Here is a 57,210-nt window from a genome sequence, read left to right as displayed (position 1 = left end):
AGCTACACCCACTGGGACCGCCGCCTCGACTCCCGGCTGGCCGGGGCCCTCATGGGCATCCAGGCGATCAAGGGCGTGGCCGTCGGCGACGGCTTCGAGACCGCGCGCCGGCCCGGCTCCCGCGCCCACGACGAGATCGAGTACACCACCGAGAACGGCGTCAAGCGCATCACCAACCGCGCCGGCGGCATCGAGGGCGGCATGACCAACGGCGAGATCCTGCGGGTCAGCGCCGCCATGAAGCCCATCTCGACCGTGCCGCGGGCGCTGGCCACGATCGACGTGAGGACCGGCGAGGCCGCCAAGGCCCACCACGAGCGCTCCGACGTGTGCGCCGTCCCCGCCGCGGGCGTCGTGGCCGAGGCGATGGTCGCGCTCGTGCTGGCCGACGCCGCGCTCGAGAAGTTCGGCGGCGACTCCGTCGAGGAAGTCGCCCGCAACCTGTCCGGCTACCTCTCCTCCATGGTGATCAAGTGATCAGAGCCGTGCTGATCGGACCGCCCGGGTCCGGCAAGACCACCCTCGGCCGCCTGCTCGCCGAGCGGTTCGGCGTCGCCTTCCGCGACACCGACGCCGACGTCGAGGCCGTCGCCGGCAAGCCGGTCTCCGACATCTTCGTCGAGGACGGCGAGGGGCGCTTCCGCGAGCTGGAGCGCGAGGCCGTGCGCCGCGCCCTGGCCGAGCACGACGGCGTGCTGTCGCTCGGCGGCGGCGCCGTGCTCGACGAGGGGACGCAGGCGCTGCTGGCCGGTCAGCCCGTCGTCTATCTCCAGGTGGGGCTGGCCGACGCGGTGCAGCGGGTCGGCCTCGCCTCGGCCCGGCCGCTGCTCGTGCTCAACCCGCGCAGCCGGCTCAAGAAGCTCATGGAGGAGCGGCGGCCGATCTACGAGCGGCTCGCGGTCCTGACCGTCGTCACCGACCAGCGCGCCCCGCAGGAGCTGGCCGACGAGATCGTGAAGGGGCTGGCGTCATGACCGCGACCAGGATCACCGTGCGCGGCGACAGCCCGTACGACGTGGTGGTCGGCACGGGTGTGCTGGGCGAGCTGCCGACGCTGCTCAAGCCGGGGGTGCGCACGGTCGCCGTGGTGCACCCGGCCGGGCTGCCGGAGATCGCCCGCCCGGTGTGCGCGTCGCTGTCCGACGCCGGGTACGACGTGGTCGCGCTGCCCGTGCCCGACGGCGAGCAGGCCAAGACCGTCGAGGTCGCGGCGCAGTTGTGGTCGGCGTTCGGCCGCTACGGCGTGACCCGTTCCGACGCCGTGGTGGGCGTCGGTGGCGGGGCCACGACCGACCTGGCGGGGTTCGTGGCCGGCACGTGGCTGCGCGGCGTCCAGGTGGTGCTGGTGCCGACGACGCTGCTGGCCATGGTCGACGCCGCGGTCGGCGGCAAGAACGGCATCGACACGCCCGAGGGCAAGAACCTCGTCGGCACGTTCCTGCCTCCGGCCGGCGTGCTGTGCGACCTGACGACGCTGACCAGCATGCCGCGCGCCGACTACGTCGCGGGCCTGGCGGAGGTCATCAAGGGCGGGTTCATCGCCGACCCGGTCATCCTCGACCTCGTCGAGCAGGACCCCGCCGACGCCACCCGGCCCGAGGGCCGCCACACGCGCGAGCTGATCGAGCGCAAGATCCGGGTCAAGGCCGACGTCGTGGGCGCCGACCTGCGCGAGGCCGGGCTGCGCGAGATCCTCAACTACGGCCACACCCTCGGCCACGCCATCGAACGCGCCGAGCACTACCAGATGCGCCACGGCGAGGCCGTCGCCATCGGCATGGTCTACGCGGCCGAGCTGTCCCGCCTCGACGGCCGGGTCGGCGCCGACCTCGTCGAGCGCACCCGGTCCATCCTCACCGCCGTCGGCCTGCCCACCGGCTACCGCGCCGACGCCTGGCCGCGCCTGCGCGACCACATGCGGCTGGACAAGAAGAACCGCGGCGCCAAGCAGCGTTTCGTGGTCCTCGACGGGCTGGCCCAGCCGGGCCGCCTGGAGGACCCGTCGGAGGAGCTGCTCGAAGCCGCCTACCAGGAGATCTCCCGCTGACACCGTCATGAGACATCACGGTTCCTTCGTCGCGCTCGGCGACAGCTTCACCGAGGGGCTCAACGACCCCGGCCCCGACGGCCGCTTCCGCGGCTGGGCCGACCGGGTCGCCGAGCGCCTGGCCGAGGACAATCCCTCCTTCCGCTACGCCAACCTCGCGGTGCGCGGCAAGCTGCTCGACCAGATCGTCGAGGAGCAGGTGCCGCAGGCCGTCGCGATGGCGCCCGACCTGGTGAGCCTGTGCGCCGGGGGCAACGACCTGCTGCGGCCGGGCAGCGACCCCGACGTCATGGCCAAGACCCTCGCCCGGGCCGTGCGCGACCTGCGGACGTGCGGGGCCGACGTGCTGCTGTTCACGGGCGTCGATCCGCGCGACACGCCGCTGATGCGGCGTCTGCGCGGCCGGTTCGCGATCTTCTACCTGCACATCCGCTCGATCGCCGACCTGTACGGGTGCAGGCTGGTCGACCAGTGGTCGATGCAGGGGCTGCGCGACTGGCGGGCCTGGAGCGAGGACCGGCTGCACATGAACGAGGACGGCCATCGGCTGGTCGCGGCCCGCGTGCTCGACGTGCTGGGCGTGCCGTTCGACGACTGGCGCAAGGTGTGGCCGGAGCGCACCACCGACCCCCGGGCGCGGCGGCGCGAGGACGCGCAGTGGGTGCGCGAGTACCTGGTGCCGTGGGTGGGGCGCCGCCTGCGCGGCACCTCCTCGGGCGACGGGCTCGACCCGAAGCGGCCCGAGCTCGCGCCCTGGGCTCCTGACGTTCCCTGAGGGCCTTTCGAGGCTCCCCGGGCGTCCCCGTGCGGGTCGCCGCACGGGGCTGAGGACCTTTCGGGGCGGAAGTACGAGACGGGCGGGGGTCGCCTGGCGCACGGTCGGTGCCTCCAGGGGAGGGACTTCCGGAGGAAGGGCGGGCGTCCCCGAGGCGGGCGGATGCGGTCCTGAGCCCCTGGGAGAGTGCGCGTTTCCGGGGGAAGGGCGAACGCCGCTGCCGAGCCCTGGGAGAGCGCGCGTCCCGGTAGGGGGAAGGGAGATCCGGCGCAGGGCGTCGCCGCGCGTGGGCCGGAGGCGATGGTGCCGCAGGCCGGTCAGGCATGCCGGCGAGGCCGCGGCCGCCCGCTGCGGGCGAGTGCCCGCGGCCTGCTGCCGAGCAGGCGGCTGATCGGCAACGGCGATCCAGCCGCGGCCAGGAGCTCAGGACGTCGTCAGGACGGCTCGGTGGACAGGCGCTTGAGGGCGGCGCGGGGGACGGCCGGGTCGGTGGTGCGCCAGAACGGCGGCAGCGACCCGAGCAGGAAACCGCTGTAGCGGGCCGTGGCCAGCCGGGGGTCGAGCACCGCGATGACGCCCTTGTCGTGCTGCGAGCGCAGCAGCCGCCCCGTGCCCTGGGCGAGCAGGAGCGCGGCGTGGGTGGCGGCGACCGACATGAACCCGTTGCCGCCCTTGGCCGCCACGTGGCGCTGCCGGGCGGAGGTCAGCGGGTCGTCCGGGCGCGGGAAGGGCACCCGGTCGATGATCACCAGCCGGAGCGACGGCCCCGGCACGTCCACGCCCTGCCACAGCGACAGCGTGCCGAACAGGCACGTCGGCTCGTCCTCGGCGAACTGCTTGACCAGCAGCATCGTCGAGTCGTCGCCCTGGCACAGCAGCGGCACGTCCAGCCGGTCGCGCAGCGCCTCGGTGGCGGCCTTGGCGGCCCGCATCGAGGAGAACAGGCCCAGCGTCCGCCCCCCGGCCGCCTTGATCAGCTCGGTGATCTCGTCGAGGTATGCCTGGGGGAGCCCGTCGCGGCCCGGCTGGGGGAGGTGCTTGGCGACGTACAGGATGCCCGCGCGCTGGTGGTCGAACGGCGAGCCCACGTCGATGCCCTGCCACTCGCCGGCCTTGACCGGCTCGGCGGCGGAGGCGTCGGCGCCGCCCGCGCCCGGGCCGCCGGCGCCCGGGCCGCTCGCGCTGGGGCCGGCCAGGCCCCACTGGCGGGCCATGCCGTCGAAGGTGCCGCCGAGGGCCAGCGTGGCCGAGGTGAGCACCACCGTGCGGTCACCGAACAGCCGCTCGCGCAGCATGCCGGCCACGCCCAGCGGCGCGACGCGCAGCGTGGGCGGGCGCCGGTCGCTGCCCGCGTCGAGCCAGACCACCTCGGCCCGGTCGGCCTCCGTGGCGTGGCCGTAGGCCTCCAGCATGCGCACGGCCGTGTCGTGCACCTCGTCCAGCGCCGTGAAGGCGGCCTTGCGCTGTCCGGCGCGGTCGGGGTCGTCCTTGTCGGCGCCGCGCGGCCCGAGCGCGGTGACGCAGCGCGCCGCGGCGTCGCGCACCAGCGCCAGCGTCATCCCGAGCACCTGCGGCAGCTCGTCGACGCGGCCCGCGGGCGCGGCGGCCAGCAGCGCCTTGAGGTCCTCGCCGGCCTCCATGAGCTGGTCGGCGATCGGCTGCTCGATGAGCCGCGCCACCCGTCGTACGGCCAGCGTGACCGACGTCTCCGACAGCTCCCCGGTCACCACGGACGTCACCCGGTCGACCAGCTCGTGGGCCTCGTCGACCACGACCGTGTCGTGCTCGGGCAGCACCGGCAGCTCGCCCATGGCGTCGATGGCCAGCAGCGCGTGGTTGGTGACGACGACGTCCACCTCGCCGGCGCGGGCGCGGGCCATCTCGGCGAAGCACTCGGCGCCGCTGGGGCAGCGGCTGGCGCCCAGGCACTCCTGGGCGCTGACGGAGAACTGCCGCCACGCCTGCTCGCTGACGCCGGGGACCAGCTCGTCGCGGTCGCCGGTCTCGGTCTCCTCGGCCCATTCCTGGATGCGCTGGACCATGCGGCCCGTGGCGCTGACCTCGCGCGGGTCGAAGAGCTGGTCCTGCTCGTCCTCCTCGGGCCAGCCGGCGGTCGCCTTGTAGCGGCACAGGTAGTTGCGCCGGCCCTTGAGGATGGCGAACGTCGGCTCGTGCGGCAGCTCCTTGGCCAGCGCCTCGGACAGGCGCGGCAGGTCGCGGTCGACGAGCTGGCGCTGCAGCGCGATGGTCGCCGTGGAGATCACCACGGGCTTGTCGGTGTCCATGGCGTGCCGGATCGAGGGGACCAGGTAGGCCAGCGACTTGCCGGTGCCCGTGCCGGCCTGGACCGCGAGGTGCTCCTTGCGGTCGATGGCCCGCTGGACGGCGTTGACCATGGTGATCTGCCCCTGCCGCTCGCTCCCTCCGAGAGCGTTGACCGCGATGCTGAGCAGTTCGTCCACTGCGGGGAGATGGGAGTCCGGCACGGCACTAAACGCTACCCGCATTCGCGGGTCCCCGGCGCCGAACGCGGTGTGATCGGCCATGCGCATCCCGGCGTTCGCGGGACACACCCGGCGGCCCGCATGGCACACTGAACGACCGGGACTCCAACTGGTCTTCCTCCTGTGACCAGATGGGTCCAGGATGGGGATGGTGAATCCGGTAAATCCGGTTAAGTAGAGTTATCCGGGGTTGAGTGGACGAATAAGGGCTGGTTATCGCAGGATGTCCCCTATGTCGGAAGTTGTCCCGTTGCCGTCGTTCGGCGAAGTGTTCTTCGATGCCCGGGGGCAGGAGCGGTGTCTCCGGGTCACCTGGCACGAGGGCACCCTCGTTCTCAGCCTCTGGCGGGGAGAGATGTGCACCGCCAGCTTCCGCATGCCGATGGACGACGTCGGACGTCTCCTCGACACCCTCGACGACGGCTACGCGGAGGCCAGCGGCGAGCAGCCCGCCGCGCCGGCCGAGCAGGACCCGGGCACCGAGGTGATCCCCGGCACCGGCCAGTACCAGCGGCCCCAGAACCTCACGCCGCCGCCGGTCCCGCAGCAGCCCGAGGAACGCCCCACGGCCACCCTGTCGCCCACCGACGTGCTGGTCGCGCGCGGCACCCCGCCGCGGCAGGACAAGCTGGTGGCCTCCTACAGCGAGCCGCCCGCCCAGCGCGACCCCTACACCGACTCCTCGGCGGGCCAGTACGGCGACCCCTCCCCGTACGGCGACCCCTCCTACGGCGACTCCTCCGCGTACAGTGACTCCTCCGCGTACGGCGACTCCTCCGCGTACGGCGACTCCTCGCCCTACGCCGACACCTCGTCCGCCCGGCGTGATGCCTACGCCGACCCCGGCCAGTACGCCGACTCCTCCCCGTACGCCGACACCTCGGCCGGCCAGTACGGCGAGCGGCCGCCCTTCTCCGGCCCCCAGTACGCCGACCCGTCCGCCGGCCGCTCCCCCTCCGGCCAGCAGTACGCCGACCCGCAGCGGCAGGAGCCGTTCACCGGCCCCCAGTACGTGGACGACACCCCGAGCGGCCCGCAGTACAGCCTCGACCCCGATCCCTTCTCAGGCCCGCACCCGGTCGCCGGTGAGCCCCGATACCAGCTTCCCCGCGAACGGCAGGCGCCGCCCCACTCCACCGACCCGCTCGGCTTCCCCTCGCAGGCGTCCGACCCGTTCGGCGGGCGGGCACCGGACCGGCACGGCCGTGACCGCTACGCCCACGACGACCTCGGCTACCAGCAGCAGGGGCGTGCCGCCGCGCCCGAGGCCGACCTCGGCGCCGCCGGGCTCGGCACGCCGATGCACGGCATCCCCGGCGCCGGGCGCCGCCGCTCCATGCCGCAGCGGGCCGCCGCCCGCCGGGCCGAGCCGGAGCCGTACCGGCAGCAGGAGCCGTACCAGAGCGGCGACTCCTACCGGGTGCGCGACGGCTACGCCTCGCTGGACCAGCCCGCCCCGGCCCGCGACTACTCCGGCCAGGACTACCCGGCCTACCCGCCGCCCGCCAACCCGGTGGACCCGCTGCTCGCGCTGGGTACGCCCGAGCAGGGCCAGGCGTACCGGCACGACGACCCGCTGTCGCGCCCGTACGTCGGGGACCCCATGTTCTCCACGGGCGAGCGCCTGCGCCCGGACCAGCAGCACGACGACCGGGACAATCGCCGCGACTGGTGAACCCCGCCCCTGAGCGGGCGGTCCGGGCGGGAGGCAGGTGACCTGGTCGCGGCCGGGCACGGCATGATGGAGGCGGCGCGTCCCCCGGCGGGGAGGCCGTCCCCGCGGTGGGTCGTCCCAGTGGTGCGGCTGTCCCAGTGGTGCGGCTGTTCCAGTGGTGGGTCGTCCCAGTGCTGCGGCTGTCCCAGTGGTGCGGCTGTCCCAGTGGTGCGGCTGTTCCAGTGGTGCGGCCGTCCCGGCGGTGGGGGCGGGCCCGTCCCCGCACGGAGCGGGGCCGCGTCCCGACCCGTTGCCGAGGAGGGCCCGAAGTGTCCCATCGTCCCGCGACCTCCCCTGGGCGTGCCCGGTGAACGCGACCACGGGACTCCAGCTGCTCCTCGTCGCCGGCGGCGCCGTGGCCGTGGCGGCCGTGGCCCGTCGCCGGGGCTGGCCGGCGCCGCTGCTGCTCGTGGCGGCCGGGCTGATCGTCTCCCCGGTGGTCCCGGCCATCCCGCTCGACCCCGAGCTGGTGCTGTTCGTGTTCCTGCCGCCGCTGCTCTACTCGGCCGCGCTCGACAGCTCCTACCTGCGGCTGCGCGACGTGTGGCGGCCGGTGGCGCTGCTGTCGGTGGGCCTGGTGCTGGTCACCACGGCCGCCGTCGGCATGGCCGTCCACCTGCTGCTGCCCGAGCTGCCGCTGGCGGCGGCGTTCGCGCTGGGCGCGATCGTGGCGCCGCCCGACGCGGTGGCGGCGATCGCGGTGGGCCGGCGGCTGGGCCTGCCGCGCCGGACGCTGACGATCCTCGTCGGCGAGAGCCTGTTCAACGACGCGACCGCGCTGACCGCCTACCGGGTCGCCATCGGGGCGGCCACGGGCGCCACGGTGGACCTGGCGATGGCGGCCGGCGAGTTCGTGTACGCGGCGGCGGCCGGCGTGGGCATCGGCCTGGCGCTGGCGCTGGCGTTCGCCTGGGTGTTCCGGCACACCCGCGACTCGCTGGTCGAGAACACGCTCATGCTGCTCATCCCGTTCGCCGCCTACCTCGCGGCCGAGTCGGTCCACGCCTCGGGCGTGATCTGCGTGGTCGTCGTCGGCCTCTACCTGGGCAACCAGATGCACCTGCGCGGGTTCGGCACGCGGCTGGTGTCGGCGTCGGTGTGGAAGGTGACCGACTTCTTCCTGGAGACGATCGTGTTCGCGCTGATCGGCCTCCAGCTCGTGACGGTCGTGCGGGGCGTCGGCGGCTACGGCGCGGCGGAGCTGGCGCTGTACGCGGGCGTGGTGTTCCTGGTGACGGTGCTGGTGCGCTTCGCCTGGATGTTCCCCGCGGCGTACGTGCCGAGGCTGCTGCGGCGCGGCGACGACAGGCCCGCGCCCGCGCAGGTGGTGATCGTGAGCTGGGCCGGCATGCGGGGCGTGGTGTCGCTGGCCGCCGCGTTCGCCATCCCGGACGACGTGCCGGGCCGGCCCATGCTGCTGTTCCTGACCTTCACCACCGTCATCGGCACGCTGCTGGTGCAGGGGCTGTCGTTCCCCGCGCTGATCCGGCGGCTGCGCGTGTCCAGCGACGAGGAGCGCTACCAGGACCTGCTGGCCGAGGCCAGTGCCCAGCAGGCGGCGCTCACCGCGGGCCTGGAGGCGCTGGACCGGGCCATGGAGGCCGAGGGCGGCGAGCCGGACGAGATCCAGAAGCAGGTCGTCGACCAGCTCAAGGAGAAGTCGTGGCGGCGCTCGCTCACCGCCTGGGAGCGCCTGGGCGGGGGCACCGCGCAGGGCGGCGCCGAGACGCCGAGCGCGCTCTATCGCCGGCTGCGCCGCGACATGCTGCGCGCCGAGCGCGAGGTGTTCGTCCGGCTGCGCGACGAGCGCAGCCTCGACGACGAGGTGATGCGCGAGGTGATGGCCCAGCTCGACTTCGAGGAGGCCATCCTGGACCGCTAGGCGCCCCGGGGCTAGCCCATGGCGTTGTCGACGTAGCACCACTTCCACTGCTCGCCCGGCTCGTACGACTGGACGACCGGGTGGGCGACCTCGTGGAAGTGCCGCGTCGCGTGCTTGCCCGGCGAGGAGTCGCAGCAGCCGATGTGCCCGCACTCCAGGCAGCGCCGCAGGTGCACCCACCGGCCGCCCGCCGCCAGGCACTCCTCGCAGCCGTCCGGGGTGCGGGGGGCCGGGTCCGCCGCCTGCGAAAGATGTTCACAAGTTGCCATAGGCGAAATCCTAGAACTCCACCCGCAGATCGGTGCTCCCGCACCCCTTGCTGACGGCGGGGTCGCAGGGGAGATTGTGCACATCGGGGATGTGACCTGGACCACTGTCCCGAGGAGCCCGGGTGCTGGAGGTGCGCAATCTCGAGGTCGTCTACGACGACGTGATGCTGGTGCTGCGCGGTGTGAGCCTGACCGTGCCGCCCGGCTCGGTCGTCGCGCTGCTCGGCGCGAACGGCGCCGGCAAGACCACCCTGTTACGCGCGGTGTCGGGGCTGCTCGGCGTCCACGACGGCGAGGTGGTCAAGGGATCGGTCATGCTGGAGGGCGAGCCCGTCCACCGCCTGCGGCCGGCCCAGATCGTCCGGCGGGGCGTCAGCCAGGTCATGGAGGGGCGCCGCATCCTGGGCGAGCTCACCGTCGAGGAGAACCTGCGGGCCGGCGGTCACACCGCCCGCGTCTCCCACCTGGACCGGGTCTACGAGCTGTTCCCCCTGCTGCGCGAGCGGCGGGCGGCCACGGCCGGCTACCTGTCGGGCGGCGAGCAGCAGATGCTGGCGATCGGCCGCGCGCTCATGGCGGGCCCCCGCTACCTGCTGCTGGACGAGCCGAGCCTGGGCCTGGCCCCGGCGCTGGTGGCGCAGGTGCGCGACCTGGTCGCCGAGATCAACCGGCAGGGCGTCACGGTGCTGCTGGTGGAGCAGAACGCCCGCATGGCGCTGTCCGTCGCCACCCACGGCTACGTCATGGAGACCGGGAGGATCGTCATGGACCGGCCGGCCGGCGAGCTGCTGGCGGACGACGACATCAAGGAGTTCTACCTCGGGACGGTCCGCTCCTTCCGCGACGTCAAGCACTACAGGCGCAGGAAGAGGTGGCTGTCGTGAGCGGCCCGGAGCCGGTGCTCCGGGTCGAGGACGTCCGGCTGGGCTTCGCCGGGGTCACGGCCATCGACGGCGTCACCTTCGACGTGCGCCCGTCCGAGCTGCTGGCGGTCATCGGGCCGAACGGCGCCGGCAAGACGTCGGTGTTCAACGTGCTGTCCGGGGTGTACCGGCCGCAGCGGGGGCGCGTCACGTTCCTCGGCCAGGACCTGCTGCGGCTGCGGCCGCACCGGATCGCGGCGATGGGCCTGGCGCGCACGTTCCAGAACGTCGAGCTGTTCCACAACCTGACCGTCCTGGACAACCTCATGCTCGGGCGGCACCACCACTTCCGCTACGGCGCCGCGGCGGCCGTCCTGTGGTTCGGCCGGGCGCGCCGGGCCGAGCTGGCGGCCCGCGAGCGGGTGGAGGAGATCGTCGAGTTCCTGGAGCTGGAGCGGTGGCGGCACCACCCGGTGCGGCTGCTGCCGTACGGGATCCAGAAACGCGTCGAGCTCGGCCGCGCGCTGGCCATGGAGCCGCGCCTGCTGCTGCTCGACGAGCCGGTGGCCGGGATGAACGTCGAGGAGACCGAGGACATGGCGCGCTTCGTCATGGACGTGCGCGACGAGCTCGGCGTGCCGATCGTGATGGTGGAGCACGACATGGGCCTGGTGATGGACCTGGCCGACCGGGTGCTGGTGCTCGACTTCGGCCGGCCCGTGGCGCTCGGCACACCGGCCGAGGTGCGCGGCGACCCCGCCGTGATCCGGGCGTACCTGGGAGGCGCCGCATGACCGCCGCCGACGCCACGGCGACCGGCACGACGACCACGATCGTGACCCGGGTGCGCGAGCGCGCCCGCTCCGCCCCCGGCGCGGTCGCGATGCGCCACAAGGACCTCGGCGTGTGGCGCGAGATCACCTGGGCCGGCTACTGGGACCGGGCCGAACTGGTCGCCCACGCGCTGCTCGCCCTCGGCGTCGAGCCGGGTGACCGGGTGGCCGTCCACTCCGAGAACCGGCCCGAATGGCTCTACGCCGACCTCGGCACCGTCGCCGTGCGCGGCGTCACCGTCGGCCTCTACCCGACCGACCCGGCCGCCGAGGTGGCCTACCTGCTGGCCGACTCCGGCGCCCGGATCCTGATCGCCGAGGACCAGGAGCAGGCCGACAAGGCGCTGGAGGTCCTGGACCGCTGCCCGGACCTGCGGCACGTGGTCTATGTGGAGCCGCGCGGCATCCGCGGCCGCTACGCCGACCCGCGCCTGATGGGCTGGCCCGAGCTGCTCGCGCTGGGCGCGGGGCACCGCGCCGAGCATCCCGGCGCGGTCGCGCAGCGCATGGCCGGCGCCGGTCCCGGCGACGTGATGACGCTCATCTACACCTCCGGCACGACCGGGCCGCCCAAGGGCGTCATGCTGACGGTCGGCAACGTGGAGTTCGCGGTGGAGACGCTGGTGACCGGCGGCGGTTTCACCTGGCCGCCGCCCTCCGAGCGCGACCTGCTCCTGTCGTACCTGCCGCTGTGCCACGTGGCCGAGCGGGCGTTCACGGTCTGGTTCAACGCGGCCTCCGGCGCGCAGGTGAACTTCGCCGAGTCCATCGACACCGTCCAGGCCAACCTGCGCGAGGTGCAGCCGACGATCCTGTTCGGCGTGCCGCGCATCTGGGAGAAGACGCTCGCCCAGATCGACATCCGGCGCGCCTCGGCCACCCCGGTCAAGCGGGCCGTCACCGGTTTCTGGTTGCGGGTGGCCGACCGGCTGGGCGACACGCTGGCGCGCACCGGCGGACGCCACACCCCGGCGACCCGGCTGGCGTACGCGGCCGGATGGGTGTGCTGCTACCGGGCGCTGCGCGAACGCTTCGGGCTGCGCCACGTCCGCTACGCCGCCTCCGGGGCCGCGCCCGTCGCGCCGGCCGTGCTGAAGTTCTTCATGGGCATCGGCGTGCCCATGCACGAGCTGTACGGCATGAGCGAGAACACCGCGATCGCCACCGCCAACCGGCCCGGCCGGGTCCGGCTCGGCACGGTCGGCGAGCCGCACCCCGGCGTGGAGCTGCGGATCGACGAGGCCACGGGGGAGATCCTGACCCGGCACCCCGGCACGTTCGCCGGCTACTGGGGCAGGCCCGAGGCCACCGCGGCCGTCCTCGATCCGGACGGCTGGCTGCGCACCGGCGACGTGGGCGAGCTGGTGGACGGCACGCACCTGCGGATCACCGACCGGCTGAAGGACGTCATCATCACCGCCGGCGGCAAGAACGTCGCGCCCAGCGAGATCGAGAACGCGCTGAAGGCGTCGCCGTACGTCAAGGAGGCCGTCGTCGTCGGCGACCGGCGGCCCTACCTCGTCGCTCTCGTCGGCATCGAGCCCGACACGGTGGGGGAGTGGGCGCGGCGGCGCGGCATCCCCTACACCACCTACCGCGACCTGTCGCAGCGGCCGGAGACGCGGGAGCTGGTCCAGGGCGTCGTGGACGCGGTCAACGCCCGCCTGGCCCGCGCCGAGCAGGTCAAGCGCTTCGCGTTCCTGCCCAAGGAGCTCGACCACGAGGACGGCGAGCTGACCGCCACGCAGAAGGTCAGGCGCGCCGCCGTCGTGAAGCTGTTCGAGGACCTGGTCGAAGGGATGTACGGGCGGTGAAGGGGCTGCTGGAGACGGTCATCAGGGGGCTGGGCAACGGCTCGGTGTACGCGCTGCTCGCGCTCGGCTTCGTGATCATCTACAAGGCGACGCGGGTGATCAGCTTCGCGCAGCCGGCGCTGATGCTGGCCGGCGGCGTGGCCGTCAGCCACCTGGCCGAGGTGACGGGGTTCTACGCGGCCGTGCCGCTGGCCGGGCTGCTGGTCGCCGGGGTGGCGCTGGGCGTGGAGCGCGCGGCGATCCGGCCGATGGTGGGGCGGCCCGCGTTCGTGGTGGCGATCATCACGCTGGGCGTGGACGTGGTGGTGCGGGTCGTGGTCAACGCCTTCATCGGCCGGGACGTGCGCCAGGTGGGCGACCCGTGGGGGTTCGCGCGGGTGGAGCTGGGGCCGCTGGTCGTGCAGCAGCGCTGGCTGGCCATGCTGGCGGTGACGGCGGCGCTCGTCGCCGTGCTGTTCGCGTTCTTCCGCCACACCCGCCACGGGCTGGCGATGCGCGCCGCGGCCCACGACCAGGAGGCGGCGCTCGCGCAGGGCATCTCGGTGGGCGCGGTGTTCGCGCTGTCGTGGGCGATCGCCGGGTTCCTGGCCGCCGTCGCGGGCGCGTTCGCGGGCACGGGGCAGGGCATCGAGCAGTCGAGCTGGGTGATCGCGCTCAAGGCGCTGCCCGCGATCATCGTGGGCGGGCTCGACTCGCTCGGCGGGGCCGTGGCCGGGGGGCTGGTCGTCGGGGTGGTGGAGTCGCTGTTCCAGTCGTACCAGGGCGAGTACGCGCCGTGGCTGGGCCAGAACTTCGCCGTGGTCTCGCCGTACGTGGTGATGCTGGTGGTCCTGCTGGTCAGGCCGTACGGCCTGTTCGGCACCCGGGAGGTCGAGCGCGTGTGACGGATCCACGATCCTGGACGATTCCGAATGTCCCCGACATACCGACCGGACGGTTTCGCCGGGTGCGGGGCCGGCCACTGCTGCGCACGTCCTACGCCCAGGACATGGCGCTGCTCGACACGCCGGCCGAGCGGCTGGGGACGGCGGTGCTGGTGGCGCTGGCCCTCGCGCTGCCGGTGGTGCTCGCCGACCGGTCGCTGGAGGTGCTGTCCGGGGCGTACGCGCTGGCCATCGGCGCGATCGGGCTCAACATCGTCACCGGGTACGCCGGGCAGGTGTCGCTCGGCCACGCCTTCTTCGTGGCCGTCGGCGCCTACACCGCCGCCGCGCTGTCGGCGCCGCCCGGCGGCCGGACCCTCGGGTTCGGCCTGGCCGAGATCTGGATCTGGCTGCCCGCGGCCGGGCTGGCCGCCGCGGCGGCCGGGGTGCTCGTCGCGCCGCTCGCCACCCGGCTGCGCGGCCTCTACCTGGCCGTCGTCACGCTCGGCCTGGTCTTCCTCGGCGAGCACGTCTTCAAGGAGTGGAAGGCGCTGACCGGCGGCCCCGGCGTGGGCCGCGAGGCGGCCGTGCCCCGGCTGCTCGGCTACCCGCTGGACCGGGACGGGCCGCTCGGCACCAGGGAGCAGGTCCTCTACCTGCTGATGCTGGCGCTGCTCGTGCTCTTCGCGGTCGCGGCGCGCAACCTGGCCCGCTCGCGCGTGGGCCGCGCCTTCGCCGCGATCCGCGACCGCGACATCGCCGCGGCCGTCATCGGGGTGCCGCTCACCCGCTACAAGGTGCTGGCGTTCGGCGTCTCCTCCTTCTACGCCGGGTGCGCGGGCGGCCTGCTCTCCACGGTCTCCGGGTACGTGGAGCCGGGCTCGTTCAGCCTGCTGATGTCGGTGCAGTTCATCGCCATGGTGCTGATCGGCGGCGTGGCCACCGTGTCCGGCTCCATCGCCGGTGCCCTGTTCATCTGCCTGCTCCAGCCGCTCACGCGGACGCTGCCCGCGCTGGTGCCGCTCGTCAGCGCCGACACCACGCGCACGCCCAACGTCTTCCAGGTCGAGACCGTGCTCTACGGCCTGCTCATCGTGCTGTTCCTGGTCTTCGAGCCGCGGGGCCTGGCCGGGCTGTGGATCCGGGTCCGCGCCTACTGGAAGTCCTGGCCGTTCTCCTACTAGAAGAGGGGTAACCCATGAGAAGTCGGTGCCTGGCGGTGGCGGCCGCGCTGGTGGCGCTCGTTCCCGCGTGCGGCGTCATCCGGGGCGACGACGAGCGGGGCGGCGGCGTCCGCGCGCCGGGGGTCACGGCCGAGCCCTGCCCGTTCGCCGTGGACAAGAAGAAGGGCTGCATCTACCTGGGCACCGTCTCCGACCTCACCTCGGGGCCGTTCGCGGCGCTCGCCGTGCCGATCACCGACGCGCAGAAGGCGTTCTGGGCCCGGGTCAACAAGGCGGGCGGCATCGGCGGGACGTACGAGGTGGACGTCACCACGTACGTGCGCGACAACAAGTACAACCCCGAGGTCCACCGGCAGGTCTACAACGAGATGAAGGACCGGGTGCTCGCGCTGGCCCAGACGCTCGGCTCGCCCACCACGGCGGCGATCCTCGGCGACCTCAAGGCGGGCAGCGTCGTCGCCGCCCCCGCCTCCTGGACGTCGGCCTGGGAGTTCGAGGACGTGATCGTCGAGTCGGGGTCGAACTACTGCGTCGAGGCGATGAACTCCGTCGACTACGCCGTGGAGGCCCACAAGCCCAGGAGCGTCATGGCCGTCCACCTGGCCGGCGACTACGGCGCCGACGCCGCCGCCGGGGCGAAGATCGCCGCCCGGCGCAACGGCCTGACCTTCACCGACGTCGAGACGCCCTCGGGCGCCACCGAGCAGGGCCGCGCCATCACCGAGATCACCAAGCGCAGGCCGGACCTCGTCATCCTCACCACCGGGCCCGCCGACGCGGCCACCATCGTCGGCCAGGCCGCCGCGGCCGGCTTCCGGGGCCGCTTCATCGGCACCGGCCCCACCTGGAACCCCGCCCTGCTCAAGTCGCCCGCCGCGCCCGCGCTCAAGGCCCTGTACGAGCAGTCGTCGCCGGGCCGGCCCTGGAACGCCGACACGCCGGGCCACCGGGCCATGCGGGAGGCGCTGCCCGGCGTCACCCCCAACGACGGCTACACCTCGGGCTGGGCCTGGGCGTACCCCATGAAGGCGGCGCTGGAGGCGATGGTGGCCGGCGGCGACGTCAGCCGCAAGGGCCTGCTCGCGGCCGTCCGGAAGCTCAGGACCGTCGACTACGAGGGCATGCTGCCGCCCGAGGCCGGGAACTACGCCGACGACCCCGACACCGCGATCTTCCGTCAGACGGTCGTCAACCGGGTGGACGACAAGGCGCCGACCGGCGTGACGATCGTCAAGGACTTCTACGTCGGGCCCACCGCCAGGGCGTACACCTTCGACGGGCCCTGCTTCGCCAAGCTCTGAACCCCGGCGCCCGCGCGGAGGCCGCGGCGGCGGAGCGTTGGGTAGGGTCACCGATATGCGCCCCTTCACGACCCGGATCGCCGCGCTCGCCGCCGTAGCCGCCCTCGCCGTCACCGCCGCGGGATGCGCCGAGGTCAACAACACCATCGACAAGACCCAGGCCTGTCTGGAGGCGCCCAAGATCGTCGCCGACCTGGGCAGTGAGATCACCAAGCTCAAGGACGACCCCCAGGCGATGGACAAGGCCCTCGACGACGCCGGCAAGAAGCTGAACGAGGTGGCCGACAAGGCCGCCAACACCACGCTCAAGGAGGCCACCGACGACCTCGCGCGCACGCTGCAGGGCATCGACGTCAAGGACGTCAACGACGCGGTGGACGCCGTCCAGAAGGTCGGCACCGACACGGCCGCCTACCTGAAGAAGGTCGCCGAAGCCTGCGGCTGAGCCGCGCCAACCCCGGCTTCTCTAGGGGAAATGGGGACGAACTAGCTTCACAGGTATGGAGCCGGATCCCCGTTTCACGCTCGCCAACGAGCGCACGTTCCTGACGTGGCTCAGCACCGCGCTGGCCCTCAGCGCGGGCGGGGTGGCCATGGCCGCGGTGCCGGAGGGCGTCTTCGTGCCGTGGGCGCGCACCCTGCTCGCCGTCGTCCTGGTCACGCTGTCGGCGCTGGCCGCCGGCATGGCCTACCCGCGCTGGCGCAACATCCAGCGCGCGCTGCGCAGGCAGGAGCCGCTGCCGCCGCCCGCCCTCGCGGTCGTCTTCGGGGTCGGGGTGACCGCGGTCGCGGTGATCGCCTTGATCTGCATCGTGATCGCGGCCTGACATGTCCGGGCCGGCGCACGACGACATCTGGGACCCCGGGCTGCAGAGCGAGCGCACCCGGCTGGCCTGGGTGCGCACGGCCGTGGTGCTGTCCACGGGCGGCATCGCCGCCGCCGGGCTGACCCTGCGCCACGGCCTGCCGGCGGCGGCCGCGGCCGGGTTCGCGCTGGCCGCGCTGTGCGGGGGCGTGCTGCTGCTGCGCACCGGCCTGCGCTTCCGGCGGGTGCAGGAGGCGCTGCACGGCGGCCGGCCCACCGACAACCGGGCGGACGCCCTGCTGGCCTGGATCGGCACGCTGTGCGCCGTGGCCGGTGCGTTCGCGTTCGTGCTCACCGCGTGATCATGCCTGGTGAGGGCATTGATGGCGGCTTGCCGGAAACGCCCCGGTGGGATGACACTCGGTCTAGGGGGTGAACCCATGGAAGAGGTACGCAGAGTAGTACCGTTCGAGTGCCGCCGCTGCTGGAACGTGTGGGAAGAGGAGTACCTCGTCAGATACGGCGAGGACCGTCACGGCAACGAGAGGGTCGTCTGGATCAAGGACGGGGTGGCCGTCCCGCCGCCCACCGAGGGCATGATCTGCCCTCGCTGCCACTGCCAGCAGGCCACCACGTTCCCCGACGGCTACCTGAGGCGTCATCCGGAGCTCATTCCGTCTCAGGAGCCCGCCAAGCCGGATGACAAGCCGCTGCTCAGCCCCGTCCCCAAACGGCCGCGGTACCTCTGATCCACCAGGGCCCGGGGCCGGCGCGACGCCCGGCCCCGGGCCCTCCGATCACATGACTCCGGCTCATGTAACGTGACGGCTGGTGAGCATTCTCTAGCCTCTGGTGTCACAAACCGCTGCTTGTGGCGTGCCGCGGGCGTGACGGAGACTCGAAACGGCGCCCGCGCTCCTGACGGAACCCGTGGCGGCGGCGCCGGGCGCGCCCGCCGCCAGGCGAGGGCGGCACCGCGGCGCGCGGGCGCCCTCGCCTCAGCTCCGAGGACTCAGCTCCGAGGACTCAGCTCCGAGGACTCAGCTTCGAGGACTCAGCTCCGACAGCTCAGGCGGCTCAGCTCAGGCTCTCCAGCCAGGCCCGGTGCAGCCCGGCGAAGCGGCCGGAGGCGGCGATCAGCCGGTCCGGCGGCCCGTCCTCGACGATCTCGCCCCGGTCCATCACCAGCACCCGGTCGGCGATCTCCACGGTCGAGAGCCGGTGCGCGATGATCAGCGCGGTCCGGTCGGCCAGGATCGTCCGCAGCGCCCGCTGCACCAGGCGCTCGCTCGGCACGTCCAGGCTGGAGGTCGCCTCGTCCAGGATCAGCACCGCCGGGTCGGCGAGGAAGGCCCGGGCGAAGGCGACGAGCTGCCGCTGGCCCGCCGACATCCGGCCGCCCCGCTTGCCCACCTCGGTGTCGTAGCCGTCGGGCAGCGCCGCGATGAAGTCGTGGGCGCCGATGGCCCGCGCCGCGTCGCGCACCTGCCGGTCGGTGGCCTCCGGCCGGCCGAACCGGATGTTGTCGGCGACCGTGCCGCTGAACAGGAAGTTCTCCTGCGTCACCATGACGACGGCCGAGCGCAGCGTGGCCTCGTCCAGGCGGCGCAGATCCACGCCGTCGAGCAGCACCCGGCCGCCCGTCGGGTCGTAGAAGCGCGAGATCAGCTTGGCCAGCGTCGTCTTGCCCGCGCCGGTCGCGCCGACCAGCGCCACGCTCTGGCCGGCCGGGATGGTCAGGTCGAGCCCCGGCAGGATCGGCATCTCCTCGACGTAGGCGAACCTGACCCGCTCGAAGCGCACCTCGCCGCGCGGCTCGGCCAGCGGCTGGGGGTCGCGCGGCTCCGGGACCGACGGCTCCTCCTCCAGCACGCCCGACAGCTTCTCCAGCGCCGCGCCCGCCGACTGCAGCGTGTTGTAGAACTGGCTGATCTCCTGCATCGGCTCGTAGAACTGCCGCAGGTACAGCAGGAACGCCGCCAGCACGCCGACCGTGACCTCGCCGTGCAGCGCCAGCCACCCGCCGTAGAGCAGCACGCCGCCCACGGTCAGGTTGCCGATCAGCTTGATGCCCGGCATGAACAGCGCGACGAGCTGCATGCTGCGGGCGTTGGCGCCGCGGTAGTCGTCGTTGAGCCGGGTGAAGATCTCCTGGTTGCGCGGCTCGCGGCGGAACGCCTGCACCGCCCGGATGCCGGTCATCGACTCCACGAAGTGGACGATCACCAGGGCGACGGTCTCGCGGGTGCGCCGGTACACGATCGCGGACTGGCGGCGGAACCAGCGGGTGAACAGCAGCAGCAGGGGCAGCGGCAGCAGCGCCACCAGGCCGAGGTGCACGTCCAGCACCAGCAGCAGCACCGCCGTGCCGAACAGCGTGAGCACCGCCGTGACCAGGCTGTCGAAGCCCGACTGCAGCAGCTCGGCGATGGCCTCGATGTCGGAGGTCAGCCGGGAGATCACGCGGCCGGAGGTGTACTTCTCGTGGAAGCTCAGCGACAGCCGCTGGAAGTGGTCGAACACCCTGCGGCGCAGCTCCAGCAGGATGCCCTGCCCGATCTTGCCGGACAGCTGCAGGAACGCCTGCCGGGTGAGCGCCTGCGTGACCGCCGCGGCCAGGATCACGCCGATGACGGTGAGCAGCGTGGCCGGCCCGCTGCCCTTGAGCATCGGCGGGATGCCCGCGTCGATGCCGACCTTCACCAGGTACGGGATGGCCAGGCCGGCCGCGTTGGAGACGACGATGATGCCGGTGAGCAGGGCGATCGCCCTGCGGTGGGGTGAGAGCAGGTCGCCGAGCAGCCGCCGCGAGCGGACCCGCAGCAGCACCGACACCTTCTCCGACAGCTCGTCCTGCTCCTCGGAGGCGACGCCGCGCCAGTCGGCGACCGCGGGCCCCTTGGCGGCGGGGTCGTCGGCGGGTTCGGCGGCCGGGCCGGCGGCCGTGCCGGTGGACGTGTTGGCGTCCGCGCTCAACGCAGGGCTCCTTCCGAGGGGTCGAGGTCGGCGTCCTGGGCGAGCAGCTCGCGGTAGGCGGGCACTTCGGCCAGCAGTTCGTGGTGGCGTCCGACGTGGGTGATCGTGCCGCCCGACAGCAGCGCGACCTTGTCGGCGAGCAGCACGGTCGAGGCGCGGTGCGCGACCACGATGCCGGTGGCGTCGCGCAGCACGTGGCGCAGCGCCTGCTCGACCAGCGCCTCCGTCTCGACGTCCAGCGCCGAGAGGGTGTCGTCCAGCACGAGGATCCGCGGCCGGCTCAGCACGGCCCGGGCCAGCGCGAGCCGCTGCCGCTGCCCGCCCGACAACGACATGCCCTGCTCGCCGATCCGGGTGTCGAGGCCCCACGGCAGGTCGTGGACGAACATGGCCTGCGCGGTGCGGATCGCGTCCTCCAGCTCCTCCTCGGTGGCGTCGTGGCGGCCGAGCGTGAGATTCTCGCGCACGCTCATCGAGAACAGCGTCGGCTCCTCGAAGGCCGTGGCCACCACCTGGCGCAGCGCGGGCAGCGTCAGGTCGCGCACGTCGTGGCCGTCGATGGTCACCCGCCCCGCGGTCGGGTCGATGAGCCGGGGCACCATCGCGGTCAGCGTGGTCTTGCCCGACCCGGTGGCGCCGACGATCGCGACGGTCTCGCCGGGCCGCACCTCCAGCCAGACGTCGCGCAGCACCGGCTGCTCGGCGCCCGGGAAGCGGAACTCGACGCCCTCGAAGCGCAGGTGGCCGCGCGGGTTCTCGATCACCGCGGTGCCGCCCTCGATGGCCGGGGCCGTGTCCATGACCTCCATGACCCGGTCGGCGGAGGTCATCGACTCCTGCGCCATCGCCAGGATGTAGCCGAGGCTGGCGATGGGCCACACGAGCTGGAGCATCATCGTGGTGAAGGCGACCAGCGTGCCGAGCGTCAGCGCGCCCGAGCCCACGGCCAGCGCGCCGAGCAGCAGCACCAGGGCCAGCGTGAAGTTCGGGATCACCTCCAGGAAGGTGAAGAACCGGGCTGACAGCCGCACCTTGTCCATCGACGTGCGGTACACCTTGAGCGCGGCGTCGTCGTAGCGGTCGTAGACGTGGTGGCGGCGGCCGAACGCCTTGATGGTGCGGATGCCGATGGCCGACTCCTCGACGAGCGTGGCCAGGTCGCCCTGCTCGTCCTGCACCTGCCGGGAGATCTTGATGTAGCGCTTCTCGAAACGCATCGACACCAGCACGATCGGGACGGCGGAGGCGGCCACCAGCAGGCCCAGCGGCCAGTACATGTTCAGCAGCAGCACCGTGACGGTGGTGAGCTGGAGGACGTTCATGACCAGGAAGAGCATGCCGAAGCCGAGGAAGCGACGGATGGTCGACAGGTCGGTGGTGGCGCGGGACAGCAGCTGGCCCGACTGCCATTCGCCGTGGAAGGCCATCGGCAGGCGCTGCAGGTGCGCGTACAGGTCGTCGCGGATGCGCGTCTCCAGGCCGAGCACCGGACCGACCTGGGTCCAGCGGCGCAGGAAGATCAGCACCGCCTCGGCGGCGCCCACGCCGAGCGCCAGCAGGCCGAGGGGCAGCAGGGCGCCGGAGTCGCCGGTGCGCACGGGGCCGTCGACGACGTCCTTGCCGATGAGCGGCAGCGCGATGCTGGCGGCGATGGACAGGACCGCGACGAGCCAGATGAGCACCAGCTTGCCCACGTACGGGCGGAGGTAGGACTTCATCCGCCACAGGGCGACCGACGAGAGCGCGGGGAGTGAGAAGGGCAGGGAACGGCGAGGTGAACGTGTATCGGGAGGCATCCCCACCAGGCTAATACGTGGGATCAACCCATTTTCGGTCCGCCACGCTGAGGGTCAGCGCCGCCGTCATGGCCGTCGTGCTCGGCGTTCCCGCCCTTCTCCACCCAACCGAATTCGGCCTGATATATCGCCTGGGTTAGCTTTTTCGAGTAATTGATGGGCGATGGTGTGGCCGTTCTCCTCGGTCAGGACGCCTCGCGGCTGCGCAGCGCGTTCATCGCCTGCACCAGCGGCGGGGCGTACGTGCCCGAACCGCCCGGAGTCTTCGACCCGCCCCACTGCGCCTGCCACTGCCCGGTCGCGGTGGTGCGCATCGCCGTGTGGCTCAGCGTCCCGCCGGTGGAGCTCTTGTTGTAGATGGCCCAGTGGTGCGCGGTGTAGGCGTTGGTGGCCGACGACCTCGACACCGTGTCGTCGTAGGACGAGGCGAGGAAGGTGTAGTCCGTCCCCATCTGCGACTGCGGCTGGGCGCCGAGCCACTTCAGGAACCCGCTGCCGTCGCGCATGTCGCTGCACTGCTCGTGGGTCAGGGCGCACAGGTCCACCACGGCCGTGTCGATGCCCTTGTGCGGGGTGGCGAGGGTGACGACGTCCTCGATGTACAGGTACGGGGGCCAGCCGCTCGGCCAGGCCGTCGCGCCGACGTCCTGGGCGTCCATCGACAGGGCGCTCAGGTCCGGGGCCTCGGCGGCCACGCCGTACCGGTTGACCCCCTCGATGGCGGCCTTGGCGATGAGGCCTCCCATGGAGTGCGCCATGATGTCCACCGGGACGCCCTGGCTGGAGTAGGAGGAGTAGACGGTCCAGGCGAGTTGGCGGCCGACCTCCTGGATGCGGGTGTCGGTCGTGCCGTTGAACCTGATGTCGCAGTTCGTGCTCTTGTTGTAGTAGCCGAACGTGTGGACGTCGGTCCACCCGTTGGCGAGGAGCAGGTCCCTGGCGTTCTGCCAGGAGCTCGCGCAGTTGGTGTCGGCCTCGCGGTCGAACCCGTGCACCAGCAGCGTCACCCGCTGCCCGTCGCCGCGCGAGGGCTCCGCCGAGGCGGGCGTCGCGCCGCCGGCCAGCACCGCCGTAGCGACGACCGAGGACATGACCGCGGCCAGGCCGCACCTGAGGAGTCTGTGCATCCGCGCACTCCGTTCCGTGGGATCGCAAGCACGGTAGAGCGCGGACGATCATGCGCGAATCTGCCGCCGCGCCCGCGGGGAGCGGACGTCGCGGCGCCTCGACTAAGTCGGCGGGAGCCCGCGAGTAGGTCGGTCGGGCTCGGCGCGCAGGTCCAGCCCGGCGAGCTGGCCGCGCGAGGAGACGCCCAGCTTGGGGAACGCCTTGTAGAGGTGGTGCCCGACGGTGCGGGGGCTGAGGAGGAGGCGGACGCCGATCTGCCGGTTCGACAGGCCGGCGGCGGCCAGGAGGACCACCTGCCGCTCCTGCGGGGTCAGCCGCGCGAACGCCGCCGTACGCGGGGTGGCGGCCTCGCCCGCGGCCTGGAGCTCGCCGTGCGCGCGCCGCGCCCACGGGGCCGCGCCCAGCGCCTCGAACGTCGCGAACGCCGCGCGCAGCTGCCGCCGCGCCTCCGTCCTGCGGTGCGCGCGCCGCAGCCACTCCCCGTACAGCAGCGCCGTCCGGGCCTCCTGGTACGGCTGCCCGGCCGGGACGGCGACGGCCCTGGCGTAGTGCCGGCCCGCCTCGTCGCCCTGGGCCAGCAGTCCCTCCAGGCGCGCGGCGACCGCCTGGGCCCAGGGACGCCCGGAGGCCGCGGCCCAGCGCGCGTACCCGGCCGCCGGCTCCGCGGCCAGCTCGCGCAGCCCGGCCCGTACGGCGGCCTCCACGAGGTCGGGGGCGACGTGCGGCGCGACGAGGGGGTGACGGCAGGAGCCGGACCAGACGGCGGCGAGCCGTTCGACCGCCAGGAGCGGCCGTCCCAGCCCCAGCTCGCACAGGCCCTGGGCCCAGGTGGCGACGGCCCGGGCGACGCCGCCCGCGCCGGGGAGGTCGGGGGACGGGGCGGCCAGAAGGGGGCTGAGGCCGCCGCCCGCCGTGGTCAGGAGGGGGCCGGCACCGGTCCCGGTCGTGGTCAGGAGGGGGCCGGCACCGCTCCCTGTGGTGGTCAGGAGGGGGCCGATGCCGCCGCCGGTCGTGGTCATGAGGGCGCCGACGCCGCCGCTGGTCGCAGCCAGGTGGTGGCAGCGGTCCTCGTCGCCGCCCACGGCGGCCAGCCAGGCGAGAAGGGCGCGAAGGCGCGCGTCCCCGTGGCCTAGCGCGTCCCCGTGGCCGAGCGCGTCCCCGTGCACGAGCGCGGAGGCCGCGCGCAGTCCCGCCGTGGCCGCCGCCTCCGCCTCCGCGTGACGTCCGCGCAGCAACTCGGCCTCGGCGAGCAGCGTCAGGGCATCCGGCAGGACCCCGAGCAGCCCGAGGCGGCCACACCGCTCGGCCAGCAGGGCGGACAGCTCCCACCCGGCGGCCTCGTCCCCGGCGGCGAGGCCCATCCACGCGGCCGTGGCGAGCACGTCCGGGTGCTCCGCGCCGGACACCCGTACCGCCTGGATTGCGGCGCGCACAGGGGAAAAGTCCGTGACGTCCTGTCCCGCCACCATCCGCCCCACCACGGCCGCGCCGCGCGCGAACGCCGCCAGGGCCGCGTGCCGCTCGTCCGGCGTTTCCGCGTCTCCCGCGTCGACGCCGCGGCGAGGAGGGTGAGGCGCGCCGTCATCTCCGTCGTCGCCGGGCGGGGACGGCACAGTGAGCCCGTCTTCGCCGGGCGGGGACGGCACAGTGAGCGCGGACAGCAGGGCGGCGGCGGTGGCGGCCGACGCGGGATCGCCCGCCGAGGACGCCGCCCGCACGGCCCGCGCCGCCAGCTCCGTCGCCCAGCGGGTGTCGCCGGCGGGCACGTGCCCGGGGCTCGCGCCAGTGGGGCGAGGGAGACCGGCGGCACCGAGGGCGGCGTCGCCCGTGCGGGTGGGGACGGGGGTTCCGCGTCCGGCATCCGTGCCGTCACAACGGTCGTGCGGACGGCGCGCCTGCTCGGCTCCGGTCAGGAGCAGGCGCACTGCCCTCTCGGGGAGGCCGTGGGCGGCCTCGACGCCCGCGCGCACGGCGGCGAGGCGGGCGCGGACGACCGGCGGCGACGGATGCGCCCCGGCGCGGTCCGCCAGCCCGGCGGCCCGCCTCGTGAGCCCCGCCTGCAACGCCAGCTCCGCGGCGGCCGTCAGCCGCTCGGCCGCCCGCCGGGGATCCGGGCTCAGCTCGCCCGCCCGCTCGTAGGCGGCCGACGCCTCGACCACCCCGTGCTCGTAGGCGGCCGGCGCCTCGATCACCCCGCGCTCGTAGGCGGCCGGCGCCTCGATCACCCCGCGCTCGTAGGCGGCCGGCATCTCGGCCACCCCCCGCTCGTGGGCGGCCGGCACTTCGATCACCCCCCGCTGGTGGGCGGCCGGCGCCTCGACGACCTCGCGCTCGTGGGCGGCCGGCACTTCGATCACCCCCCGCTCGTGGGCGGCCGGTCCCAGGACGGCCCCGTCCGGCGACCCCGCCCCCTCGCCCCGTGCGGGCGGAAAGGCGTGGGCGGCGGCCCGGTGGAGGGCGGCGGCCAGGGACTCGTCGGGAGCCGTGGCGACGGCGGCCAGGTGCCACGCGCCCCCCGCCCGCTCCGGCCCGTCCTCCGGCGACAGCGCCTCGGCCAGCGCCCGGTGCGCCGCCACCCGCCGGAAGTACGGCGCCGACCGGTAGACCGCGGCCCGGAACAGCGGATGCCGGAAGGTCAGCCCGGTGGGGGAGAGGTGGACCAGCTCCTCGCGTTCGGCCGGCGCGAGGTCGGCGGGCGTGACGCCGAGCCGGCCGGCGGCGCGCAGCACCAGGTCGAGGTCGCCCCGGTCGTCGGCCGCCGCCACCAGAAGCGCGGTCCGGGTCGCCTCCGGGAGGCGGTGCAGGGGCGCCTCGAACGCGCTCCGCGCCCGGCCCGACAGAGGGCCGCACGCGCAGGCCAGCGGCAGCGGCCCGAGCCGGCCGGCCCGCTGCTCGGGTGTCAGGGCGGCCGCCAGCTCGACCAGCGCCAGCGGGTTGCCCGCGGCCTCCTCGGCGACCCTCCGGCGCACCTGGGGCGCGAGGCCGGGCGCGCGGGCGGTGAGGAGCTCGCGGGCGGCCGCCGCGTCCAGCCCGGCCAGCGGCATCCGCGGGACTCCGGCGGCCTCGCCGAACCCGGTCCCGCGCGGCCTCGCGTCCCCCGGTACGCCGTCGCCCGCGGCGAAGATCATGGCGACCCGTTCGCCACCGAGCCTTCTGGCGGCGAAGAGCAGCGCGTCCGCCGACGCCCCGTCCAGGCGGTGCGCGTCGTCCACCACGCACACCACCGGCCGCTCGGCCGCGAGATCCGCCAGCAGGCCCAGCACGGCCGGTCCCGCGAGCCGGGCCCGCGCGTGGTCGGGCGCCCGTTCCCCCGCCTCGCGCAACGCCTCGGCCTGGGCGGCGGGCAGCCGGTCGGCGCGGTCCAGGAACGGGCGGAGCAGCGGGTACAGCGCCGCGAACGGCAGCTCGCGCTCCGCCTCGATGCCGAGCGCGCGCAGGACCAGGAAGCCGGCGCGCTCCGGAGGCGCGGCGTGGTCCAGCAGGGCGGTCTTGCCGATGCCGGTCTCGCCCGTGACCACGACGGCTCCGCCGTGCCCCTCCCGGGCGGAGGTCAGCAGCGCGTCGATCCGGGCCTGCTCGCCGGCGCGTCCGTACAGCATCCACCCTCCTGACGATCAAGTCAGGAGTCAGTATGAAACCTTGTCCACTCCCGGGTAAGGGCCCTCTCGCGGTGCGTGGTCAGATGACGAGCCGCTGCTCGCTCTGGGTGCGCCATTCGACGAGCATGACCGTGGCGTCGTCCTGGAGGCGGTCCTGCTGGTGTTCGAGCAGCGTCTGGATGAGCCGGCGCAGCGTCTCGGGCGGCGGCACGCCGTCGGCCTCCCGGCGGATGACGAAGTCCACGAACCGCTCCAGGCCGAACACCTCCCCGTCCGGGCTGCGCGCCTCGATGACGCCGTCGGTGTAGAACAGCAGTCTGTCGCCGGGTTCGAGCTGGTAGCGGGCCGGCGGGTGGACGGCGCCGAGCCGGAAGCCCATGGGCGGGTCCGGCTCGGTCCTGAGCGTGGCCACCAGGCGGCCGTGGCGCAGCACCAGCGGCGGGTGGTGGCCGCGGTTGATCCACCGCAGGACCCCCGTGCGCAGGTCGAGGGCGGCCAGGACGCCGGTGGCGAACTGGGTGCCGGCGAACTGCTCGAAGACGGCCGCGTCCACGGCCTCGCCGATGCCGGGAAGGTCCACGTCCTCGCGGCGGGTGTTGCGGCAGGCGCCCACCGCGATCGTGGCCGTGAGTCCCGCGGCCGTGTCGTGCCCCATGGCGTCGAACACCGCCAGGTGCAGCAGGTCGCCGGCCACCGCGTAGTCGAAGGCGTCGCCGCCGGCCAGGTAGGCGGGCTCCAGGGCGGCGGTGACCACGACCCGTCCGGTCGCGAACGTCCGCACCGGCAGCAGGGTCCACAGCATCTCCGCCGACAGCTGCATGGGCTGGGCGCGGACGAGCCGGGCGTAGGTGTCGCTGGTGCTGCGCTTGTTGGCCAGGACGAGCGCGGTGAGGGCGGCGAGCTGCGAGGCCCGCCACCGGACGCGCTCGTCGTCGCGGGGCACGGTGAGGGCGAGCACGCCGAGCCGTTCGGTGCCGTCCAGGAGCGGCAGGTACATCCGGCGCGGCTCCTGGGCGGCGGGCGGCTGCGCCGCCTCGGGCTCGTCCGTGGCGGGGCCGCTGGTGGGCCTGGTCTGGACGATGTCCAGCATGCGGAACGCGCGGCCGGCCACGGTGGAGTCGACGCGGATGCGCTCGAACGGCGTGCCGTCCTCGTGCCGCTGGCCGGGCAGCGGCACGAGGTACTGCTGCTGCAGGTCGGCCACGTAGACGAGCACGTCGGAGAAGCCCACGTGCTCGGCGTGCCGGCTGATCAGCCAGGGCAGCTCCTCGAGCGTGGCGAGGTGATGGGCGGCGATCAGGCCGCCCAGCATGCGCTCACCGTTGTCCCGCACGCGCTCACTCCTCGTAGTCCTCGACGTCCTTTCTACCGGTGTCCTGCGGGTTTGGTACTGATGTACGGGCCGGTCCCGGGTGGTTTCCCCGAGCGGCGTGGTCGCCCCGGGGACACGCCGGTGGGCGCGCCAAAGAAACGGCAAAGGTTGACCGGCGACCCTGGCGACGTATCGGGGCCGCCGGATGATGGAATCCGGGGGTAATGCTGATGAAAACGATGAAGCAGAGCCACGAACTTCGCTGGGGCGGCATCGCGGGCATCGCGGCCGTCGTGGTGGCGATCATCGGCAGGATCGTCATGGGGAACGCCCCGAGCGTCGCGGAGTCGGCGTCGAGCATCGCGGGATACCTGTTCGAGTACCGCACCCAGGTCATGGCGGCCTCGGTGCTGTACGGGATCGCCACGATGCTGTTCCTGTGGTTCGGCGTGGCGCTGGCCACGGCGTTCCGGCGCGCGGACGACACGAGTGACACGCCGGCGCTGGTGCTGGCGGGTTACATCCTCGTCTCCACGATCATGTTCATCGGGGTGGCGATCTTCGCGGGGCTGACGTACGCCATCACCACGCACCGCGGCGCCCTGATGGCCCTGGCCGCGGGCCCGTACACCGCGTTGACCGTGATGAACATGATCGCCGGCATCGCGGTGGCGGCGACGTTCGCCGTGACGGCCGCCGCGATCATGCACACGCGGGTCCTCCCCATGTGGATGGCCTGGTTCGCGATCGTCGTCGCGGCGCTCAAGCTGCTGACCGCGCTGGGCGTGGGCAGCACGGCGCGGGCTCTCGCGCCGGACGCGCCGCTGATGGTGGTGGTCCCGGGGGTGCTCCTGGCGGTCTGGGTGCTGGTGGCCAGCTACATGCTGATCCGCGAGCACCTGCCCATGCCCGCCGCGGGCGCGCGGCCGGTCATGGGGCACTAGACGGCCTGTCCCGCGGGACCGGGCGGGACGCGCGGCGCCGCGCCGAAGGTCCCTGACATCGCGGACGAAGGTCACCACACCGCTCGCCGGACCGGTTTTCGGAACATCCGCCTACTACGGTGATCCGAGGGAAGACACCCGTCGTGGAGATGGAGAGCGATATGTCGGATCTCGGGAGCTTCGGACGCAGGATCGCCGAGCGGCGCGCATCGCTGGGCCTGACCCGTGAGCGCCTGGCCGAGCAGGCCGGAGTCGACGAGGGGTACGTCCGGTGCCTGGAGGAGCAGTCGGACCCGTCCGCGCGCGAGACGGCCGACCGGCTGGCCCGCGCGCTGGGCACGACGGTGGCCGAGCTGCTGGACGAGGCGCCGGTCGGCGCGGGCGAGGCGGCGCCCGGCGCGGACCTGGCCGAGCTGGACGAGAAGGAGTGCCTGCGGCTGATCGCGCCGGGCGGGATCGGGCGCATCGCCTTCGAGGGCCGCTACGGCCTGACGGTGCTGCCGGTGAACTACCGGCTGTCCGACGGCGGCGCGATCGTGTTCCGCACGACGCCCGGCGGCGCGACGGACGCCGACCTGCGCACCGGCATGCGGGGCGTCGAGTACAAGGTCGCCTTCGAGGTCGACCGCGTCCACGAGCTGACCGGCGGCGGCTGGAGCGTGCTCGTGCAGGGCTCGCTGCACCACGTCACGGACGAGGAGGAGGCCGACGCGGCGGCGACGGGCGTCGAGCCCTGGGCCGGCGGCGACCGCCGGCAGTACCTGCAGATCAGGCCGTCGCGCGTGACGGGCCGCCGCATCGTCACCGGCTGACAGAAATGTGGGGATAAGGCGGGAGTCGTTCGGGTACGGATCGAGGGACCAAAGACCCTGACTGGGGCGGATGCGACTGAAGGAGCCTGGCAGGGCACGCCAGATCCGCCCAGTTTCTCCGGAAGGTGCCGATGACCGCCGTTCCACCAGTCGCGCCCCGCGCCACGACGGCCGGACGCACCAAGGCACTGGTCCTCGCCACGACCGCGTTCGCGGTCAACTTCTGGGCCTGGGCGCTGCTGAGCCCCCTCGGCCCCGTCTACAAGGAGCTGCTCGGGCTGAGCGCGACCGCGGTCTCGGTCCTGGTCGCCGTCCCCGTGATCGTCGGGTCGCTGGGCCGCATGGTGCTCGGCGCCCTGACCGACCGGTACGGCGGGCGGCTCGTCTTCGGCGTCACCAGCCTGCTCGGCGCCCTGCCCGTGGTGTTTCTGGCCTTCGCCGAGAGCTATCCCGCGCTGCTGGCCGGCGGCCTGGTGCTGGGCATGACCGGGGCGACGTTCGCGATCGGCGTGCCGTTCGTCAACGCCTGGTACCCGCCCGAGCGGCGCGGCCTGGCGCTCGGGATCTTCGGGATGGGCAACATCGGCACCGCGATCTCCGGGTTCCTCACGCCGTGGCTGGCCGCCGAGTTCGGCCGGGCCACGCCCTTCTTCGCGGTGGCCGTGGCCCTCGTGCTGGTCGGGATCGCCTTCCTCGTCCTGGGCCGGGACGCCCCCTCCGGCGGCGCGGCGCCCGCGCAGTCGTTCACGGCCAGGTTCGCCGCCGCCGCGCGGCTGCGCGTCACGCGGGAGCTGGCCGGCATGTACGCGCTGACCTTCGGCGGGTTCGTCGCCTTCGGCGTCTACCTGCCGCTGTACCTCAAGGCCCAGTACGGGCTGACGGTCGCCGACGCCGCGGCCCGCACGGCCGGGTTCGTGGTGCTGGCCACCCTGGCCCGCCCGGTGGGCGGCTGGCTGTCGGACCGGCTGGGCGGCGAGCGGGTGCTGAGCTGGGTGCTGGCCGCGGTGTTCGCCTGCGCGATCGTCGTCTCCTTCGCGCCCGGCATGCCGCTCGCCACGGCCGGGTTCCTGGCCATGGCCGCGGCGCTCGGGCTGGGCAACGGCGCGGTGTTCGCGATCCTCGGCCGGGCCGTGCCCGCCGCGTCCGTGGGCAGCGCCACGGGCGTCGTCGGCGCCGCCGGCGGGCTGGGCGGTTTCCTGCCGCCCATCGTCATGGGGCTGATCTACCAGGCCACCGGCTCGTACGCCATCGGCCTGATGCTGCTCGCGGCCATGGCGTTCGGCGCGTTCGTCTACTGCTGGGCCGTCCTGCGCCCCGCCGCCCGCGCCACGACCCCGGACCCCAGGACGTCCGAGACATGACAGACAAGAAGGAGGCCCCGCCCATGGCCGCCACCGACGGTCCGCTCAGCGACGCGCTGCTCAGGCTCGGCCGCCACCTGCGGCCCGGCCGGGTCTCCGGCGACCTGCGGACGCTGCACCAGATCGGCGGCCGGGACGGCGACGTCTTCTACCGCGACCGGTGGAGCCACGACAAGGTCGTGCGCTCCACCCACGGCGTCAACTGCACCGGCTCCTGCTCCTGGAAGGTCTACGTCAAGGACGGCGTGATCACGTGGGAGACGCAGCAGACCGACTACCCGAGCGTCGGCGGCGACCGGCCCGAGTACGAGCCCCGCGGCTGCCCGCGCGGCGCGGCGTTCTCCTGGTACACCTACTCGCCCACCCGGGTCCGCTTCCCGTACGCCAGAGGCGTGCTCGTGGAGATGTACCGCGAGGCGAAGGCCCGGCTGGGCGACCCGGTGGCCGCCTGGGCGGAGATCACCTCCGACCCGGACAAGCGGCGCCGCTACCAGCAGGCCCGCGGCAAGGGCGGGCTGGTCCGCGTCACCTGGGACGAGGCCACCGAGCTCGTCGCCGCGGCGCACGTCCACACGATCAGGACGTACGGGCCCGACCGGGTGGCCGGCTTCTCGCCGATCCCGGCCATGTCGATGGTGTCCCACGCGGTGGGCGCCCGGTTCGTCTCGCTGCTCGGCGGGTCGATGCTGTCGTTCTACGACTGGTACGCCGACCTGCCCGTGGCCTCGCCCCAGGTGTTCGGCGACCAGACCGACGTGCCCGAGTCGGCCGACTGGTGGGACGCGGCCTACCTCATGCTGTGGGGCTCCAACGTGCCGGTCACCCGCACGCCCGACGCCCACTACATGGCCGAGGCCCGCTACCGGGGCCAGAAGGTCGTGGTCCTCGCCCCCGACTACAACGACGCCGCCAAGTTCGCCGACGAGTGGCTGGCCCCGCATCCCGGCACCGACGGCGCGCTGGCCATGGCTATGGGACACGTGATCCTCGCGGAGTTCTACCGCGACCGCGCCGACGACCGCGCCGACGACCGCGCCGGCGCCGGCGGTGGCCCGCCGTTCGCCGGCTACGCGCGCCGCTACACGGACCTGCCGTTCCTGGTGACGCTGGAGCCGCGCGGCGACGCGTACGTGCCGCGCCGCTTCCTGACCGCCGCCGACCTGGGCGAGCAGGGGGAGAACGCGGCGTTCAAGACGGTCGTGCTGGACGAGGCGACCGGGCAGCCGGTCGTGCCCAACGGGTCGCTGGGGTTCCGGTGGGGGCCGGAGGGCGAGGGCCGCTGGAACCTCGACCTCGGCGAGGTGACCCCGCTGCTCACCGTCCTCGGGCAGGACGCGGCGCCGGTGTCCCTGCCGCGCTTCGACGGCCACGGTGAAGGCGTGCTGGAGCGGGGCGTCCCGGTGCGGCGGGTGGGCGGGCACCTGGTCACCACGGTCCTCGACCTGATGCTCGCCCAGTACGGCGTGGCCCGCCCGGGCCTGCCGGGCCGCTGGCCGGCCGGCTACGACGACGCGGCCGAGCCGTACACCCCGGCCTGGCAGGAGGCGCTGACCGGCGTGCCCGCGAGGAAGGCGGCCCGGATCGCGCGCGAGTTCGCCCGCAACGCCGAGGAGTCCGGCGGCCGATCCATGATCATCATGGGGGCGGGGACGAACCACTGGTTCCACTCCGACACGATCTACCGCGCGTTCCTGGCGCTGACCACGCTCACCGGCTGCCAGGGCGTCAACGGCGGCGGCTGGGCGCACTACGTCGGCCAGGAGAAGTGCCGGCCGATCACCGGCTGGGCGCAGCTCGCCTTCGGCCTGGACTGGTCGCGCCCGCCCCGGCAGATGATCGGCACCGCCTACTGGTACCTGCACACCGACCAGTGGCGCTACGACACCTACCCGGCCGATGTGGTCTCCTCGCCGCTGGGCGAGGGCATGTTCGCCGGCCGGGCGACGGCCGACCTGCTGGCCCAGTCGGCGCGGCTCGGCTGGATGCCGTCCTACCCGACGTTCGACCGCAACCCGCTGGACCTGGCCGACGAGGCCGCCGCGGCGGGGGAGGAGCCGGGCGCGTACGTGGCGGGGCAGGTCGCGGCGGGCCGGCTCGGCTTCGCCTGCGAGGACCCCGACGCGCCCGCGAACTGGCCGCGCGTGCTGACCGTGTGGCGGGCCAACCTGCTCGGCTCCTCGGCCAAGGGCGACGAGTACTTCCTGCGCCACCTGCTCGGCACCGACGCGTCGCTGCGGGCCGAGGAGGCCCGGCCGGAGCAGCGGCCCCGCGACCTCGCCTGGCCGCCGGAGGCGCCGCGCGGCAAGCTGGACCTGCTGCTGTCGCTGGACTTCCGGATGACCTCCACCACGCTGTTCTCCGACGTCGTGCTGCCCGCGGCCACCTGGTACGAGAAGCACGACCTGTCGTCCACCGACATGCACCCGTTCGTGCACGCCTTCACCCCGGCGATCGACCCGCCCTGGCAGGCCCGCACCGACTTCGCCGCCTTCCACGCCATCGCCCGCGCCTTCAGCGACCTCGCCCGCACCCACCTGGGCACCCGCCGCGACGTGGTGGCCGTGCCGCTGCTGCACGACACGCCGGACGAGCTGGCCACCCCGCACGGGCAGGTGCGCGACTGGCGCGGCACCGGCCGCGCGCCCGTGCCCGGCCGCGACTTCCCGAAGATCGTCGTGGTCGAGCGCGACTACGCGGCGGTGGCCGAGCGGATGGCCACCCTCGGCCCGCTGCTGGAACGGCTGGGCGCCGCCACGAAGGGGCTGACGTACGACGTGTCCGCCGAGGTCGAACGGCTCGGCCGGACCAACGGCACCGCGGCGGACGGCCGGCCGTCGCTGGCCACGGACGTCGCCATGTGCGAGGCCGTGCTGGCCCTGTCGGGCACCACCAACGGGCGGCTGGCCGCCCAGGGCTTCGAGACGCTCGCCCGGCGCACCGGGACGTCCTTCGACGGCCTGGCCGACGAGCACCGGCGCATCACCTTCGCCGACACCCAGGCCCGCCCCGTCCCGGTGATCACCTCACCGGAGTGGTCGGGCAGCGAGACGGGCGGGCGGCGCTACTCCGCGTTCACCGTCAACGTCGAGCACCGCAAACCCTGGCACACGCTGACCGGACGCCAGCACTTCTACCTCGACCACGACTGGATGCGCGAGGCCGGCGAGGCGCTGCCCGTCTACCGGCCGCCGCTGAACATGACCGCGATGTTCGGCGAGCCCGCCGTCGGCGAGGGCGGCGAGGACGGCATCACGGTGCGCTACCTCACGCCGCACTCCAAGTGGTCCATCCACTCCGAGTACCAGGACAACCTGCTCATGCTGACCCTGTCGCGCGGCGGGCCGACCATCTGGATGAGCCCCGCCGACGCCGCCAGGGCCGGCGTCTCCGACAACGACTGGGTGGAGGCGGTCAACCGCAACGGCGTCGTCGTCGCCCGCGCGGTCGTCTCGCACCGCATGCCCGAGGGCACCGTGTACATGTACCACGCGCAGGAACGCGTCGTGGACGTGCCGAAGAGCGAGACCTCGGGACGGCGGGGCGGCATCCACAACTCGCTCACCCGGCTGCTGGTCAAGCCGACCCACCTCATCGGCGGCTACGCCCAGCTCTCCTTCGCCTTCAACTACCTCGGCCCCACCGGCAACCAGCGCGACGAGGTCACCGTGATCCGCCGCCGCTCCCAGGAGGTGGACTACTGATGCGGGTCATGGCTCAGCTCGCCATGGTGATGAACCTGGACAAGTGCATCGGATGCCACACCTGCTCGGTCACCTGCAAGCAGGCGTGGACCAACCGGGCGGGCACCGAGTACGTCTGGTTCAACAACGTCGAGACCCGGCCCGGCCAGGGCTACCCACGCACCTACCAGGACCAGGACAGGTGGAAGGGCGGCTGGGAGCTGAACCGGCGCGGCCGGCTCCGGCTGAAGGCCGGCGGGCGGCTGCGCAAGCTGCTCACCATCTTCGCCAACCCGCTCATGCCGTCCATCCAGGACTACTACGAGCCCTGGACCTACGAGTACGACCGCCTCTTCTCCGCCCCCGCCGGCGAGGACACGCCCGTCGCCCGGCCCAAGTCGCTCATCACCGGCCAGGACACCCGGATCACGTGGAGCGCCAACTGGGACGACAACCTGGCCGGCGCGCCCGAGCTGGCCCCGGCCGACCCGGTGCTGCGCAAGGTGTCGGACCAGGTGAAGCTGGAGTTCGAGCGGGCCTTCATGTTCTACCTGCCGCGCATCTGCGAGCACTGCCTCAACCCCTCGTGCGTGGCCTCCTGCCCCTCCGGCGCGATGTACAAGCGCTCCGAGGACGGCATCGTCCTGGTGGACCAGGACCGCTGCCGCGGCTGGCGGATGTGCGTGACCGGCTGCCCGTACAAGAAGGTCTACTTCAACCACCGCACCGGCAAGGCCGAGAAGTGCACGTTCTGCTATCCCCGGGTCGAGGTCGGCATGCCGACCGTGTGCTCGGAGACGTGCGTGGGCCGCCTGCGCTACCTCGGCGTGCTGCTCTACGACGCCGACCGGGTCGGCGAGGCGGCCGCGGTCCCGGACGAGAAGGACCTGTACGAGGCGCAGAAGAGCGTCCTGCTGGACCCGCGCGACCCTGAAGTGCTCGCCGCCGCCCGCGCCGCGGGCATCCCGGAGGACTGGCTGGAGGCGGCCGCCCGCTCCCCGATCCACCAGCTCATCTTCGAGTACGGGGTGGCGCTGCCGCTGCACCCGGAGTACCGCACGATGCCGATGGTCTGGTACATCCCGCCGCTGTCGCCCGTCGTGGACGTGCTCGCCGACACCGGCCACGACGGCGAGGACGCCGGCAACCTGTTCGGCGCGATCGACGCCCTGCGCATCCCGATCGGCTACCTGGCCGAGCTGTTCACCGCCGGCGACCCCGAGCCCGTGCGCGCCGTCCTGCGCCGCCTGGCCGCCATGCGCTCCTACATGCGCCGCCTCAACCTCGGGCAGCCGGCCGACGAGTCGATCGCCGCCGCGGTGGGCCTGACGGGCAGGCAGGTCGAGGGGATGCACCGGCTGCTCGCCCTCGCCCCGTACGCCGAGCGCTACGTGATCCCCACGGCCCATCCCGAGCAGGACGGCCGGCCGGAGGAGCTCGTCACCGGCTGCAGCCTCGACTACGCGGGCGGCCCCGGCATGGGCGGGCCGTTCGGCGAGGCGTCCGGCCGGCCCGCCCCGGTGGCGGTGGAGACCTTCCACGCCCTGAAGGAGCGGCAGGAGACGGGCGCCCTGGTGGACCCGGCCGACCGGGCCGAACGCGTGAACCTGCTCAACTGGGACGGCAAGGGCCTGCCCGAGGGGCTGTTCCCCAAGCGCAAGGAGGACTCGTGAGCGAGCGCGCCATCCACATGACCGCCTCGGTGCTGCTCGGCTACCCGGACGAGCGGCTGGTCGAGGCGCTGCCCCTGCTGACGATGACGGTGGACCGGCTGCCGGCCGGCGAGGCGGCCTCCCGGCTGCGCGCCTTCCTGACGCACCTGGCCACGACCCCGCTGCCGCGGCTGGCCGAGGACTACGTGGCGACGTTCGACCTCAAGCGCCGCTGCTGCCCGTACCTGACGTACTACACCTACGGCGACACCCGCAAGCGCGGCATGGCGCTGCTGCGCTTCAAGCACGCCTTCCGCGAGGCCGGGTTCGAGCCGGCCGGCGGCGAGCTGCCCGACCACCTGGCCGTGGTGTGCGAGCTGTCCGCGCGGGGCGGCGTCACCCAGGCGGGCCGGCTGCTGCGCGAGCACCGCGCCGGCGTGGAGACGCTCCACCGGGCGCTGCGCGAGGAGCGCTCGCCGTACGCCGACGTCGTCGCCGCCGTGCTGGCCACGCTGCCGCCGCCGAACGCGCGCGAGCGCGCCGCCGCCCTGCGGCTGGTGCAGGAGGGCCCGCCCGAGGAGCAGGTCGGCCTGGAGCCCTACGCGGCGGGAGAGCCGCGGTGAGCGGGCTGGACCTGCTGCTGTGGGCGGTCCTGCCGTACGTGGCGCTGACGATGTTCGTCGTCGGCCACGTGTGGCGCTACCGCTACGACAAGTTCGGCTGGACCACCCGCTCGTCCCAGCTCTACGAGTCGCGGCTGCTGCGGATCGGCAGCCCGCTGTTCCACTTCGGGATCCTGGTCGTGCTCCTCGGCCACATCGGCGGGCTCGTGATCCCCAAGTCCTGGACCGAGGCGGCCGGGATCAGCGAGGCGGCCTACCACGTGACGGCGGTCGCGCTCGGCACGGTCGCCGGGGTGTGCACGCTCGCGGGCCTGGCCATCCTCGTCTACCGCCGCCGCACCGTGGGGCCGGTCTTCACGGCCACGACCCGCAACGACAAGCTCATGTACGCGGTCCTCACGCTGACGATCGTGCTCGGCCTGGCCGCCACGGTCCTGGCCAACCTCGCGGGCGACGGGTACGACTACCGCACCACGATCTCGCCCTGGTTCCGGTCCGTCTTCGCCCTCAGCCCGCGGCCGGCGCTGATGGCGGGCGCCCCTGTGCTGTTCAAGCTGCACGCGCTGAGCGCCCTGGCGCTGTTCGCCATCTGGCCGTTCACCCGGCTGGTGCACATGCTCACGGCCCCGATCGGCTACCTGACGCGGCCGTACGTCGTGTACCGCTCCCGCGACGTCGCCCGCACGCGACCGGCCCGCCGCGGCTGGACCGCCTGACCGGCAGCCGGCCCGTTCGCCGGGAAGGGGCGTGGGGAAGGGGCGTGGGACCAACGGCCCCCGCATCCGGGACTTCGTCCCCGGGCGTCCCGGAGGCCCCGCGACCAGGCTGGAGGTGACAGTCCTGGGACGTGGAGGCGATGGGTGATGGGCGGACGGATCGTGGTCGGCGTGGACGGGTCGGCGCCTGCGACGGCGGCGGTGGAATGGGCCGCCGCGGACGCGCGGCGCCGCGGGCTGGGGCTGCGCCTCGTGCACGTGTGCGAGCAGTGGGCCTCGGCGGTGGGCAGCACGCAGTACTGCTCCGGCGTGCTGGAGGCGGCCGCCGAGCGGGCCCGCTCGCTCGCGCCGGACGCCGACGTGAGCACCGCCATGCTGAGCGGCGGCGTGATCGACGCGCTGGTCGGCGAGTCGGTCCTGGCCGAGAGCATGGTGCTGGGCAGCAGGGGGCTCGGCGGGTTCGCCGGGATGGTGCTCGGCTCCGTGAGCATGGCCGTGGCCGGCCACGCGGCCTGTCCCGTGGTGGTCGTGCGCGGCACCGCGGTGGTCCAGCAGGGCCAGGTCGTCGTGGGCTACGACGGTTCGGAGCACTCGCAGGCCGCCATGGAGTACGCCGTCGAGCAGGCCCGCGCCCGCGACGCGCAGCTCCACGTGGTCTACGCCTGGCAGCTCCCGGTCTTCTCCCCGTACGCAGCCGGATACGGCCCCATCCTGGAGGACGCCTACCAGCAGGAGGTCAAGATGGCCGCCGAGCGGGTCGTGCCCTGGCGGGAGAAGAACCCCGACCTGCGGATCGTCGACGACCAGGTGTGCGAGCACCCCGTGTCGGCCCTGATGAAGGCGGCGCTCACCGCCGACCTCGTGGTGATCGGCTCGCGCGGGCTGGGCGGGTTCGCCTCGGCCGTGCTCGGATCGGTCAGCCACGGCGTGCTGCACCACGTGGCGTGCCCGGTCGCGGTCGTACGCCCCCGGCGCGGACACGCCCACCGCGAACGTCCCGGAAAGGAGCGGTCATGACCACGTCCCCGGACGGCACCGGCTCTGACATCCGGTCGCTGCGAGCCGAGCAGGTGATGAGCCGCGTGCTCGTCGCCGTCACACCCGACGAGTCGCCCCTGATGGCCTGGGAGCTGATGCGCCGCGCCGGGGTGCACCATCTTCCCGTCGTGGACGGGCGGCACGTGCTGGGCATCCTGTCGCGCGAGCAGCTGGCCGCCAGCTGGTCCGGCGGCCCGGACGAGCAGTCCGGCCGCCGGGTCGGGACGATGCTGGGACGCGAGCCCCGGCCCCGCGTCGGGCCGCGCGACACGCTGCGCCGGGTCGCGTGCGTCATGGCGGACGCCGAGGCCGACGCGGTGCCGGTGGTCTCGGAGCGCGGCCTGGTCGGCCTCATCACGGCCAGGGACGTGCTCAACGCCGTCGCGGGCCGCGCCTGCGCCGAGGACCGGCCGGGCGAGCCGAAGGACCGGCCGGGCGAGGTGATCACCGGTATGTTCCACCTGCAGCCGGTCCTCCCGCCCCGGCCGTGAGAGTCCTCCCGCCCCGGCCGTGACCGTCCGCCGGTCCGGGCCGTGACCGTCCGCCGGTCCCGGTCGCGTCGCGGTCAGTCGTTGCCGAGCTCCATGGCGGCGCGGTCGAGCATCTCCTCCTCCTCGGAGACCTCGCCGCGCGAGGCGATGGCCTCGGCGCCGCCCTGCGGCATCGCGCCGATCAGGCCGGTGGAGGCGGCCTGGGCGGCGCCGATGAGCGCGGGGTGGTGGGTGCCGACCATGCCCAGGCTGGCGTACTGCTCCAGCTTGGCGCGCGAGTCGGCGATGTCCAGGTTGCGCATGGTGAGCTGGCCGATCCGGTCCACCGGGCCGAACGCGGAGTCCTCGGTGCGCTCCATCGACAGCTTGTCCGGGTGGTAGCTGAAGTTCGGGCCGGAGGTGTCGAGGATCGAGTAGTCCTCGCCCCGCCGCAGCCGCAGCGTCACCTCGCCGATGACGGCCGTGCCGACCCAGCGCTGCAGCGACTCGCGCAGCATCAGCGCCTGCGGGTCGAGCCAGCGGCCCTCGTACATCAGCCGGCCGAGCCGCCGCCCCTCGTTGTGGTAGGTGGCGATGGTGTCCTCGTTGTGGATGGCGTTGACCAGCCGCTCGTAGGCCGCGTGCAGCAGGGCCATGCCCGGGGCCTCGTAGATGCCGCGGCTCTTGGCCTCGATCACCCGGTTCTCGATCTGGTCGGACATGCCCATGCCGTGCCGCCCGCCGATGGCGTTGGCCTCCATCACGAGGTCGACCGGGGTGGCGAACTCCTTGCCGTTGATCGTGACCGGGCGGCCCTGGTCGAAGCCGATGGTCACGTCCTCGGCCGGGATCTCGACCGAGGGGTCCCAGAACCGCACGCCCATGATCGGGTCCACGGTCTCGATGCTGGTGTCGAGGTGCTCCAAGGTCTTGGCCTCGTGGGTGGCGCCCCAGATGTTGGCGTCCGTGGAGTACGCCTTCTCCGTGCTGTCGCGGTAGGGCAGCCCGTGGGCCAGCAGCCACTCCGACATCTCCTTGCGCCCGCCGAGCTCGGAGACGAACTCCGCGTCGAGCCAGGGCTTGTAGATGCGCAGGTGCGGGTTGGCCAGCAGGCCGTACCGGTAGAACCGCTCGATGTCGTTGCCCTTGAACGTCGAGCCGTCACCCCAGATCTGCACGTCGTCCTCGAGCATCGCCCGCACCAGCAGGGTGCCGGTGACGGCGCGGCCGAGCGGCGTGGTGTTGAAGTACGCCCGCCCCGCCGAGCGGATGTGGAACGCGCCGCAGGTCAGCGCGGCCAGGCCCTCCTCGACCAGCGCCGCGCGGCAGTCGACCAGGCGCGCGACCTCGGCACCGTAGGCCAGGGCACGGGCGGGCACCGAGGCGATGTCGGGCTCGTCGTACTGGCCGATGTCGGCGGTGTAGGTGCACGGGACTGCGCCCTTGTCGCGCATCCAGGCGACGGCCACCGAGGTGTCGAGACCGCCGGAGAAGGCGATGCCGACGCGCTCGCCGGTGGGCAGGGAGGTGAGAACCTTGGACATAGGAAAAGATTATGCATTGCTACGCATGGTCATGCAAAGCGGGTCCGGGTAAAGAACCCCGCCGGGCTCGCTTCTCGTGCCTCGGAGGTGGCGTGCCTCCAGGGGAACCGCCCGGGACGATGGTCCCTCCGCGGACGGGACCTCGTTCTCTGTGCGCCCGATCAGCGCAGGTGTGTCCTAGATGCGTGGACTTCTGCAACCGGAGGGGGCGGCCATGACGAATCCCGTAGTTGTGGGGATCGATGGATCGGACGCGGCGTACGCGGCGCTCGGCTGGGCGGTGCAGGACGCCACGCGCAGGGCGCTGCCCCTGCGGATCGTGCACGTGCGCGAGCCCTGGAGGAGCGAGCACCGGGACGACGCGGGAGGCGGCGGACTGTCGCTGACCGAACGGAGCGAACTGCTGCTCGCCGGCGCCGAGGAACGCGCGCGGCGGCGCGCCCCGCGCCTGGAGGTCTCCACGGCGCACCTCGTCGGCGCGGTCGTCGAACGCCTGCGCACCGAGTCCGAGACGGCCGACACCGTCGTGGTGGGCAGCCGGGGGCTCGGCGGGTTCACCGGGCTCGTGCTCGGCTCGGTCGGGCTGGCCCTGGCCGGCCACGCGCACGGCCCGGTCGTCGTCGTGCGCGCCCCCGAGGGGGGCGCGGGGGGCGGGGGCGAGGTGGTCGCCGGGTTCGACGGCTCCGCCGACTCCGAGGCCGCCCTGGAGTACGCCATGGAGCAGGCCGCCGCCCGCGGCGCGCGGCTGCGCGTCGTCCACGCCCGGCACACCGTGGTCCTCGCGCCGCAGGCCGCCGGGTACGGGCCGCTGGTCGCCGGCGCCCTGGCCGACGAGGCGGCCGAGGTCGCGCGGCGGCTCCCGCTGTGGCGGGACAAGTACCCCGACGTCGAGGTGGTGGAGTCCGTCATGTCCGGGCATCCCGTGCCGGTCCTGGCGGCGGCCTCCCGGACGGCCGCCCTGGTCGTCCTCGGCTCGCGCGGTCTGGGCGGGTTCGCCGCGTCCGTGCTCGGCTCGACCTGCCACGGCGTGATCCACCGGGCGCACTGCCCGGTCGCCGTCGTCCGCGCCCCTTGGAGGAGATCATGACCGTGGTCGTCGCCCCGCGCTGCCTGACCGACGTGGCCCGCCGTGACTGGGACCTGCTCCAGGCCCCGACCCCGGACCCGGTGCCGTTCGAGCCCGAGATGGCCGGGATGCTGCCCGAGCCCGCGCGGAGCTGGGTGCTGCACGCCATCGCGCCCGGCACGCCCCTGCGCCGCGGGGTCGTGCTGGACAGCCACGGCGTCATCCGGCTGAAGGACTGGCACCCCTTCCGCGCCGCGCAGGTGCTGCGGCCGCCGGAGGGCTTCGTCTGGTCGGCGGGCGCCCTCTTCGGGCCGCTCACCGTGCGCGGCTTCGACCGGTACCGCGACGGGACGGGGGAGATGCGCTGGAGGCTGTTCGACGCCGTCCCGGTGATGTCCGGGGCCGGACCTGACATCACGCGCAGCGCGGCGGGGCGGCTGGCGAGCGAGATGGTGCTGGCGCCCGCCGCCGCGCTCGACCCCCGGCTCACCTGGAAGCAGGTGGACGAGCGCCGGGCGACCGTCCGCGTGCCCGTCGCCGGCGAGGAGCACGAGGTGACGCTCACGGTCGCGCCGGGCGGCGCGCTGGAGGCCGTGACCCTGTCCCGCTGGGGCGCCCCGGACGGCGGGCCGTACCGGCACGAGCCGTTCGGGGTGGAGGTGCTGCGCGAGGCCACGTTCGGCGGGTACACGATCGCGGCGCGGGCGCGGGGCGGCTGGTGGCCCGGCGCCGCCCGGTGGGCCGAGGGCGAGTTCATCCGCTTCACGATCGAGCAGGCCGTCTTCCGCTGACCCGGCGCTCCCGCGCGAGGGTTGCGGTCAGAGGCCGCGGATGCGGCGGCCGGTGACCTGGTGCGGGAGGATCCGGATGTACAGCTCCCGCGCGCCGCCCGCCCAGGGTGAGACCCCGGCCCCCATGACCGCGTCCAGCTCCTCCTCCTTCACCAAGTGGGCGGGGCCCTGCACCAGCACGCTCCACCCTTCGCGCCGCGCCTCGTCGATCTGGTCCACCTCGAACCCGATCTTGACCTCCACCCCCTCCAGGCCCGTGCGCAGCGTCCGGTCCATCTGGCCGCCCTGAGCCGTGCGGAAGACGAGCGCGCCCCCGTGCAGCTTGTAGTTCACCGGCAGCACGGTCGGGCCGTCCGGCCCGCCGAAGGCGACCCGGCCGATGCCGCCCGGCGCGATCAGGCGCAGGCACTCGGCGCGGTCCAGCTTCTCCAGCACGGGCGCCACCCGCGCGTGGCCGGGGCCGGGAGGCCGGTCGGCGGCGCCGCCCAGCAGCTCGCCGGGGGAGACCCCGAGCGCCCCGGCCAGCCGGGTCAGCGCGCCGGTGGTGACGGTGTCGGGGTGCTCCTCGACGTACGCGATGTACCCGGGGGCCATCGCGGCGCGCTCGGCGAGCTCCTCGCGCGTCAGCCCGAGGCGCTCGCGGTGGTAGGCGATGCGGCGGCCGAGGTCGCCGGTCATGACCGGCCCTCCTGCTCGCCCGAGCCGACGGTGCTCCGGCGGGTCTCGCCGTCGCCGGTGCCGGCGTGCGGAACGCGGCCCGTCACGGACAGCTCCGCGAGGTCCTCCACGACGACGCCCGCGCCCGCCGCCCGCAGTGCCGCCGCCCGCTCACCCGACCGGTCGACGCCCACCACCAGGGCGAACCCGCCGCGCCGTCCGGCCTCCACACCCGGAAGCGCGTCCTCGACGACGGCCGTCCGCCCGGCCGGCTCGCCGAGCCGGCGGGCCGCCTCCAGGAACAGCGCCGGGTCCGGCTTGCCGGCCAGCCCGAGCCGGGCGGAGTCCACGCCGTCCACGGTCACGTCGAACAGATGGGTCAGCCCGGCGGAGGCCACCAGGGCCCGGCAGTGCCGGCTCGCCGACACCACCGCCGTGCGGCAGCCGCGCCGCCGCAGCTCGTGCAGCAGGGCCACGGTCGAGGGGAAGGCCGCCACGCCGTGCCGGCCGATCTCGGCCACGAACAACGCGTCCTTCGCCAGGCCCAGCCCGTGGACGGTGGCGGCGTCCGGACCGTCGTCCGGGCTTCCCTCGGGCAGCGTGATGCCGCGCGAGGCGAGGAACGTGCGCACCCCGTCCAGGCGCGGGCGCCCGTCGACGTGGCGCAGGTAGTCGTCGCGGACGTCGAAGGGCGCCGAACGGCCGCGCAGGAAGGCGTCGAAGACGTGCTTCCACGCGGCCGCGTGGACCCGCGCCGTGTCGGTGACCACGCCGTCGGTGTCGAAGACGACCGCGTGAACGGTCGCGAGGTCGATGGCGGCCATGCACAGGAGGTACCCGCCATCCCGGCATTTGAGACATGTGTCGCGCGGACCGCGGAGGACCTTGGGCCCGCGCACGCGGGACGTTCGCCGCTGCCCCGCGCCGGGCGGGCAGAGGAGTCTGGGAGGAGAAAGGCGAAGGAAAGAGGTGGACACCATGGCACTGGAAGTGAAGGACGTGATGGGCCGCGTGGCCATCGCCGTCCTGGAGGACGCGTCGTTCAGCGAGATCATCGGTGCGATGAGGCGGTTCGCCGTCGGCGCCGTCACCGTCATCGACGCCGAGCGGCGGCCCGTGGGCGTGGTGTCCGAGGACGACCTCCTGCTGAAGGAGAGCGATCCGGTCGGGCACAGCGTCTCGATGTTCGAGTCCCACCGGCGGCACGAGGAGCACCACAAGGCGGCCGGCGTCACGGCGGGCCAGCTCATGACCTCCCCGGCGATCACCGTCACCCCGGACACGCCGCTGCGCGAGGCGGCCCGGCTGATGCGCGACAAGCGCGTCAAGCAGCTGCCCGTGATCGATCCCGTCAGCGGGCGCATCGCCGGCACCCTGCACCAGCAGGACGTGCTGCGCGTCTTCACCCGCCCGGCGGCCGACCTGCTCGCCGACATCCAGGCCCGCATCCCGGACCTCGCGGCGTACGCGATCGAGATCGACAAGGGCGTCGTGACCATCAGGGGGAAGTGCCGGCGCAGGTCGCAGGCCATCGCGCTGGAGCAGACCATCCGCGGCATCGAGGGCGTGGTGGACGTCGTCTCCGAGCTCGACCACGAGGAGGAGGACCTCCTCGTCGTCCCCCCGCTGCTCTGAGCAGGCAGGACACGGCCGGAAAAATCTCGGGGAGAAGTGGCGCGGGATGTCGAGAACCCGTGGGCGGCTCCGACCAGGCGGTGAACGACGGCCCGGGGGCGCCCCGGGCGGTCACCGAACCGACAGCGAGGAGCCGGCGCCATGCGCAAGATCATCTACTACGTCCACACCTCCCTCGACGGCCACATCGACGGCCCCGGCGGGGAGTTCGACTGGCCGGCCGTCGGCCCCGAGATGTTCGCCCACTCCGACGAGCTGACCGCCCGGGTGGACACCTTCCTGTACGGGCGCGGCGTGTGGGAGGTCATGTCGAGCTACTGGCCGAACGCCGAGGCGTACTCCGACGACGAGCACGACCTGAAGTTCGCCCCGATCTGGCGGTCCACACCGAAGATCGTCTTCTCCACCACCCTCGACCAGGCCGGCTGGAACACCAGGATCATCGGCGCGAACCTCGCCGAGGAGGTCGCCGAGCTGAAGCGGCAGCCCGGCAAGGACATGCTGCTCCTCGGCGGTTCGGCGCTGGGGGGCGAGCTGGCGCGGCTGGGCCTGATCGACGAGTACCACGTCGTGGTCCACCCGGTCGTGCTCGGCGGCGGCCGGGCGTTGCTGGCCACACGGGGGGAGCGGCGCGCCCTGCGCCTGGTCGAGACGCGCACCTTCGACGGGCGCACGGTGCTGCTCCGCTACGTCCCCGCCGGTGACGAGCACGTCTCCAGTGATGACGAGCACGTCTTCACCGGTGACGAGCACGTCCCCGCGGGTGACGAGCGGGAGGCCCGATAGGGCGAGCGCCGTTCGGGCCGGCCGTCCCTTCCCGGGACGGCCGGCCCCGACCTCAGCCCGCCTCCCACGTCGAGTCGTCGTGCTTCCAGGTGAGCCGGTCCACGACGTCCACCACGCCGTGGACCCGGCCGGTCATGCGCGCGGCGATGGCCGCCTCCGTGCGGCGCTCCATCCACCCGCTCAGCGTCACGACGCCCTGGCGCACCTCGACGGTGACGCCGGAGGTGTCCATCCACAGCGCCCGGTCGAGGATGTCGTCGCGGATCTCCGCCGCGATCTCCTGGTCGCCGCGCAGGAACAGCTTGACCAGGTCGCGCCGGCTGACGACGCCCACCAGGCGTCCCTCGCCGTCCACCACGGCCAGCCGCTTGACGTCGCGGGAGTCCATGAGACGGGCGGCCGCCGCGACCGGCGCCTCCGGCGGGATCGTCACCGGGGGCGACGTCATGAGCTCGGCCGCCGTGTCGCCGGCGGCCTTCTCCCGCCCCTTGGGGTGGCGCAGCCGCGCCCGCAGCGGCGGCCGGTAGCCCTCGCGGTAGAACTGCTCCCGGAACTCCTCCTTGCGCAGCAGGTCGGCCTCGGACACGACGCCGATCACCCGGCGGTCGTCGTCCAGCACGGGCACCGCGCTGATGCCGCCCTCGATGAGCGCCTGGGCGATGTCCTTGAACGGCGTGCTCCCGGTGACGGTGACCACGTCACGCGTCATCACGTCCCTGACGGTCGTCCTCATCGTCGTGTCCGCCTTTCCGTGTCGGTTCTGGATTCTCATCACGGCCGCCCCTCAGCGCAGGCGGCGCAGCAGGGGCGACGGCTGGGGGTCACCGGGCGCGACCCGGATCCGGGCGTCCACCGTCACCGCGCCGTCCGGGGAGACGATCACCGGGTTGAGGTCCAGCTCGGCCACCTCGGGCAGCTCCTCCAGCAGCCGCCCGACGCGGACGACCTGCCGCGCCAGCGCCGCCACGTCGGCGGGCCGCGCGCCCCGGTAGCCGTGCAGCAGCGGCGCGCACCGCAGCTCGCCGATCATCTCCGTGGCCGCCGCGGTGGTGACCGGCGGCACCCGGAACGCCTGGTCGGCGACCAGCTCCGCGGTGACGCCGCCCATCCCCACCATCACCAGCGGCCCGAACACGGGATAGTTGACCCCGCCCACGATGATCTCCACGCCCGGCGGCAGCATCGGCTGCACGGTCGCGCCGGTCATCGCGGGCCCGATCCGGGCCGCCATCTCCTCGTACGCCTCGCGTACCTCCTCCGGCGTGCGCAGCCCGAGCCGGACGCCGCCGACGTCGCTCTTGTGGACGGGACCGGCGGCCTTGAGCACCACCGGCAGGCCGAGCGACACGGCGGCCGCGGCCGCGGCGTCCGGCCCGTCCGCCTCCGCCGACCGGACGAGGTCGAGCCCGTAGCAGCCGAGCAGGCGCAGGACGGTCGACGGGGCGAGCCAGCGCCCGCCGGGACTGTCCGCCAGCTCGGCCAGGACCAGGGCGCACGCCCGCTCGGTCTCGGCGGGCGGCGGCTCCTCGGGCAGCTCGGCGGGGCGCGCCCGCCACTCGGCGTACCGCACGGCGTGCGCGAGCGCCTCGACCGCCTGCTCCGGGTAGGCGTAGCCGGGGACGCGGCCCTCGATGAGGCCGTCGTGGCCGACGACGCACGCGAGCACGGGCTTGCCCGCCCCGCCCGGGCCTCCGGCGACCCTCTCGGCGGCCGCGACGATGGCGCGGCGGGTCTCCTCCGGACCGGACCCGAACGGCGGCGTGTAGACGACGATGACCGCGTCCACGTCGGGCGAGCCCGCCACGGCCTCGACCGCCGCGCCGATCTCGGCGGCGAGCGCCTCGGCCGTCAGGTCGACGGGGTTGCCCACGGCCGCCGCCCCGCGCGCCCGCACCAGCCCGGCGGGCAGCTCGGGCACGACGAGACCGTGCCGCTCGCAGGCGTCGGCGGCCATCGCCTGCGGACCGCCCGAGTTGCCCACGATCGCGACGCGGCGGCCCCGGGGAAGCGGCTGGGAGGACAGCAGCCGGGCGGTGTCGATCAGCTCGTGCACGCTGTCCAGCCGGATCACGCCCGCGGCGCGGACGAGCGCGTCCACGGCCACGTCCGGGGTGGCCTTGGCGGCGGTGTGCGAGCGGACCGCCCGGTCCCCCGCGCCGGTCCGGCCGCTCTTGACGAGCAGGACGGGCTTGGCGCCGGCCACGCGGCGGGCGATGCGGGCGAACCTGCGCGGGTTGCCGAACGACTCCAGGTACAGCACGACGACGTCCGTGTCGGGGTCGTCCTCCCAGTACTCCAGCAGGTCGTTGCCGCTGACGTCGGCCTTGTTGCCCACCGAGACGAACGACGACACGTCCAGCCGCTCCAGCAGCGCCGCGCCCACGGCGCCCGACTGCGACATCAGCGCGACGCGGCCCCGGGCCGGGGCGATCGGCAGGAAGCTGGCGTTGAGGCGGGCGCCGGTGTTGACCACGCCGAGGCAGTTGGGGCCGATCAGCCGCATCCCCGCGGTCCGGCAGACCCGCAGCAGCTCGGCCTCGGCGCCGGCCCGCCCGGCCTCGGCGAACCCCGACGTCACCACCACCAGCCCCGCCACGCCGGCCTCGGCGCAGTCCCGCGCCACGTCGAGCACGCGCTCGGGCGGCACGGCGACCACGGCGAGGTCCACGGGCCCGGGCACGGCGCGCAGGTCCGGGTAGCACGTCAGGCCGGCGATCCGGTCCGCCTTCGGGTTGACCGGGTAGAGCGGCCCGGCGTAGCAGCCGTCGATGAGGTTGCGCAGCACCCGGTGCCCCACGCCCGCCGGGTCGCGGCTCGCGCCGATCACCGCCACGGACCGGGGCGCGAGCACGTGCGCCAGCGACGCGCGCTCGGCGACGTGGTCGCGCGCCTCGACGCCGGCCCGCAGCAGGGCCGTGGGCCGGCAGGACAGGGCGATGCGCAGGGTGCCCGAGTCGGCGTGACGGGTCGTGTCGAGGCCGAGGGCGGACAACACGCTGATCATGGCCCGGTTCTCGGCCAGCACGTCGGCGACCAGCTCCCGCACGCCGTGCGCCGCCGCGTCCAGCGCCACGTGCTCCAGCAGCAGCGTGCCCAGCCCGTGGCCGTGGACGGCGTCGTCGAGCAGGATGGCCAGGTCCGCCCGGCCGTCGCCGTACGGGATGTACTCGGCGACGCCGACCAGCCGGCCGCGCACGGTCGCCACCAGGGCGCGGCCCTCGTAGCCGGGACCCGTGACGCGGTCCATGTAGGAGTGCGCCGTGTTGCGGCCGCCGGTGAAGAAGCGCAGGTACGCCGAGTGCTCCGACGAGCGGTCGACCAGCTCGTGCAGGGCCCGCCGGTCACCGGGGCACAGGGGGCGGACGTGCGCGATGCCGCCCTGCCGCAGGAGCACGTCGTACCCGGCGTCGGGACCGGCCTTGCGCGCGGATCCGATGAGGGCGTCAGACATGGGAGATCTCCAGCTCGCGGGCGGGGCGGCGCGGGGCGCGCGCCACGTACGGGCCGTACCCGAGCCTGATGATCATCTGTGGGTGGCCGCGCCGGTGGCGCGGGTCGCGGCGGCCGCGCATGTCGCGCAGGTCCAGGGGCTGGTTGAGGAACGACGCCGACACGCCGTGCAGGGTGGCCACCAGGAGCATGCGCTGCAGGGCCTGACCGGCGCGCAGCCAGTCCACGGGCCGGTCGCCGGGGGTCGTCAGCACGGCGATCTGCGGGTGCCGCTCGAACCGGGCGCTTCCGGCGCGCCGCCCGAAGGAGCGCACCGGCACCGGCTCCCCGGCCGGGCGCGGCCCGCGCACGTACGGCGGCAGCCCGTCGTGGCGCGGCCCGGGCGTCGTCCAGGCGGCCAGCTCGGCCTGGTAGTCGTGGTCGCCGGTCAGCTCGTCGTCGGCCGTCGCGGCCTGGTCGAGCACCTCCTCGGCGCCGGCACGGTCGAGGAGCACGAGGTTGGCGCCCTCCCGCGACGCGGCGATCCGCAGGCCGGCCAGCACGTCCGGCGGGACCGGCTCGGCGGAGAACGGCTCCCGGTTCGTGCGCCGCCGCCAGATCAGCTCGTACAGCTCGCGCCCGCCGTGACGGCCGCCGGGGGCCTCGGCGGCGCGGACGGCGGCCAGCAGGTGCGGCTCGTCCTGCCCGCCGGGCAGCAGCCACACCACCGGGCGGAACCCGGCAGCGCGCACGGCGAGCCGGAGGTTGAACAGGGCCGCGCCGCAGCTCACGTGCTGGGAGCGGCCGCGCGGGTCGCTGACCCGCAGCCGTCGGTCGGGGTCGGCGAGCAGCTCCACGAACTCGTGGCGCACGACGTCGAGGCGCCACGGCTGGGTGTTGAGCACCGACGGCGCCTGGCCCGCCGCGGCGAGCAGCCGCCGGACCCCGAGCTCCGTGGTCATCGGCGTGGCGGCGGTCGCGGCGGCCCGGGTGGCCGCGGTCGAAGCGGTCGGAGTGGACATGACGTACCTCCCGCCCCGACCCTCCCGCGGGGCCGCCGAGCCCGGCAGAGCCGGAGGACCCGCGTGATCGCGCCGAAGGTCCCACCAGCGGGGCAGAGGCATCGAGGACCAAGGTCCCGCCGGTCGGGGCCGGGTGACCCTACGTGACGGCACGGCCGATGCCGGAACCTAGCCGCCATGGATGTCCTCGATCTCTCGCGCTGGCAGTTCGGCATCACGACCGTCTACCACTTCCTGTTCGTGCCGCTCACGATCGGCCTGTCGGTGGTCGTGGCCGGGCTTCAGACGGCGTGGTACCGCACCGGCAGGCAGGAGTACCTGCGGCTGACGCGGTTCTGGGGGCGGCTGTTCCTCATCAACTTCGCGATGGGCGTGGTGACCGGCATCGTGCAGGAGTTCCAGTTCGGCATGAACTGGAGCGCCTACTCCAGGTTCGTGGGCGACGTGTTCGGCGCGCCCCTGGCGATGGAGGGCCTGGTGGCCTTCTTCCTGGAGTCCACGTTCCTCGGGCTGTGGATCTTCGGCTGGGACCGGCTGCCGAAGCGGGTCCACCTGGCCACGATCTGGCTGGCCGCCATCGGCACCACCCTGTCCGCCTACTTCATCCTGGCCGCGAACTCCTGGATGCAGCATCCCGTGGGCTACCGGATCCACGACGGCCGGGCGGAGCTGACCGACATCTGGGCGGTGCTGACCAACTCCACCACGCTGGCCACGTTCCCCCACGTCCTGTTCGGGGCGTTCCTGACCGCGGGCGCGTTCGTCCTCGGCATCAGCGCGTGGTTCCTGCTGCGCGGGCGGGACGTGGACCTCTTCCGCCGCTCGGCCCGCCTCGCGCTGGTCGTCAGCCTGGCGGCCGGGATCGGCGTGGCCCTCTCCGGGCACTGGCAGGCGCAGATCATGACCCGGCAGCAGCCGATGAAGATGGCCGCCGCCGAGGCGCTGTGGGAGGACGAGACGTCGGCCGGCTTCTCGCTGTTCGCGGTCGGCGACGTCGAGAACGGCCGCAACCACGTCAACCTGCAGATCCCCTACGGTCTGAGCCTGCTGTCGACGAACACGCTCGACGGCAAGGTGGAGGGCATCAACGACATCCAGGCCCGCTACCAGGCCCTCTACGGCCCCGGCGACTACCGGCCGGTGGTCGGCCTGGCGTACTGGTCCTTCCGGCTGATGATCGGGTTCGGGGCGCTGTCGGCGCTGCTCGCGCTGGCCGGGCTCTGGCTGACCCGGCGCGGCCGGGTCCCGGCGGGCCGCTGGGCCCACCGCGCGGCCATCGCCGGCATCGGCCTGCCGTTCCTGGCGAACTCGCTCGGCTGGATCTTCACCGAGATGGGGCGCCAGCCGTGGACCGTCTTCGGCGTCATGCGGACCGCCGCGGCCGTCTCGCCCGGCGCGGACGTCGCGTCGGTGGCCGTCACCCTGGTCGGGTTCACCCTCGTCTACGCCGTGCTGGCGGTCATCGAGGTGCGGCTGCTGCTGAAGTTCATCCGCATCGGCCCGCACGAGCCCGAGGCCGAGGCCGAGGCCGCCACCCCGGCCCTGGCCTACTGAACGCCCCCCGAACACCCGCCTGAACGCCGCGCAAGAGCTTGTGAGGACACGCCGTCATGGAACTCACCACCGTCTGGTTCACGCTCATCGCCGTCCTGTGGACCGGCTACTTCGTCCTGGAGGGCTTCGACTTCGGCGTCGGCGTCCTGCTGCCCTTCCTGGCCCGCGGCGAGGCCGACCGGCGCGCCGCCGTGGGCACGATCGGCCCCGTGTGGGACGGCAACGAGGTGTGGCTGCTGGTGGCGGGCGGCGCGACGTTCGCCGCCTTCCCCGAGTGGTACGCCACCCTGTTCAGCGGCTTCTACCTGCCGCTCTTCCTCATCCTGCTGGCGCTGATCGCCCGCGGCGTGGCCCTGGAGTACCGCAGCAAGAGCGACGGCACGCGCGGCTGGGACCGGGCCTTCTTCTGGGGGTCGCTCGTCCCGGCGCTGCTGTGGGGCGTGGCCTTCGCCAACATCGTGCGCGGGGTCCCGCTCGACGCCCGCCACGAGTTCACCGGCACGCTGCTGACCCTGCTCAACCCGGTCGCGCTGCTCGGCGGCGCTGCCACCCTGCTGCTGTTCACGCTGCACGGCGCGGTGTTCCTGGCCCTGCGCACCACCGGCGAGCTGCGCGGGCGGGCCGTCCGGGCGGCCCGCGTGCTCGCCCCGGCGGCCCTGGTCGTGGTGGCGGCGTTCCTGCTGGTCATCCGCTCCGGTCCGCTGTCCTGGGCCGCGGTCGCGGTGGCCGTCGCCGGCCTGCTCGGCACCGTGGCCGCCACGGCGGCCGGCCGCGACGGCTGGGCGTTCGCCGCCAGCGCCGCCGGCATCGCGGCGTTCACCGCCACCCTGTTCACGAGCCTGTGGCCGGACGTCATGCCCGCCCTCGACCCGGCCAACAGCCTGACCGTGGCCAACGCGGCCTCCTCGCCGTACACGCTCACGGTGATGACCTGGGTCGCCGCCGTCTGCACGCCGGTCGTGCTCGCCTACCAGGCGTGGACGTACTGGGTGTTCCGCCGCCGCCTCACGGGCGAGCCGTCGCACGCGGCCCTGCACTGACCTGCCCGCGCGTCCGCGAAGGTCCCGGCGGCGGGGGCGCAGGGCCCCCCGTCACGGGACCTTCGGCCCTGCCCGCGGCATGGCGCCCGTGATGGTCTGGTCTCATCACCTCTGGGAGGTATCGCCATGATCACCCGTACGGCAGAGCACAGGGAACGCGCCATCCAGGGCGCGCTCGAAGCGGCGCGCTGGGCGCCGTCCGTGCACAACACCCAGCCGTGGAGCTTCGCCGTCTCCGGCGAGGAGATCAGCCTGCGCGCCGACGTGGACCGCAAGCTGCGCCTGGGCGACCCCTCCGGCCGCGAGCTGCTCATCAGCTGCGGCGCCGCCCTGTTCACGATCCGTACGGCGCTGCGCTGCGAGGGCATCGAGCCCGTCGTGCGCGTGCTGCCGGACCCGGACCGGCCCTCGCTCGTCGCCACGATCACGCTGGGCGAGCCCGCCGAGCCCGACGAGAAAGTGCGCGCGATGGGCCGGCAGATCGAGCGGCGGCGCACCCACCGGGCCGGGTTCACCGACCTGCCGGTGCCCGAGCGGCTCATGGACGCCCTGGTGCGCGAGGCCCGGATCGAGGGTGCCCGGCTGACGCCGGTCCGCGCACCGGTCGCGGTGGCGATGCTCGCCGCGCTCACGCAGGCCGCGCAGGGCGCGCAGTCCCAGGACCGCGTGCTCACCCTGGAGGTCATCCGCTGGGCCCGGCCGCCGGGCAGCTCCCGCCGCGACGGCGTGCCCGCCGAGGGCTACCCGCGCACCGCGCCGCCCACGGACCCCGACTTCCCGCAGCGCGACTACGCCTGGCGCCACGAGTGGGGCAGCCAGGCCGACCTCAGCCGCTCGGCGTCCGTGGGGGAGGTGGCGTTGCTGACCACGACCGGCGACACCCGCGAGCAGTGGATCGCGGCCGGCCAGGCGCTCCAGCGGAGCCTGCTGCACGCCTGCGCGCACGGCGTCAGCGCCGCCTTCCACACCCAGGCGCTGGAGATGTACCACCTGCGGGAGTTCCTGCGTCACGAGCTGTGCTCGGACGAGTACCCGCAGATGATCATGCGGCTGGGCATCACGTTCGACGACAAGGAGAGCGTCCGCCGGTCGCTGGCCGAGATGCTGCAGTGACATGCGGACCCCGGCGGGTGGGGGTGCGAAACTGGTCGTATGACGCAAGGGGAGCACCGCCCGCTGATGCCCAACATGCGCCTGGACGAGCTTCTGGCGGAGCTCCAGGTCCGGCTGAACGCCGTTCTGGCCACCCGTGACCGGGTCCACACGCTGCTGGAGGCGGTCGTCTCGGTCGGCAGCGACCTCGATCTGGAGACCGTGCTGCGGCGCATCGTCCAGACGGCCACCAACCTGGTCGACGCCAGCTACGGCGCCCTCGGGGTGATCGGCCAGGAGAGCACGCTGCTGCAGTTCATCCCCGTCGGCCTGACGGAGGAGGAGATCGCCAGGATCGAGCACTGGCCCCACGGCCTCGGCCTGCTGGGGCTGCTCATCAAGGACGCCCGGCCGCTGCGGCTCGGCCGTATCTCCGACCATCCCGAGTCGTACGGGTTCCCGCCTGGCCATCCGCCGATGGGCACGTTCCTCGGCGTGCCGGTGCGGGTCCGCGACGAGGTGTTCGGCAACCTCTACCTGACCGAGAAGCGCGGCGGGGGAGAGTTCGACGAGGAGGACGAGGCCATCGTCATCGCGCTGGCCACCGCCGCCGGCGTCGCCATCGAGAACGCCCGCCTGTACGAGGAGACGCGGCGGCGCGAGACCTGGCTGGAGGCGTCCTCCGACGTCACCACCCGCCTGCTGTCCGGGGCCGACCCGCGCGAGGTGCTGGCCCTGATGGCCGCCCGGGCCCGCCAGATGACGGACGCCGATCTGGTGCAGGTCCTGCTGCCGGGCGAGGATGGAGCGCTGCGGGCCCAGGTGGTCGAGGGTGACCTGTCGCCCGAGGCGGCCGGCCTGGCCTACGAGCTGACCGGTTCGGCCGCGGGCGAGGTGTTCACCAGCGGCCAGGCGCTCAGCGCGGGCGACCTGCTCGACTCCGAGTCGCCGCTGCGCGTGCTCGGCTACGGCCCCGAGCTGCTGATGCCGCTCGGCGCGGGCCAGACCGTACGCGGGGTGCTGGCCCTGGCCAAGCGGTCCGGGCGGCTGCCGTTCAGCGGCTCGGAGCTGCGCATGCTGGAGGCGTTCGGCGGCCAGGCGGCGATCGCGCTGGAGCTGGCCGAGGCGCGCCGCGACGCCGAGCGGCTCACGCTGCTGGAGGACCGTGACCGCATCGCCAAGGACCTGCACGACGTGGTCATCCAGCGCCTGTTCGCCATCGCCATGACGCTCATGAGCACCGTGCGCCTCGTGGAGCGTCCCGAGGCGTCCGGCCGGCTCCAGCACGCCATCGACGAGCTGGACGAGACGATCCGGCAGATCCGCTCCACCATCTTCGCCCTGCAGAACGTGCCCGACGTGGCCGCGCCGAGCCTGCGCGCCCGCGTGGTCGACCTGGTGGAGTCGGCGCGCGGCCACCTCGGGTTCATGCCCGGCCTGCGCATGGAGGGCCAGCTCGACCACCGCGTGCCCGAGGAGCTGGCCGAGCAGCTGCTGGCCGTGCTGCGCGAGGCGCTGTCCAACGTGGTGCGCCACGCCAAGGCGTCGCGGGCCGAGGTGTCGGTCGAGGTCGTGGGCGATCGCCTCACGCTCACCGTGCGCGACAACGGGGTCGGCCTCGCCCAGGACGGGCGGCGCAGCGGCCTGCGCAACATGGCGGAGCGCGCCGCCGCGCTCGGCGGCGACTTCGAGATCGGCTCCCCGGAGGACGGGGGCACCCGGCTGTGCTGGAGCGTCCCCGTGTGACCCGCGGCCCGGCAGCGGCTCCGTCGAGGGTGGACCGCCGGCCTCGGCGGCGGCTCACTCGCGGGTGATCTCCCGGCCCGTCACCTGCTCCATGTCCACCACGATGTAGTGGTTGCGCTCGCCCGGCGCCCAGGCGGCCGGCGGCAGCTCCGACAGCCGGGCGATCTCGTCCGGGTCCCGCACGGCGCGGGCGCGGCCCACGGCGGTCACCGACCAGCCGGTCCGCCGCTCCACGTCGAAATCGTCGGCCTCGAACGCCACCACGGCGTGCCGGGTGGCCGCGGCCAGCTTCGAGCCCGGACTGGTGCGGATCACCACGCTGTCGCCGTCGAGGCGGAAGGTCACCGGCTGCACGGCGGGAAGGGCGCGGTCGGTGAACACGATCCGCCCGATCGGCGCGCGCGACAGCAGGCGCAGGCACTCCTCGCGGGTGAGCACCCGCAGTCCGGACGAGTCCAAGGTGTGCATGTCTCCAGGATCGGCGGCCCGGGCCGCCCGCGCTCAGGGCCGAAGGTCCCCTTGTCGCCGCCGTTCGGCGCCGGACACCGCTGAACGCCCCGATCGTCCTGTTCCCGCCTGTTCGGGAGGCCGTCAGTCGCGCTTGTCGGCGCGCAGGCGGGCGGCCAGCGCGGCGGCCTGCGTGCGGCGCTGCATGTTGAGCTTGGCCAGCAGGTTGGACACGTAGTTCTTGACCGTCTTCTCGGCGAGGAACAGCCGCTCGCCGATCTGCCGGTTCGTCAGGCCCTCGCCGATGAGGTCCAGGATGTGGCGCTCCTGGTCGGACAGGGCGGCCAGCGGGTCCTGGCGGGTGGCCTGGTCGCGCAGCCGCTGGAGCATCGCCGCCGTGGTCTGCGGGTCGAGCAGCGACTGCCCCGAGGCCACCGTGCGCACGGCGCCGACCAGGTCGGAGCCGTGGATCTGCTTGAGCACGTAGCCGGACGCCCCGGCCATGACCGCGTCGAACAGCGCGTCGTCGTCCGCGTACGAGGTGAGCATGAGGCAGGCCAGCCCGGGCAGCCGGGAGCGGGCCTCCCGGCACACGTCCACCCCGCTGCCGTCGGGCAGGCGCACGTCCAGGACCGCCACGTCCGGCTTGAGCGCGGGGATGCGGGCGACCGCCGACTCGGCGGTGCCGGCCTCGCCGATCACCTCGATGTCGTCTTCGGAGTCCAGCAGGGCGGCCACGCCCCGCCGCACCACCTCATGATCATCGACGAGGAACACACGAATCATGGCTCCGACGCTAACCGGAGGTCCGGACCTTTCGGAAGGGCCGAAGGTCCCGGAAGCCGCGCGTCTCGGAGCGGAGCCGGGCCGCGGGTGCCGGCGGCGCGAGCGGGGAAGGACTCGCAGGGGGGCTGACGGGGGCCAACGGGGGAGGACGTCGATGATCGTGGCCGGTGTGGACGGGTCGCGGGCCGGGCTGGAGGCCGCCGGGTGGGCGGCGGCCGAGGCGGCCCTGCGCGCGGCGCCGCTGAGACTCGTGCACGCCCTGCCGTCCTGGGCGTGCGAGCCCGCCGGCGGCCGGTACGCCGAGGTGGCGCGCTGGATGCGCGAGGGCGGGCGGACCGTGCTGGCCGCGGCCGAGGAGCGGGTGCGGCGCGAGCGGCCGCAGGTCGCCGTCGAGGCCGCGCTGCTGCCCGGCGACCCCCGGGCCGCCCTGGTGAAGGCCGCGGCCGGCGCGGACCTGCTGGTCATCGGCGGGCACGGCCTCGGCGGCGTGCGCGGCATGCTCGTGGGGTCGGTGGCCTACGGCGTGGCCGGGCACGCGCCGTGCGACGTGGTCGTGGTGCGCGAGGCGGCGGCGCCGGCGCGCGGCGAGGTGGTGGCCGGCGTGGACGGCTCGCCGTCGTCCGGCCGCGTGCTCGGCTTCGCCTTCGCCGAGGC

49 protein-coding genes (2 of these 49 cut by a window edge) are annotated in these 57,210 nt (G+C 73.9%); 34 read left to right on the top strand and 15 right to left on the bottom strand.

The genetic code is table 11. The features are described 5' to 3' along the window. The 4 genes in view from aroC to HT134_RS29665 are tightly spaced (at most 7 nt apart) and all read left to right on the top strand, a layout consistent with a single transcriptional unit that may run on beyond the window. Positions 1–477, top strand: partial view of a chorismate synthase gene (gene aroC, locus HT134_RS29680; protein WP_217708522.1) — the 3' end only. It extends 705 nt beyond the left edge of the window; the window shows 477 of its 1,182 coding nt (coding positions 706–1,182); its start codon lies beyond the left edge, outside the window; the stop codon is at positions 475–477. After that, positions 474–974, top strand: coding sequence for a shikimate kinase (locus HT134_RS29675; RefSeq protein ID WP_312888528.1), 501 nt, complete (start codon positions 474–476; stop codon positions 972–974). Before aroC ends, HT134_RS29675 begins: the two co-directional genes overlap by 4 nt. Then, a complete protein-coding gene (gene aroB, locus HT134_RS29670) occupies positions 971–2,047 on the top strand; it encodes a 3-dehydroquinate synthase (protein WP_175603741.1) in 1,077 nt (358 codons plus the stop codon). The genes HT134_RS29675 and aroB overlap by 4 nt, the downstream gene beginning before the upstream one ends. A gap of 7 nt (positions 2,048–2,054) precedes the next feature. Further along, entirely contained in the window at positions 2,055–2,822 is a 768-nt protein-coding gene (locus HT134_RS29665) for an SGNH/GDSL hydrolase family protein (RefSeq protein ID WP_175603740.1), read from the top strand. 434 nt (positions 2,823–3,256) lie between these two features. Here the strand turns inward: HT134_RS29665 and HT134_RS29660 are convergent, their stop codons facing one another. Continuing rightward, a complete protein-coding gene (locus HT134_RS29660) occupies positions 3,257–5,329 on the bottom strand; it encodes an ATP-dependent DNA helicase (protein WP_175603739.1) in 2,073 nt (690 codons plus the stop codon). A gap of 229 nt (positions 5,330–5,558) precedes the next feature. Between HT134_RS29660 and HT134_RS29655 the strand changes: the two genes are divergently transcribed. Then, a complete protein-coding gene (locus tag HT134_RS29655) occupies positions 5,559–7,001 on the top strand; it encodes a chromosomal replication initiator protein DnaA (RefSeq protein WP_175603738.1) in 1,443 nt (480 codons plus the stop codon). Positions 7,002–7,347: 346 nt separating this feature from the next. Further along, a complete protein-coding gene (locus HT134_RS29650; protein WP_175603737.1) occupies positions 7,348–8,922 on the top strand; it encodes a Na+/H+ antiporter in 1,575 nt (524 codons plus the stop codon). A gap of 11 nt (positions 8,923–8,933) precedes the next feature. Here the strand turns inward: HT134_RS29650 and HT134_RS29645 are convergent, their stop codons facing one another. Further along, positions 8,934–9,191 (bottom strand): ubiquitin carboxyl-terminal hydrolase 14, encoded by a 258-nt coding sequence (locus HT134_RS29645; protein ID WP_175603736.1) that lies wholly within the window; start codon positions 9,189–9,191, stop codon positions 8,934–8,936. 122 nt (positions 9,192–9,313) lie between these two features. On the opposite strand from HT134_RS29645, the gene HT134_RS29640 reads away from it, so the two are divergent. The 10 genes from HT134_RS29640 to HT134_RS29595 all read left to right on the top strand — a co-directional run bounded on the left by HT134_RS29640 (position 9,314) and on the right by HT134_RS29595 (position 17,603). After that, entirely contained in the window at positions 9,314–10,075 is a 762-nt protein-coding gene (locus HT134_RS29640; protein WP_175603735.1) for an ABC transporter ATP-binding protein, read from the top strand. Then, positions 10,072–10,848 (top strand): ABC transporter ATP-binding protein, encoded by a 777-nt coding sequence (locus tag HT134_RS29635; RefSeq protein ID WP_312888527.1) that lies wholly within the window; start codon positions 10,072–10,074, stop codon positions 10,846–10,848. The genes HT134_RS29640 and HT134_RS29635 overlap by 4 nt, the downstream gene beginning before the upstream one ends. Next, the gene (locus HT134_RS29630; protein WP_175603733.1) at positions 10,845–12,701 is read left to right on the top strand and encodes an AMP-dependent synthetase/ligase; all 1,857 of its coding nucleotides are present in this window, start codon (positions 10,845–10,847) and stop codon (positions 12,699–12,701) included. Before HT134_RS29635 ends, HT134_RS29630 begins: the two co-directional genes overlap by 4 nt. Beyond that, the gene (locus HT134_RS29625; protein WP_175603732.1) at positions 12,698–13,585 is read left to right on the top strand and encodes a branched-chain amino acid ABC transporter permease; all 888 of its coding nucleotides are present in this window, start codon (positions 12,698–12,700) and stop codon (positions 13,583–13,585) included. Before HT134_RS29630 ends, HT134_RS29625 begins: the two co-directional genes overlap by 4 nt. A 62-nt stretch (positions 13,586–13,647) precedes the next feature. Next, a complete protein-coding gene (locus HT134_RS29620; protein ID WP_175603731.1) occupies positions 13,648–14,748 on the top strand; it encodes a branched-chain amino acid ABC transporter permease in 1,101 nt (366 codons plus the stop codon). A 14-nt stretch (positions 14,749–14,762) separates the two neighbouring features. After that, positions 14,763–16,049: an ABC transporter substrate-binding protein gene (locus tag HT134_RS29615; RefSeq protein WP_175603730.1), complete on the top strand. Its 1,287-nt coding sequence runs from the start codon at positions 14,763–14,765 to the stop codon at positions 16,047–16,049. 55 nt (positions 16,050–16,104) lie between these two features. Further along, the gene (locus tag HT134_RS29610) at positions 16,105–16,494 is read left to right on the top strand and encodes a DUF8711 family protein (RefSeq protein WP_217708520.1); all 390 of its coding nucleotides are present in this window, start codon (positions 16,105–16,107) and stop codon (positions 16,492–16,494) included. A gap of 55 nt (positions 16,495–16,549) precedes the next feature. After that, the gene (locus HT134_RS29605) at positions 16,550–16,876 is read left to right on the top strand and encodes a YidH family protein (protein ID WP_175603729.1); all 327 of its coding nucleotides are present in this window, start codon (positions 16,550–16,552) and stop codon (positions 16,874–16,876) included. 1 nt (position 16,877) lies between these two features. Continuing rightward, positions 16,878–17,216: a DUF202 domain-containing protein gene (locus tag HT134_RS29600; RefSeq protein WP_175603728.1), complete on the top strand. Its 339-nt coding sequence runs from the start codon at positions 16,878–16,880 to the stop codon at positions 17,214–17,216. A 78-nt stretch (positions 17,217–17,294) separates the two neighbouring features. After that, positions 17,295–17,603, top strand: a complete 309-nt coding sequence (locus tag HT134_RS29595; RefSeq protein WP_175603727.1) for a hypothetical protein — start codon at positions 17,295–17,297, stop codon at positions 17,601–17,603. Positions 17,604–17,931: 328 nt separating this feature from the next. Here the strand turns inward: HT134_RS29595 and HT134_RS29590 are convergent, their stop codons facing one another. The 5 genes from HT134_RS29590 to HT134_RS29570 all read right to left on the bottom strand — a co-directional run bounded on the left by HT134_RS29590 (position 17,932) and on the right by HT134_RS29570 (position 27,686). After that, a complete protein-coding gene (locus HT134_RS29590) occupies positions 17,932–19,830 on the bottom strand; it encodes an ABC transporter ATP-binding protein (RefSeq protein WP_175603726.1) in 1,899 nt (632 codons plus the stop codon). Further along, complete coding sequence (locus HT134_RS29585; protein ID WP_246365752.1) at positions 19,827–21,548, bottom strand: ABC transporter ATP-binding protein; 1,722 nt, start codon at positions 21,546–21,548, stop codon at positions 19,827–19,829. The genes HT134_RS29590 and HT134_RS29585 overlap by 4 nt, the downstream gene beginning before the upstream one ends. A 263-nt stretch (positions 21,549–21,811) precedes the next feature. After that, a complete protein-coding gene (locus tag HT134_RS29580; protein ID WP_175603724.1) occupies positions 21,812–22,753 on the bottom strand; it encodes an esterase/lipase family protein in 942 nt (313 codons plus the stop codon). Between the two features lie 102 nt (positions 22,754–22,855). After that, positions 22,856–26,353 carry a helix-turn-helix transcriptional regulator gene (locus HT134_RS29575; RefSeq protein ID WP_175603723.1) on the bottom strand — a complete coding sequence of 1,166 codons (3,498 nt, stop codon included), beginning with the start codon at positions 26,351–26,353 and terminating at the stop codon, positions 22,856–22,858. Positions 26,354–26,432: 79 nt separating this feature from the next. Continuing rightward, positions 26,433–27,686, bottom strand: a complete 1,254-nt coding sequence (locus tag HT134_RS29570) for a PP2C family protein-serine/threonine phosphatase (RefSeq protein ID WP_312888526.1) — start codon at positions 27,684–27,686, stop codon at positions 26,433–26,435. Between the two features lie 209 nt (positions 27,687–27,895). On the opposite strand from HT134_RS29570, the gene HT134_RS29565 reads away from it, so the two are divergent. The 9 genes from HT134_RS29565 (at position 27,896) to HT134_RS29525 (ending at position 38,982) form a co-directional block, all read left to right on the top strand. Further along, the gene (locus HT134_RS29565) at positions 27,896–28,609 is read left to right on the top strand and encodes a hypothetical protein (protein WP_246365747.1); all 714 of its coding nucleotides are present in this window, start codon (positions 27,896–27,898) and stop codon (positions 28,607–28,609) included. Positions 28,610–28,770: 161 nt separating this feature from the next. After that, complete coding sequence (locus tag HT134_RS29560; protein ID WP_175603722.1) at positions 28,771–29,421, top strand: helix-turn-helix domain-containing protein; 651 nt, start codon at positions 28,771–28,773, stop codon at positions 29,419–29,421. A 131-nt stretch (positions 29,422–29,552) separates the two neighbouring features. After that, entirely contained in the window at positions 29,553–30,782 is a 1,230-nt protein-coding gene (locus HT134_RS29555; RefSeq protein WP_175603721.1) for an MFS transporter, read from the top strand. Positions 30,783–30,805: 23 nt separating this feature from the next. After that, positions 30,806–34,483 (top strand): nitrate reductase subunit alpha, encoded by a 3,678-nt coding sequence (locus HT134_RS29550; RefSeq protein WP_175603837.1) that lies wholly within the window; start codon positions 30,806–30,808, stop codon positions 34,481–34,483. Beyond that, positions 34,483–36,135, top strand: a complete 1,653-nt coding sequence (gene narH / locus HT134_RS29545; protein ID WP_175603720.1) for a nitrate reductase subunit beta — start codon at positions 34,483–34,485, stop codon at positions 36,133–36,135. The genes HT134_RS29550 and narH overlap by 1 nt, the downstream gene beginning before the upstream one ends. After that, the gene (gene narJ / locus HT134_RS29540; protein ID WP_312888525.1) at positions 36,132–36,737 is read left to right on the top strand and encodes a nitrate reductase molybdenum cofactor assembly chaperone; all 606 of its coding nucleotides are present in this window, start codon (positions 36,132–36,134) and stop codon (positions 36,735–36,737) included. The genes narH and narJ overlap by 4 nt, the downstream gene beginning before the upstream one ends. Continuing rightward, on the top strand, positions 36,734–37,453 hold the full coding sequence (narI, locus tag HT134_RS29535) for a respiratory nitrate reductase subunit gamma (protein WP_312888524.1): 720 nt from the start codon (positions 36,734–36,736) through the stop codon (positions 37,451–37,453). Before narJ ends, narI begins: the two co-directional genes overlap by 4 nt. 147 nt (positions 37,454–37,600) lie before the next feature. Then, entirely contained in the window at positions 37,601–38,470 is an 870-nt protein-coding gene (locus tag HT134_RS29530; protein ID WP_175603834.1) for a universal stress protein, read from the top strand. After that, positions 38,467–38,982: a CBS domain-containing protein gene (locus HT134_RS29525; RefSeq protein ID WP_175603719.1), complete on the top strand. Its 516-nt coding sequence runs from the start codon at positions 38,467–38,469 to the stop codon at positions 38,980–38,982. Before HT134_RS29530 ends, HT134_RS29525 begins: the two co-directional genes overlap by 4 nt. A gap of 74 nt (positions 38,983–39,056) precedes the next feature. Here HT134_RS29525 and argG read toward each other — a convergent pair whose 3' ends face one another. Further along, positions 39,057–40,505 carry an argininosuccinate synthase gene (gene argG, locus HT134_RS29520; RefSeq protein ID WP_175603718.1) on the bottom strand — a complete coding sequence of 483 codons (1,449 nt, stop codon included), beginning with the start codon at positions 40,503–40,505 and terminating at the stop codon, positions 39,057–39,059. Between the two features lie 214 nt (positions 40,506–40,719). On the opposite strand from argG, the gene HT134_RS29515 reads away from it, so the two are divergent. Further along, entirely contained in the window at positions 40,720–41,592 is an 873-nt protein-coding gene (locus HT134_RS29515; RefSeq protein ID WP_175603717.1) for a universal stress protein, read from the top strand. Then, positions 41,589–42,362, top strand: coding sequence for a DUF6544 family protein (locus HT134_RS29510; RefSeq protein WP_175603716.1), 774 nt, complete (start codon positions 41,589–41,591; stop codon positions 42,360–42,362). The genes HT134_RS29515 and HT134_RS29510 overlap by 4 nt, the downstream gene beginning before the upstream one ends. A 27-nt stretch (positions 42,363–42,389) precedes the next feature. Here the strand turns inward: HT134_RS29510 and HT134_RS29505 are convergent, their stop codons facing one another. Together HT134_RS29505 and HT134_RS29500 are read right to left on the bottom strand one after the other, a co-directional pair. Beyond that, on the bottom strand, positions 42,390–43,040 hold the full coding sequence (locus HT134_RS29505; RefSeq protein WP_175603715.1) for a pyridoxamine 5'-phosphate oxidase family protein: 651 nt from the start codon (positions 43,038–43,040) through the stop codon (positions 42,390–42,392). Beyond that, a complete protein-coding gene (locus HT134_RS29500) occupies positions 43,037–43,843 on the bottom strand; it encodes an HAD family hydrolase (RefSeq protein WP_175603714.1) in 807 nt (268 codons plus the stop codon). The genes HT134_RS29505 and HT134_RS29500 overlap by 4 nt, the downstream gene beginning before the upstream one ends. Positions 43,844–43,997: 154 nt before the next feature. On the opposite strand from HT134_RS29500, the gene HT134_RS29495 reads away from it, so the two are divergent. Both HT134_RS29495 and HT134_RS29490 read left to right on the top strand, forming a co-directional pair. Beyond that, positions 43,998–44,654 carry a CBS domain-containing protein gene (locus HT134_RS29495; protein ID WP_175603713.1) on the top strand — a complete coding sequence of 219 codons (657 nt, stop codon included), beginning with the start codon at positions 43,998–44,000 and terminating at the stop codon, positions 44,652–44,654. Between the two features lie 141 nt (positions 44,655–44,795). Then, positions 44,796–45,440, top strand: coding sequence for a dihydrofolate reductase family protein (locus tag HT134_RS29490; RefSeq protein WP_175603712.1), 645 nt, complete (start codon positions 44,796–44,798; stop codon positions 45,438–45,440). Between the two features lie 52 nt (positions 45,441–45,492). Here HT134_RS29490 and HT134_RS29485 read toward each other — a convergent pair whose 3' ends face one another. The 3 genes from HT134_RS29485 to HT134_RS29475 are packed head-to-tail and all read right to left on the bottom strand — an operon-like array spanning position 45,493 to position 49,891. After that, positions 45,493–46,173, bottom strand: coding sequence for a CBS domain-containing protein (locus HT134_RS29485; protein ID WP_175603711.1), 681 nt, complete (start codon positions 46,171–46,173; stop codon positions 45,493–45,495). 51 nt (positions 46,174–46,224) lie between these two features. Continuing rightward, positions 46,225–48,891, bottom strand: a complete 2,667-nt coding sequence (locus HT134_RS29480) for a bifunctional acetate--CoA ligase family protein/GNAT family N-acetyltransferase (RefSeq protein WP_175603710.1) — start codon at positions 48,889–48,891, stop codon at positions 46,225–46,227. After that, positions 48,884–49,891, bottom strand: a complete 1,008-nt coding sequence (locus tag HT134_RS29475; protein WP_246365743.1) for an Acg family FMN-binding oxidoreductase — start codon at positions 49,889–49,891, stop codon at positions 48,884–48,886. Before HT134_RS29475 ends, HT134_RS29480 begins: the two co-directional genes overlap by 8 nt. A 177-nt stretch (positions 49,892–50,068) precedes the next feature. Between HT134_RS29475 and HT134_RS29470 the strand changes: the two genes are divergently transcribed. The 4 genes from HT134_RS29470 (at position 50,069) to HT134_RS29455 (ending at position 55,323) form a co-directional block, all read left to right on the top strand. Beyond that, positions 50,069–51,445 (top strand): cytochrome ubiquinol oxidase subunit I, encoded by a 1,377-nt coding sequence (locus tag HT134_RS29470; RefSeq protein ID WP_175603709.1) that lies wholly within the window; start codon positions 50,069–50,071, stop codon positions 51,443–51,445. Positions 51,446–51,501: 56 nt separating this feature from the next. Then, positions 51,502–52,485, top strand: a complete 984-nt coding sequence (gene cydB / locus HT134_RS29465; RefSeq protein WP_175603708.1) for a cytochrome d ubiquinol oxidase subunit II — start codon at positions 51,502–51,504, stop codon at positions 52,483–52,485. 126 nt (positions 52,486–52,611) lie between these two features. Then, positions 52,612–53,598, top strand: coding sequence for an Acg family FMN-binding oxidoreductase (locus tag HT134_RS29460; RefSeq protein WP_175603707.1), 987 nt, complete (start codon positions 52,612–52,614; stop codon positions 53,596–53,598). 39 nt (positions 53,599–53,637) lie between these two features. Continuing rightward, positions 53,638–55,323: a sensor histidine kinase gene (locus HT134_RS29455; RefSeq protein WP_175603706.1), complete on the top strand. Its 1,686-nt coding sequence runs from the start codon at positions 53,638–53,640 to the stop codon at positions 55,321–55,323. Positions 55,324–55,377: 54 nt separating this feature from the next. On the opposite strand, the gene HT134_RS29450 is transcribed toward HT134_RS29455, so the two are convergent. Both HT134_RS29450 and HT134_RS29445 read right to left on the bottom strand, forming a co-directional pair. After that, positions 55,378–55,791 carry a pyridoxamine 5'-phosphate oxidase family protein gene (locus HT134_RS29450; protein WP_175603705.1) on the bottom strand — a complete coding sequence of 138 codons (414 nt, stop codon included), beginning with the start codon at positions 55,789–55,791 and terminating at the stop codon, positions 55,378–55,380. Between the two features lie 123 nt (positions 55,792–55,914). Beyond that, the gene (locus tag HT134_RS29445) at positions 55,915–56,556 is read right to left on the bottom strand and encodes a response regulator transcription factor (protein ID WP_175603704.1); all 642 of its coding nucleotides are present in this window, start codon (positions 56,554–56,556) and stop codon (positions 55,915–55,917) included. A gap of 154 nt (positions 56,557–56,710) precedes the next feature. Between HT134_RS29445 and HT134_RS29440 the strand changes: the two genes are divergently transcribed. Next, positions 56,711–57,210 carry the 5' portion of a universal stress protein gene (locus HT134_RS29440; protein ID WP_175603703.1) on the top strand. The gene runs 340 nt beyond the window's last position, so 500 of the gene's 840 nt are visible here — the first part of the coding sequence; the start codon lies at positions 56,711–56,713; the stop codon falls past the right edge of the window.

The organism is Nonomuraea rhodomycinica, assembly GCF_013363995.1.
GTDB classification, from domain to species: Bacteria; Actinomycetota; Actinomycetes; order Streptosporangiales; family Streptosporangiaceae; genus Nonomuraea; species Nonomuraea rhodomycinica.
This window is presented reverse-complemented; position numbering and strand designations above follow the sequence as displayed.

Bases quoted from the DNA above. Each gene is read 5' to 3' on its own strand.
- aroB (WP_175603741.1), top strand. From the start codon at position 971: ATGACCGCGACCAGGATCACCGTGCGCGGCGACAGCCCGTACGACGTG.
- HT134_RS29665 (WP_175603740.1), top strand. From the start codon at position 2,055: ATGAGACATCACGGTTCCTTCGTCGCGCTCGGCGACAGCTTCACCGAG.
- HT134_RS29660 (WP_175603739.1), bottom strand. From the start codon at position 5,329: ATGCGGGTAGCGTTTAGTGCCGTGCCGGACTCCCATCTCCCCGCAGTG.
- HT134_RS29655 (WP_175603738.1), top strand. From the start codon at position 5,559: ATGTCGGAAGTTGTCCCGTTGCCGTCGTTCGGCGAAGTGTTCTTCGAT.
- HT134_RS29645 (WP_175603736.1), bottom strand. From the start codon at position 9,191: ATGGCAACTTGTGAACATCTTTCGCAGGCGGCGGACCCGGCCCCCCGC.
- HT134_RS29630 (WP_175603733.1), top strand. From the start codon at position 10,845: ATGACCGCCGCCGACGCCACGGCGACCGGCACGACGACCACGATCGTG.
- HT134_RS29615 (WP_175603730.1), top strand. From the start codon at position 14,763: ATGAGAAGTCGGTGCCTGGCGGTGGCGGCCGCGCTGGTGGCGCTCGTT.
- HT134_RS29610 (WP_217708520.1), top strand. From the start codon at position 16,105: ATGCGCCCCTTCACGACCCGGATCGCCGCGCTCGCCGCCGTAGCCGCC.
- HT134_RS29605 (WP_175603729.1), top strand. From the start codon at position 16,550: ATGGAGCCGGATCCCCGTTTCACGCTCGCCAACGAGCGCACGTTCCTG.
- HT134_RS29600 (WP_175603728.1), top strand. From the start codon at position 16,878: ATGTCCGGGCCGGCGCACGACGACATCTGGGACCCCGGGCTGCAGAGC.
- HT134_RS29595 (WP_175603727.1), top strand. From the start codon at position 17,295: ATGGAAGAGGTACGCAGAGTAGTACCGTTCGAGTGCCGCCGCTGCTGG.
- HT134_RS29585 (WP_246365752.1), bottom strand. From the start codon at position 21,548: ATGAAGTCCTACCTCCGCCCGTACGTGGGCAAGCTGGTGCTCATCTGG.
- HT134_RS29580 (WP_175603724.1), bottom strand. From the start codon at position 22,753: ATGCACAGACTCCTCAGGTGCGGCCTGGCCGCGGTCATGTCCTCGGTC.
- HT134_RS29575 (WP_175603723.1), bottom strand. From the start codon at position 26,353: ATGCTGTACGGACGCGCCGGCGAGCAGGCCCGGATCGACGCGCTGCTG.
- HT134_RS29565 (WP_246365747.1), top strand. From the start codon at position 27,896: ATGAAAACGATGAAGCAGAGCCACGAACTTCGCTGGGGCGGCATCGCG.
- HT134_RS29560 (WP_175603722.1), top strand. From the start codon at position 28,771: ATGTCGGATCTCGGGAGCTTCGGACGCAGGATCGCCGAGCGGCGCGCA.
- HT134_RS29555 (WP_175603721.1), top strand. From the start codon at position 29,553: ATGACCGCCGTTCCACCAGTCGCGCCCCGCGCCACGACGGCCGGACGC.
- HT134_RS29550 (WP_175603837.1), top strand. From the start codon at position 30,806: ATGGCCGCCACCGACGGTCCGCTCAGCGACGCGCTGCTCAGGCTCGGC.
- narH (WP_175603720.1), top strand. From the start codon at position 34,483: ATGCGGGTCATGGCTCAGCTCGCCATGGTGATGAACCTGGACAAGTGC.
- HT134_RS29530 (WP_175603834.1), top strand. From the start codon at position 37,601: ATGGGCGGACGGATCGTGGTCGGCGTGGACGGGTCGGCGCCTGCGACG.
- HT134_RS29525 (WP_175603719.1), top strand. From the start codon at position 38,467: ATGACCACGTCCCCGGACGGCACCGGCTCTGACATCCGGTCGCTGCGA.
- argG (WP_175603718.1), bottom strand. From the start codon at position 40,505: ATGTCCAAGGTTCTCACCTCCCTGCCCACCGGCGAGCGCGTCGGCATC.
- HT134_RS29515 (WP_175603717.1), top strand. From the start codon at position 40,720: ATGACGAATCCCGTAGTTGTGGGGATCGATGGATCGGACGCGGCGTAC.
- HT134_RS29510 (WP_175603716.1), top strand. From the start codon at position 41,589: ATGACCGTGGTCGTCGCCCCGCGCTGCCTGACCGACGTGGCCCGCCGT.
- HT134_RS29505 (WP_175603715.1), bottom strand. From the start codon at position 43,040: ATGACCGGCGACCTCGGCCGCCGCATCGCCTACCACCGCGAGCGCCTC.
- HT134_RS29500 (WP_175603714.1), bottom strand. From the start codon at position 43,843: ATGGCCGCCATCGACCTCGCGACCGTTCACGCGGTCGTCTTCGACACC.
- HT134_RS29495 (WP_175603713.1), top strand. From the start codon at position 43,998: ATGGCACTGGAAGTGAAGGACGTGATGGGCCGCGTGGCCATCGCCGTC.
- HT134_RS29490 (WP_175603712.1), top strand. From the start codon at position 44,796: ATGCGCAAGATCATCTACTACGTCCACACCTCCCTCGACGGCCACATC.
- HT134_RS29485 (WP_175603711.1), bottom strand. From the start codon at position 46,173: ATGAGGACGACCGTCAGGGACGTGATGACGCGTGACGTGGTCACCGTC.
- HT134_RS29480 (WP_175603710.1), bottom strand. From the start codon at position 48,891: ATGTCTGACGCCCTCATCGGATCCGCGCGCAAGGCCGGTCCCGACGCC.
- HT134_RS29475 (WP_246365743.1), bottom strand. From the start codon at position 49,891: ATGTCCACTCCGACCGCTTCGACCGCGGCCACCCGGGCCGCCGCGACC.
- HT134_RS29470 (WP_175603709.1), top strand. From the start codon at position 50,069: ATGGATGTCCTCGATCTCTCGCGCTGGCAGTTCGGCATCACGACCGTC.
- cydB (WP_175603708.1), top strand. From the start codon at position 51,502: ATGGAACTCACCACCGTCTGGTTCACGCTCATCGCCGTCCTGTGGACC.
- HT134_RS29460 (WP_175603707.1), top strand. From the start codon at position 52,612: ATGATCACCCGTACGGCAGAGCACAGGGAACGCGCCATCCAGGGCGCG.
- HT134_RS29455 (WP_175603706.1), top strand. From the start codon at position 53,638: ATGACGCAAGGGGAGCACCGCCCGCTGATGCCCAACATGCGCCTGGAC.
- HT134_RS29450 (WP_175603705.1), bottom strand. From the start codon at position 55,791: ATGCACACCTTGGACTCGTCCGGACTGCGGGTGCTCACCCGCGAGGAG.
- HT134_RS29445 (WP_175603704.1), bottom strand. From the start codon at position 56,556: ATGATTCGTGTGTTCCTCGTCGATGATCATGAGGTGGTGCGGCGGGGC.